Source organism: Jeotgalibacillus proteolyticus, assembly GCF_050107735.1.
Lineage (GTDB): Bacteria > Bacillota > Bacilli > Bacillales > Jeotgalibacillaceae > Jeotgalibacillus > Jeotgalibacillus proteolyticus_A.
Genome location: NZ_JBNILO010000018.1, coordinates 1 through 47,998, shown reverse-complemented (window position 1 = coordinate 47,998; position 47,998 = coordinate 1). Strand labels below are relative to the sequence as shown.

50 protein-coding genes, 10 tRNA genes, 1 rRNA gene and 1 riboswitch are annotated in these 47,998 nt (G+C 44.0%); of the genes, 12 read left to right on the top strand and 49 right to left on the bottom strand.

The window, feature by feature from the left end:
- The 27 genes from ACQCT8_RS18720 to acpS form a co-directional block, all read right to left on the bottom strand.
- A 16S ribosomal RNA gene (locus tag ACQCT8_RS18720) occupies positions 1 to 109 on the bottom strand; the annotation flags it as partial.
- A gap of 98 nt (positions 110 to 207) precedes the next feature.
- Positions 208 to 281 (bottom strand) — tRNA-Gly (locus ACQCT8_RS18715).
- A 32-nt stretch (positions 282 to 313) separates the two neighbouring features.
- Positions 314 to 390 (bottom strand) — tRNA-Arg (locus ACQCT8_RS18710).
- Positions 391 to 399: 9 nt separating this feature from the next.
- Positions 400 to 486: transfer RNA gene (locus tag ACQCT8_RS18705), tRNA-Leu, on the bottom strand.
- Positions 487 to 560: 74 nt separating this feature from the next.
- Positions 561 to 642: transfer RNA gene (locus ACQCT8_RS18700), tRNA-Leu, on the bottom strand.
- A gap of 10 nt (positions 643 to 652) precedes the next feature.
- Positions 653 to 728: transfer RNA gene (locus ACQCT8_RS18695), tRNA-Lys, on the bottom strand.
- A 3-nt stretch (positions 729 to 731) separates the two neighbouring features.
- Positions 732 to 806: transfer RNA gene (locus ACQCT8_RS18690), tRNA-Gln, on the bottom strand.
- A 9-nt stretch (positions 807 to 815) separates the two neighbouring features.
- Positions 816 to 891: transfer RNA gene (locus ACQCT8_RS18685), tRNA-Asp, on the bottom strand.
- A gap of 30 nt (positions 892 to 921) precedes the next feature.
- A tRNA-Glu gene (locus ACQCT8_RS18680) sits at positions 922 to 996 on the bottom strand.
- 22 nt (positions 997 to 1,018) lie between these two features.
- A tRNA-Ser gene (locus tag ACQCT8_RS18675) sits at positions 1,019 to 1,109 on the bottom strand.
- Between the two features lie 7 nt (positions 1,110 to 1,116).
- Positions 1,117 to 1,191 (bottom strand) — tRNA-Asn (locus ACQCT8_RS18670).
- Between the two features lie 530 nt (positions 1,192 to 1,721).
- Positions 1,722 to 2,201: a SprT family protein gene (locus ACQCT8_RS18665; RefSeq protein ID WP_426873634.1), complete on the bottom strand. Its 480-nt coding sequence runs from the start codon at positions 2,199 to 2,201 to the stop codon at positions 1,722 to 1,724.
- 112 nt (positions 2,202 to 2,313) lie between these two features.
- On the bottom strand, positions 2,314 to 2,727 hold the full coding sequence (locus ACQCT8_RS18660; protein ID WP_426873632.1) for a hypothetical protein: 414 nt from the start codon (positions 2,725 to 2,727) through the stop codon (positions 2,314 to 2,316).
- A gap of 16 nt (positions 2,728 to 2,743) precedes the next feature.
- On the bottom strand, positions 2,744 to 4,924 hold the full coding sequence (locus ACQCT8_RS18655; RefSeq protein WP_426873630.1) for a Tex family protein: 2,181 nt from the start codon (positions 4,922 to 4,924) through the stop codon (positions 2,744 to 2,746).
- A gap of 105 nt (positions 4,925 to 5,029) precedes the next feature.
- On the bottom strand, positions 5,030 to 5,623 hold the full coding sequence (locus tag ACQCT8_RS18650; protein ID WP_426873628.1) for a PP2C family serine/threonine-protein phosphatase: 594 nt from the start codon (positions 5,621 to 5,623) through the stop codon (positions 5,030 to 5,032).
- Entirely contained in the window at positions 5,623 to 6,417 is a 795-nt protein-coding gene (gene sigB / locus ACQCT8_RS18645; protein ID WP_426873626.1) for an RNA polymerase sigma factor SigB, read from the bottom strand. Before sigB ends, ACQCT8_RS18650 begins: the two co-directional genes overlap by 1 nt.
- The gene (rsbW, locus tag ACQCT8_RS18640; RefSeq protein WP_278241514.1) at positions 6,395 to 6,865 is read right to left on the bottom strand and encodes an anti-sigma B factor RsbW; all 471 of its coding nucleotides are present in this window, start codon (positions 6,863 to 6,865) and stop codon (positions 6,395 to 6,397) included. Before rsbW ends, sigB begins: the two co-directional genes overlap by 23 nt.
- The gene (locus ACQCT8_RS18635) at positions 6,865 to 7,200 is read right to left on the bottom strand and encodes an anti-sigma factor antagonist (RefSeq protein ID WP_278241515.1); all 336 of its coding nucleotides are present in this window, start codon (positions 7,198 to 7,200) and stop codon (positions 6,865 to 6,867) included. The genes rsbW and ACQCT8_RS18635 overlap by 1 nt, the downstream gene beginning before the upstream one ends.
- 77 nt (positions 7,201 to 7,277) lie before the next feature.
- Positions 7,278 to 8,288, bottom strand: a complete 1,011-nt coding sequence (locus ACQCT8_RS18630) for a PP2C family protein-serine/threonine phosphatase (protein WP_426873623.1) — start codon at positions 8,286 to 8,288, stop codon at positions 7,278 to 7,280.
- Positions 8,289 to 8,303: 15 nt separating this feature from the next.
- Positions 8,304 to 8,705: an anti-sigma regulatory factor gene (locus ACQCT8_RS18625; protein ID WP_426873622.1), complete on the bottom strand. Its 402-nt coding sequence runs from the start codon at positions 8,703 to 8,705 to the stop codon at positions 8,304 to 8,306.
- Between the two features lie 4 nt (positions 8,706 to 8,709).
- Complete coding sequence (locus tag ACQCT8_RS18620) at positions 8,710 to 9,066, bottom strand: STAS domain-containing protein (protein WP_041056372.1); 357 nt, start codon at positions 9,064 to 9,066, stop codon at positions 8,710 to 8,712.
- On the bottom strand, positions 9,063 to 9,896 hold the full coding sequence (locus ACQCT8_RS18615; RefSeq protein ID WP_426873619.1) for an STAS domain-containing protein: 834 nt from the start codon (positions 9,894 to 9,896) through the stop codon (positions 9,063 to 9,065). The genes ACQCT8_RS18620 and ACQCT8_RS18615 overlap by 4 nt, the downstream gene beginning before the upstream one ends.
- Positions 9,897 to 10,021: 125 nt before the next feature.
- Positions 10,022 to 10,372, bottom strand: a complete 351-nt coding sequence (locus tag ACQCT8_RS18610) for a type II toxin-antitoxin system PemK/MazF family toxin (protein WP_041056367.1) — start codon at positions 10,370 to 10,372, stop codon at positions 10,022 to 10,024.
- 4 nt (positions 10,373 to 10,376) lie between these two features.
- Positions 10,377 to 10,658 (bottom strand): antitoxin endoai, encoded by a 282-nt coding sequence (locus ACQCT8_RS18605; protein ID WP_278241519.1) that lies wholly within the window; start codon positions 10,656 to 10,658, stop codon positions 10,377 to 10,379.
- Between the two features lie 158 nt (positions 10,659 to 10,816).
- A complete protein-coding gene (gene alr, locus ACQCT8_RS18600; RefSeq protein ID WP_426873617.1) occupies positions 10,817 to 11,974 on the bottom strand; it encodes an alanine racemase in 1,158 nt (385 codons plus the stop codon).
- Between the two features lie 69 nt (positions 11,975 to 12,043).
- Entirely contained in the window at positions 12,044 to 13,060 is a 1,017-nt protein-coding gene (locus ACQCT8_RS18595) for a LolA family protein (protein ID WP_426873615.1), read from the bottom strand.
- Positions 13,061 to 13,426: 366 nt separating this feature from the next.
- Positions 13,427 to 13,786 carry a holo-ACP synthase gene (gene acpS / locus ACQCT8_RS18590; protein WP_426873613.1) on the bottom strand — a complete coding sequence of 120 codons (360 nt, stop codon included), beginning with the start codon at positions 13,784 to 13,786 and terminating at the stop codon, positions 13,427 to 13,429.
- A gap of 76 nt (positions 13,787 to 13,862) precedes the next feature.
- Between acpS and ACQCT8_RS18585 the strand changes: the two genes are divergently transcribed.
- Positions 13,863 to 14,456: a rhomboid family intramembrane serine protease gene (locus tag ACQCT8_RS18585; protein ID WP_426873611.1), complete on the top strand. Its 594-nt coding sequence runs from the start codon at positions 13,863 to 13,865 to the stop codon at positions 14,454 to 14,456.
- A 266-nt stretch (positions 14,457 to 14,722) separates the two neighbouring features.
- On the opposite strand, the gene ACQCT8_RS18580 is transcribed toward ACQCT8_RS18585, so the two are convergent.
- Together ACQCT8_RS18580 and ACQCT8_RS18575 are read right to left on the bottom strand one after the other, a co-directional pair.
- Positions 14,723 to 16,240 carry a PH domain-containing protein gene (locus ACQCT8_RS18580; RefSeq protein ID WP_426873609.1) on the bottom strand — a complete coding sequence of 506 codons (1,518 nt, stop codon included), beginning with the start codon at positions 16,238 to 16,240 and terminating at the stop codon, positions 14,723 to 14,725.
- Positions 16,233 to 16,715 carry a PH domain-containing protein gene (locus ACQCT8_RS18575; protein WP_426873607.1) on the bottom strand — a complete coding sequence of 161 codons (483 nt, stop codon included), beginning with the start codon at positions 16,713 to 16,715 and terminating at the stop codon, positions 16,233 to 16,235. The genes ACQCT8_RS18580 and ACQCT8_RS18575 overlap by 8 nt, the downstream gene beginning before the upstream one ends.
- Positions 16,716 to 16,962: 247 nt before the next feature.
- Between ACQCT8_RS18575 and ACQCT8_RS18570 the strand changes: the two genes are divergently transcribed.
- A complete protein-coding gene (locus ACQCT8_RS18570; RefSeq protein WP_426873605.1) occupies positions 16,963 to 17,520 on the top strand; it encodes a hypothetical protein in 558 nt (185 codons plus the stop codon).
- A 41-nt stretch (positions 17,521 to 17,561) separates the two neighbouring features.
- Here ACQCT8_RS18570 and ACQCT8_RS18565 read toward each other — a convergent pair whose 3' ends face one another.
- The 4 genes from ACQCT8_RS18565 to ACQCT8_RS18550 all read right to left on the bottom strand — a co-directional run bounded on the left by ACQCT8_RS18565 (position 17,562) and on the right by ACQCT8_RS18550 (position 22,755).
- Positions 17,562 to 19,055 (bottom strand): DEAD/DEAH box helicase, encoded by a 1,494-nt coding sequence (locus ACQCT8_RS18565; RefSeq protein WP_426873603.1) that lies wholly within the window; start codon positions 19,053 to 19,055, stop codon positions 17,562 to 17,564.
- 395 nt (positions 19,056 to 19,450) lie between these two features.
- Positions 19,451 to 20,170 carry an alpha/beta hydrolase gene (locus ACQCT8_RS18560; RefSeq protein WP_426873601.1) on the bottom strand — a complete coding sequence of 240 codons (720 nt, stop codon included), beginning with the start codon at positions 20,168 to 20,170 and terminating at the stop codon, positions 19,451 to 19,453.
- A gap of 116 nt (positions 20,171 to 20,286) precedes the next feature.
- On the bottom strand, positions 20,287 to 21,660 hold the full coding sequence (locus tag ACQCT8_RS18555) for a UDP-N-acetylmuramoyl-tripeptide--D-alanyl-D-alanine ligase (protein ID WP_426873599.1): 1,374 nt from the start codon (positions 21,658 to 21,660) through the stop codon (positions 20,287 to 20,289).
- A 12-nt stretch (positions 21,661 to 21,672) separates the two neighbouring features.
- Entirely contained in the window at positions 21,673 to 22,755 is a 1,083-nt protein-coding gene (locus tag ACQCT8_RS18550; RefSeq protein ID WP_426873597.1) for a D-alanine--D-alanine ligase, read from the bottom strand.
- Between the two features lie 284 nt (positions 22,756 to 23,039).
- Here ACQCT8_RS18550 and ACQCT8_RS18545 point away from each other — a divergent pair, with 284 nt between their 5' ends.
- Complete coding sequence (locus ACQCT8_RS18545) at positions 23,040 to 24,227, top strand: dicarboxylate/amino acid:cation symporter (RefSeq protein ID WP_426873596.1); 1,188 nt, start codon at positions 23,040 to 23,042, stop codon at positions 24,225 to 24,227.
- Between the two features lie 126 nt (positions 24,228 to 24,353).
- A complete protein-coding gene (locus ACQCT8_RS18540) occupies positions 24,354 to 24,596 on the top strand; it encodes a DUF2651 family protein (RefSeq protein ID WP_426873594.1) in 243 nt (80 codons plus the stop codon).
- A gap of 101 nt (positions 24,597 to 24,697) precedes the next feature.
- Here the strand turns inward: ACQCT8_RS18540 and ACQCT8_RS18535 are convergent, their stop codons facing one another.
- From ACQCT8_RS18535 to ACQCT8_RS18525, 3 genes are read right to left on the bottom strand one after another with little or no spacing between them, the layout of a single operon-like run.
- Positions 24,698 to 25,015: a DMT family transporter gene (locus ACQCT8_RS18535; RefSeq protein WP_426873592.1), complete on the bottom strand. Its 318-nt coding sequence runs from the start codon at positions 25,013 to 25,015 to the stop codon at positions 24,698 to 24,700.
- Positions 25,016 to 25,360, bottom strand: a complete 345-nt coding sequence (locus ACQCT8_RS18530; RefSeq protein WP_426873590.1) for a DMT family transporter — start codon at positions 25,358 to 25,360, stop codon at positions 25,016 to 25,018. It abuts the gene before it with no gap.
- Positions 25,361 to 25,378: 18 nt separating this feature from the next.
- On the bottom strand, positions 25,379 to 25,939 hold the full coding sequence (locus tag ACQCT8_RS18525; RefSeq protein WP_426873588.1) for a TetR/AcrR family transcriptional regulator: 561 nt from the start codon (positions 25,937 to 25,939) through the stop codon (positions 25,379 to 25,381).
- Positions 25,940 to 26,087: 148 nt separating this feature from the next.
- On the opposite strand from ACQCT8_RS18525, the gene ACQCT8_RS18520 reads away from it, so the two are divergent.
- Entirely contained in the window at positions 26,088 to 27,173 is a 1,086-nt protein-coding gene (locus ACQCT8_RS18520; RefSeq protein WP_426873586.1) for an FAD-dependent oxidoreductase, read from the top strand.
- A gap of 701 nt (positions 27,174 to 27,874) precedes the next feature.
- On the opposite strand, the gene ACQCT8_RS18515 is transcribed toward ACQCT8_RS18520, so the two are convergent.
- The 7 genes from ACQCT8_RS18515 to ACQCT8_RS18485 form a co-directional block, all read right to left on the bottom strand.
- On the bottom strand, positions 27,875 to 28,456 hold the full coding sequence (locus ACQCT8_RS18515) for a CDP-alcohol phosphatidyltransferase family protein (protein WP_426873584.1): 582 nt from the start codon (positions 28,454 to 28,456) through the stop codon (positions 27,875 to 27,877).
- A 21-nt stretch (positions 28,457 to 28,477) separates the two neighbouring features.
- The gene (locus ACQCT8_RS18510) at positions 28,478 to 29,146 is read right to left on the bottom strand and encodes a TVP38/TMEM64 family protein (protein WP_426873582.1); all 669 of its coding nucleotides are present in this window, start codon (positions 29,144 to 29,146) and stop codon (positions 28,478 to 28,480) included.
- 2 nt (positions 29,147 to 29,148) lie between these two features.
- A complete protein-coding gene (locus ACQCT8_RS18505; RefSeq protein ID WP_426873580.1) occupies positions 29,149 to 30,129 on the bottom strand; it encodes an ABC transporter ATP-binding protein in 981 nt (326 codons plus the stop codon).
- Positions 30,126 to 30,923 carry an ABC transporter permease gene (locus ACQCT8_RS18500; protein ID WP_426873578.1) on the bottom strand — a complete coding sequence of 266 codons (798 nt, stop codon included), beginning with the start codon at positions 30,921 to 30,923 and terminating at the stop codon, positions 30,126 to 30,128. Before ACQCT8_RS18500 ends, ACQCT8_RS18505 begins: the two co-directional genes overlap by 4 nt.
- 10 nt (positions 30,924 to 30,933) lie before the next feature.
- Positions 30,934 to 31,800, bottom strand: coding sequence for an ABC transporter permease (locus ACQCT8_RS18495; RefSeq protein WP_426873576.1), 867 nt, complete (start codon positions 31,798 to 31,800; stop codon positions 30,934 to 30,936).
- Positions 31,781 to 33,022, bottom strand: coding sequence for an ABC transporter substrate-binding protein (locus ACQCT8_RS18490; RefSeq protein WP_426873574.1), 1,242 nt, complete (start codon positions 33,020 to 33,022; stop codon positions 31,781 to 31,783). Before ACQCT8_RS18490 ends, ACQCT8_RS18495 begins: the two co-directional genes overlap by 20 nt.
- 348 nt (positions 33,023 to 33,370) lie before the next feature.
- Positions 33,371 to 34,144, bottom strand: a complete 774-nt coding sequence (locus ACQCT8_RS18485) for a hypothetical protein (protein ID WP_426873572.1) — start codon at positions 34,142 to 34,144, stop codon at positions 33,371 to 33,373.
- A 278-nt stretch (positions 34,145 to 34,422) separates the two neighbouring features.
- Between ACQCT8_RS18485 and ACQCT8_RS18480 the strand changes: the two genes are divergently transcribed.
- Complete coding sequence (locus ACQCT8_RS18480; protein WP_426873570.1) at positions 34,423 to 35,607, top strand: FtsW/RodA/SpoVE family cell cycle protein; 1,185 nt, start codon at positions 34,423 to 34,425, stop codon at positions 35,605 to 35,607.
- A gap of 24 nt (positions 35,608 to 35,631) precedes the next feature.
- Here ACQCT8_RS18480 and ACQCT8_RS18475 read toward each other — a convergent pair whose 3' ends face one another.
- The gene (locus ACQCT8_RS18475; RefSeq protein WP_426873568.1) at positions 35,632 to 36,528 is read right to left on the bottom strand and encodes a diacylglycerol/lipid kinase family protein; all 897 of its coding nucleotides are present in this window, start codon (positions 36,526 to 36,528) and stop codon (positions 35,632 to 35,634) included.
- A 139-nt stretch (positions 36,529 to 36,667) separates the two neighbouring features.
- Complete coding sequence (locus ACQCT8_RS18470) at positions 36,668 to 36,802, bottom strand: Lmo0850 family protein (protein ID WP_278241547.1); 135 nt, start codon at positions 36,800 to 36,802, stop codon at positions 36,668 to 36,670.
- Between the two features lie 250 nt (positions 36,803 to 37,052).
- Between ACQCT8_RS18470 and ACQCT8_RS18465 the strand changes: the two genes are divergently transcribed.
- Entirely contained in the window at positions 37,053 to 37,457 is a 405-nt protein-coding gene (locus tag ACQCT8_RS18465) for a CBS domain-containing protein (RefSeq protein ID WP_426873566.1), read from the top strand.
- 176 nt (positions 37,458 to 37,633) lie between these two features.
- A complete protein-coding gene (gene helD / locus ACQCT8_RS18460; RefSeq protein ID WP_426873564.1) occupies positions 37,634 to 39,934 on the top strand; it encodes an RNA polymerase recycling motor HelD in 2,301 nt (766 codons plus the stop codon).
- Between the two features lie 109 nt (positions 39,935 to 40,043).
- Here the strand turns inward: helD and ACQCT8_RS18455 are convergent, their stop codons facing one another.
- The 3 genes from ACQCT8_RS18455 to ACQCT8_RS18445 all read right to left on the bottom strand — a co-directional run bounded on the left by ACQCT8_RS18455 (position 40,044) and on the right by ACQCT8_RS18445 (position 43,125).
- Entirely contained in the window at positions 40,044 to 42,455 is a 2,412-nt protein-coding gene (locus ACQCT8_RS18455) for a heavy metal translocating P-type ATPase (protein WP_426873562.1), read from the bottom strand.
- Between the two features lie 104 nt (positions 42,456 to 42,559).
- A complete protein-coding gene (copZ, locus tag ACQCT8_RS18450; RefSeq protein ID WP_278241551.1) occupies positions 42,560 to 42,769 on the bottom strand; it encodes a copper chaperone CopZ in 210 nt (69 codons plus the stop codon).
- A gap of 14 nt (positions 42,770 to 42,783) precedes the next feature.
- Positions 42,784 to 43,125: a metal-sensitive transcriptional regulator gene (locus tag ACQCT8_RS18445; RefSeq protein ID WP_426873559.1), complete on the bottom strand. Its 342-nt coding sequence runs from the start codon at positions 43,123 to 43,125 to the stop codon at positions 42,784 to 42,786.
- A gap of 176 nt (positions 43,126 to 43,301) precedes the next feature.
- Positions 43,302 to 43,404, top strand: a riboswitch (SAM riboswitch).
- A gap of 141 nt (positions 43,405 to 43,545) precedes the next feature.
- Here ACQCT8_RS18445 and ACQCT8_RS18440 point away from each other — a divergent pair.
- The 4 genes from ACQCT8_RS18440 to ACQCT8_RS18425 are packed head-to-tail and all read left to right on the top strand — an operon-like array spanning position 43,546 to position 47,268.
- Positions 43,546 to 44,574, top strand: a complete 1,029-nt coding sequence (locus ACQCT8_RS18440; protein ID WP_426873557.1) for a methionine ABC transporter ATP-binding protein — start codon at positions 43,546 to 43,548, stop codon at positions 44,572 to 44,574.
- A complete protein-coding gene (locus ACQCT8_RS18435; RefSeq protein ID WP_278241554.1) occupies positions 44,564 to 45,214 on the top strand; it encodes a methionine ABC transporter permease in 651 nt (216 codons plus the stop codon). Before ACQCT8_RS18440 ends, ACQCT8_RS18435 begins: the two co-directional genes overlap by 11 nt.
- Before the next feature lie 18 nt (positions 45,215 to 45,232).
- Positions 45,233 to 46,051 carry a MetQ/NlpA family ABC transporter substrate-binding protein gene (locus ACQCT8_RS18430; protein ID WP_426873554.1) on the top strand — a complete coding sequence of 273 codons (819 nt, stop codon included), beginning with the start codon at positions 45,233 to 45,235 and terminating at the stop codon, positions 46,049 to 46,051.
- Between the two features lie 17 nt (positions 46,052 to 46,068).
- Positions 46,069 to 47,268 carry a M20 family metallopeptidase gene (locus ACQCT8_RS18425; protein WP_426873552.1) on the top strand — a complete coding sequence of 400 codons (1,200 nt, stop codon included), beginning with the start codon at positions 46,069 to 46,071 and terminating at the stop codon, positions 47,266 to 47,268.
- A gap of 310 nt (positions 47,269 to 47,578) precedes the next feature.
- Here ACQCT8_RS18425 and ACQCT8_RS18420 read toward each other — a convergent pair.
- The coding region (locus ACQCT8_RS18420; protein WP_426873550.1) for a hypothetical protein at positions 47,579 to 47,998 on the bottom strand (420 nt) is incomplete at its 5' end.

The window sequence follows — 47,998 nt, the reverse complement described above, 5'->3', positions numbered from 1 at the left end:
CCCGTCCGCCGCTAACTTTCTGGAGCAAGCTCCAGAAAATCCGCTCGACTTGCATGTATTAGGCACGCCGCCAGCGTTCGTCCTGAGCCAGGATCAAACTCTCCGTAAAGTGTTTGATAAAGCTCATTGTGTTTCTTGTAATTCTTGTACTAACGTTGACGTTTTTGGTTGTTTAGTTTTCAAGGTTCAAGCTTACAATAGTAATAATGGAGCGGGTGATGAGAATCGAACTCACGACATCAGCTTGGAAGGCTGAGGTTTTACCACTAAACTACACCCGCTTGGTATTCTATTTATAATAGAAGGTAAATGATGGCGCGCCCGAGAGGAGTCGAACCCCTAACCTCTTGATCCGTAGTCAAACGCTCTATCCAATTGAGCTACGGGCGCGTATGTTTTTGGTGCGGTCGAGAGGAGTCGAACCTCCACGGGATTATCTCCCACTAGGCCCTCAACCTAGCGCGTCTGCCATTCCGCCACGACCGCTTAATGAAGCGACAAGTAATATTATATCAATATAACTCAGAATGGTCAAGCACTTTTTAAAATTAAATTTTAAATGCGGGTGGAGGGACTTGAACCCCCACGCCTTGCGGCACTAGATCCTAAGTCTAGCGCGTCTGCCAATTCCGCCACACCCGCATATTCATAATGGTGAGCCATGTAGGATTCGAACCTACGACCCTCTGATTAAAAGTCAGATGCTCTACCGACTGAGCTAATGGCTCATCTGGCTGGGCTAGCTGGATTCGAACCAACGCATGACGGAATCAAAATCCGTTGCCTTACCGCTTGGCTATAGCCCAAAAATAAAATGGCGGTCCCGACCGGGATCGAACCGGCGATCTCCTGCGTGACAGGCAGGCATGTTAACCGCTACACCACGGGACCCTTAACATATGTATTCATTCATTTTAAAAATGGTGACCCGTACGGGATTCGAACCCGTGTTACCGCCGTGAAAGGGCGGTGTCTTAACCGCTTGACCAACGGGCCGATTGTTATCTATGTAATGTTCTGGCGGAGAAGGAGGGATTTGAACCCTCGCGCCGCTTACACGACCTACACCCTTAGCAGGGGCGCCTCTTCAGCCACTTGAGTACTTCCCCATAAAAATGGCTCCACAGGTAGGACTCGAACCTACGACCGATCGGTTAACAGCCGATTGCTCTACCACTGAGCTACTGTGGAACGATATGAATAGTAGTATGTATCGAAAGATGGTGAACGATGTATTTCTTTTTTATTACTGTTTTGTCGTCTTTCCGACTTTTAAAATATTAACAGACCTTTTTTCGACAGTCAACTACTTTTTTAAAGTTTTTATAATTTCATTAAGCATGTCGAAATTGAGGAATGTTTTTAATTTACCATAACAATGTCCTGCTGTCAAAGTTTAACGAAGCCCTTCTTTGATCTAAAAGCTTACTTGAAGGCGGTTCGGTCCTATCATATTTAAACGAAAAAGAGAGCTTGGGACAAATGTGTCTCAAGCTCTTTGACCGGTTCGATGCGCTTCAGGCGGGCGCTTTCCCCATGGACGGAGGCTTGAGGCTCTCCAGGCCCATGCCCTGTATAGTCTCACCTTGCCGTCAAATTCTGCGGGAGTCGCCCCCTTCCGCTCCGCTCTACTCTTACTATTGATCAATACTTCTTCATTGTTTACCTTTTTGAGTTTTGTCCCAGCCTCTTCTTCTAGTAGAGGCAAGCGGATATCCGTACTATTCGTTGGGTTTCGCTTCACCAAGATACGACAGTTTCCCTCTGCATTTCCCGCACGCATACCTGCTGATATTCATTCTCTTTTTCCGAATATAAGATTGTCCGCATTGTTTGCACCGGTAGGCATGATAAGTCACGTTGGTTCTTTTCTTTTTTTGCTGGGATGGGAGGGGTGTGCAGAACCGTGGGGCAGCTACTTTTTTGGTCAGTTCTTTAAAGTCTTTATCGCGGTGCTGATACCCTTTCCCTTCTATATGAAGATGATAATGACAAAGCTCATGTTTAATGATGCCGATAAGTTCCTCCATGCCATGTTCATTCAGATAGTGAATATTAAGTTCAATATGATGAGACGACAGCATGTATCGACCGCCTGTGGTTCGCAGACGGGAATTAAACACTGCTTTATGCTTAAACGGCCTGCCAAATTCTTTTAACGAAATTTCCTCTACAAGAAGCTGCAATGTTCGTTGCTCCACCTTACCTTCTCCTTACTGGTTATTCACACTTTCTTTTTAAACGGTATTTATAAAGGAGGAAAAGCAGAGGCTGATGTTACACCCCTGCTGACTAGCTTCCACTCTTACTCTTTTAAATAAATAGGAAGATTAACGCGATAATTGGAATGGATGTAATCAGCTGCATAGCAAGCAGTGAAAAAGAACGCACCTGATTTTTCATTTCCTCAGGGACAGGCTGCCTCATTCGGGTGGCAACCTGAATAATTCCAAAGATCATGGCGGCAAAAATAACCACCAGCGGGATTACCGGAAGACCTGTGTCTGGTCTCTCTACAGTAATATAGGTAATGATAATAATTGCGAGTGGAACTAACTCAATGATGACTGTGGCGAAAAAGAAACGGGTCATTGCCGCCTGGACAGTCATTCCATGCTGCTCCCCCTCATTTCCTATTTTCACAATCGTTCCTAAGTGCGCAATATAATTGAACGTAATACCCAGAGTTGCGATGACGGTCGCTGCTGTAATTAAAATATAAAACATGCTTTCTCTCCTCTATTTACGGATTCAGTTGATCTTTTGGTTCAAGCATGGTTAACGCGATTCTTCCTTTTTTCACATCGACCTGTTCTACCCAGACTGTGACGACGTCCCCGAGCGCTACAACATCTAAGGGGTGCTTAACGAAGCCGTTTTTTAATTTTGAGATATGCACGAGTCCGTCCTGCTTCACACCGATGTCCACAAATGCCCCGAAATCTACCACATTACGAACCGTTCCCTGTAATTCCATACCCTTTTCAAGATCTTCCATTTTCAGAACATCCTGTTTGAGAAGAGGTTTGCTAAGTTCTTCTCGCGGGTCTCTCCCCGGGCGTATAAGTGCTTCGATAATATCTTTCATGGTCAGATGTCCGATTCCGATCTCTTCTGCCCATTGCTCTGGTGTTTTTTCAATGATTTTACCTTTCAGCTCATCTGTTCCGATATCAGAAGGGACGGCATTCAGGATTTTCAGCATTTGTTTCACATAAGCGTATTGCTCAGGGTGAATCGGCGTCCGGTCAAGAGGATTTTTCCCGTCTGTTATTCTCAGGAAACCAATGCACTGTTCATAGGTTTTTGCGCCAAGTCTCGGGATTTTCTTTAATTGGATCCGGTCTTCAAATTTGCCCAGTTCCTCTCTTTGTTTCACTACATTTTGCGCCACCGTTTTTGAAAGCCCTGCTACGTATTGAAGAAGAGCCGGTGAAGCGGTATTCACGTTTACACCCACCTGGTTAACCGCGGTTTCGACAACAAAGGACAAGGATTCGTTTAATTTCTTTTGTGAAACGTCATGCTGGTACTGCCCCACTCCGACAGATTTCGGGTCAATTTTTACAAGCTCGGCTAAAGGGTCCTGAAGTCTTCGGGCGATGGAAACTGCACTGCGCTCCTCTACCTGAAGATCCGGAAACTCCTCCCTGGCAATCTCTGAGGCAGAATACACACTTGCCCCAGCTTCATTGACAATTAAATAAAATATTTCCTGGGAAAGGTTTTTCAGCTGTTCAGCAACGAATAATTCGGTTTCTCGGGAAGCGGTGCCGTTGCCTATTGCTACAAGCTCAATCTCATACTCTGCAAGTGTTTTTTTGAAAATGGCTGCTGCTTTGGAAGGATCTTTGGTTGTGTGGGGATAAATAACGTCCACTTTCAGCATTTTCCCTGTTTCATCGACAACAGCAAGCTTGCAGCCAGTGCGGTAGGCCGGGTCAACCCCTAATACTCTTTTTCCTTTTAAGGGAGACTGAAGCAATAAGTTCCTCAGGTTTTCAGAAAAGATATGAATCGCCTGATTTTCACCTTTTTCCGTAAGCTCATTTCGTATTTCGCGTTCAATTGATGGCTGAATAAGACGTTTATATCCATCTTCAATCGCTTCCTGCACAATATTCGCAGTGACGGAGTGAGGATATCGAATGATTTTTCTATTTAATTCGCCTACGATCCTGTCGCCATCCGGCTGGATGTACACACGCAGGACTTCTTCTTTTTCCCCGCGGTTCAGAGCGAGCACGCGGTGCGGTACGATTTTGTTTACAGGCTCTTCGTACTCATAATACATTTCAAAAATGCCTTTTTCGTCTTTTTCCGCTTTCTTGACAGATGAGCGTATTTTCCCGTGACGGAAGGTTTCTCTTCTTATGTACTCTCTAAATGCCGCATCATCCGCAATTTGTTCTGCGATAATGTCCTTTGCGCCTGCAAGTGCTTCTTCTGGAGAAAGAACTTCTTTTTCTTCAGAAATGTACCGGCCGGCTTCTTCTTCGATCGATCCATTTTTCGGGTAGGATGTCAGCCATTGCGCAAGCGGCTCGAGTCCTTTTTCTTTTGCAACAGTGGCTCTGGTTCTCCGCTTTTGCTTATATGGCCGATATAAATCTTCGAGGACCTGAAGCTTTGCCGCTTTGGTAATAGCGGAAGTTAATTCCGGGGTCAGCTTTCCCTGTTCATCAATTAAACGGATCACTTCTGCTTTGCGTTCTTCTAAGTTCTGCAGGTATTTCCACCGGTCATCAATTTCTTTTATTTGCACCTCATCCAAAGCCCCGGTCATTTCTTTTCGGTAGCGGGCGATAAATGGAACGGTATTGCCTTCATTTAGTAATTGAATAACTTGTTCAATCTGTTTTTGGTTAATTGCCGTTTCTTTTGACAGCTGGGATAGTAATTGGTTATTTCCTTCGCTTGACATAAATGAATCGTCACAGCCTTTCCATTATGATTGGTCTCATTGTATCATACGTCCTCTGGTTTATTTTGCCGGAACATGCAGAGAAAACAAAAAAGAGACCGCCTATTATGGCAATCTCCCAATAACAAACGTAGTGTCGTCTGTCCCACTTACAATTGACTCAAGCTGCGAGGAAATATAATCTAAGGAATGCTGCGGCTGCAACAATGGGCGTACACGGGTCAGTTCAAGACCATCTGAGTGAAGCAAAAATGAAGATCCTCCTTCATAAGGAAACCTCTGAATCTTATAATTCTGCTTTCTGCCAGATAAATAGCCTGTTACAGGCAGCGGGTAGGTTAAGCTGCCCTCGTGTGAATAAAAGTAGAATCGGACATTGCCGACACAGCTGTACTGCACAATTTTTGATGCATAATCAATTTTCACAATCGCAACTGCTGCTCCTCTTTTTTTCATTAAAGAGTCGTTGCATCGGTTCATCAACGTTTCCACGTCTTCCTCATGGTGCATCGATACAATATCGCATGCAGCAGAGGATGCTTCATGAGCAAATGTTCCGCTTCCGAGCCCGTCGGCTAATATACAGATAAAATATTCTTCTGTGGCAATCATAAAATAACTGTCTCCACAAACACTTTTCCCCATTTTTGTGTACTGTCCCGCTATTGCCTTCACATTCTCATGATGGAGAACATCCATTAATTAAAATCCTCATCCTGCTGATTTTCTTGCTGAATGGCATCTCGTAATTTCTTAATTGCACGGCGCTGCAAGCGGGAAACATGCATTTGGGAAATTCCGAGCTGGTCACCAGCATCTTTTTGACTCAGGTTTTCCAGGTACGTGTATTGTATAATTTGCTTCTCACGGTCATTCAGCACATGAAGAACTTTTTCAAGCACCAAACGCTGATCGGTTTTTTCGTAATTATCGTCCATACTTCCAACAATATCTAATAGCGTAACCGTACTGCCGTCTGAATCCGCTTCAATGGAATGATCAACAGAAAGAGCCTGGTAGCTTTTTCCCATCTCCATCGCTTCAAGAATTTCTTCTTCGGATACTTCCAGATAATCGGCTATTTCATTCACTTTAGGTGAACGCTGCAGATCTGTGGTCAGTTCTTCTACTGTCGCTTTGATTTTAGGGCCTAATTCCTTAATCCGTCTCGGTACATGAACACTCCATGTTTTATCACGTAAAAATCGTTTGATCTCACCAATAATCGTTGGTATAGCAAAAGCTTCGAAGCTTTTTCCAAAAGTATCATCGTAGCGGCGGATCGCCCCTAACAGGCCGATCATTCCTACCTGAGCGATATCTTCATGATAGGATTTGCCTTTTGAATACTTTCTTGCAATGGACTCAACTAAATTGCGGTAGTGCACCACAAGATTATGCTGGGCGGTATCGTCTTCTGTTTCCTGATATGCCTTGATCCATTTAAGCACTTCGTCTTTGCTTGGTTGATTAGGTTGAGACAGTTTTCGCATCCCTCTCCACCTGCTCTTCCTCAATATACTTCGTCATGAAGACTGTTACACCCTCTTTATGGTGTATCTTTACCTCATCCATTAAGCTTTCAATTAAATATAAACCTAACCCGCCTTCACGGAGCATGTCTACCGATGAACTCTCATCGTATGGACCAACTTCTTCTTTGATTTTTTTGAAATCAAAGCTGTGTCCGTGATCAGCTACGATGACTTCAAGTCTGTTGTTGTAAAGGGCGAACCCTACCACAACCTCTCCGTTGTCATCTTCGCTGTATGCATGCTGAACAGCATTGGTGATGGCTTCACTTGAAGCAATCTTCAGGTCCTCGATATCGTCATATGTGAATCCCATACGACTGGCGATCCCCGAAATCGTTAAACGAATTACCCCAACATACTGGGCTTTGGCGGGGATTTTCATTTCAATATAATCAAATGGTTGCATTATTCCACTCCACCTTTTACTTCGGGATTAATATCCATGATGTCTGCAAGACCGGTAATATCAAATAAACGCTTTAAGCGGTCGGACAGCCCAACCAGCTGCAAATGCCCACCGTTTGCTTTAATCCCTTTGAAAAGTCCAACAAATACACCAATCCCGGTACTGTCCATATAGTTAACCTGTGAAAGGTCTGCAATCAGGGTGATAGGATCTTTTGTTGACACGGGGTCAAGTTTTTCACGCAGTTTAGGAGCGGTAAATGCATCAATTTCACCCGCGATGGCTACACGCACCAATTCTTCTGTTTGTTCTGTTATGTTAACTGTTATATTCATCTATTCCACCTCTTCTATATCTCAACACATTATAATGGTTGTGTACCCTCTATTTTAATCTTAAAACGTCTTTTTCATTACTTTACGCGTTTCATGATGATTAATGTAAAATCATCCCGAAGTTGAAAATGCTGTAATTTTTCAAGATCCCTGAAGATTTTATTGACGATTTCCTGAGGGGGCAGATCAATATAATTATTGATGAAAGAAACCAGTGTTTCTCTTTCAATAAAACCATCATCTGTCCGGCATTCTGTTACCCCATCGGACATGAGGATGATCATATCCCCAACTTCCACCTGCTGTTCATAGCGCTTATAGGTGGTATCTTTATCCACTCCAAGAAGGAGTCCGCGTGCTTCAAGGTCCAGAAATTCACCCAGACGCTTTGAATAAAAAAAGCCAGGTTCATGTCCTGCTGAAGAAAAATGAAGCATATGATTTTTTAATTCATACATGCCGTAGAACATCGTGATAAACATGGAATCATCCACGTTTTGTTCGACTACCCGGTTTAAGCTCCCAAGCACTGCACTTGGGTCTTTGCGATAATCAGGCAGACTGTCCATTGCGTATTTAATCATACTCATGCAGAGCGCCGCCGGGATCCCTTTTCCGATCACATCTGCAATAGCCACATTAACTGAGTGGTCGCCGTCATGAACAAAATGAAAATAGTCCCCGTTCATTTGCTTTGCAGGTACACTCAATGCACCGATCTCAAGTCCGTCTATGGTTGGTACAGAAGTGCCCAGAAGCGTCTCCTGCACACTTGATGCGATTTCCATTTCATTTTTAAATTCTTTTTGAGTATCAATCAGACTTTGATATTCTCTGAAAGCAAAACCATAGGCTGTCATTACTTCAAGGAGAATATCAAAGGAATGCCAAACCTCAGATGGAAGGTCTGGCATCAGTTCCTGCATTGCACTTTTTTGCAAATTCACAATTTCTTCAGGAGGAATTTTGTGTTCGAGTGCCAGTCTGCTGAACTGCTGGGCTGCATACAATGATTCCTCAGACTGTGATTGCATGAAATCTTTTAAAACGCTAATATATTTCTCATCCATTTTTTCACGGAAATCCATTTAGCTTTTATCCTCCTATCGGAGCCATTTGGTAGCGCGTATATCTGTACCTTCACCTGGATTGGAGTCTATATTAAAATCATCCATTAGACGTCTTACGCCCGGGAGACCTGCTCCAAGACCTCCTGATGTAGAAAAACCATCTTCCATCACTTTTCTAATATCCGGAATCCCTGGTCCTTCATCAGCTGCTATAATGCGAAGGCCGGTTTTTCCCTGCTCGTTTAAACGATCTATACAAAGCTGGCCTTGTCCAGCATAAAGATAAATGTTTCTGGCTAATTCACTAATGGCTGTTGTGATTCTTGCCTGGTCCACTGTTCCAAACCCCAGTTCCTTCGCCACATTTCTACCAAGCTGTCTTGCAGCTACAATATCCCATTCATTTAAGATGGTTACACAGGATTGGGTTTCCATATAGTCAATCCCCCAATTCCTGTTGAAGTTTCTCTAAGCCCTTTTCAAGATCTAAAGCCGTCATCACATCATCTAAACGGATACCGAGTTCAACCAATGTGATCGCTACTGCCGGCTGAATACCTGTAATTACTACTTTTGCCCCCATCAGTCTGGACATGTTAATCACATCTCCGAGAACCTTGGCGATAAAAGAGTCAATAAAATCAATAGAAGTGATGTCAATGACAACGCCTCTCGCATTTGTTTCATGTATTTTTTTCAGGAGGTCTTCCTGAAACTGCAGGGCAGTCTGATCATCGAGTTCCCATTGAATGGAAACCAACAGACAGTCCTTTAACTTTAAAATCGGGATCCTCAAATTTCTCCCTCCAATTCCACAATTTTTCTATTGGTCATTTCTAGCGCTTTTTCCATGCCTTTTCTGAGCGTGCTTGTGGTAATAAATTTATTTAAATCGATTCCCAGATTCACAATTGTCTGGGCAATCTCCGGCCGAATTCCGACAAGCATGCATCGTGCGCCGACCAAATGAACGGCTTCTGCAGCCTGAATTACATGGTGAGCGACCATGGTATCCACTACAGGCACACCCGTAATATCAATGAGAACCACTTCTGCTCTGTGGCTTACAACACCTTCAAGTAAATTTTCCATTATCAGTTTAGCACGTTCAGTGTCGATTGTTCCCACCAAAGGCATTATTGATATATGTTCCACTACAGGAATCAATGGAGCTGACAATTCCTGCAGGGCAATTTTCTGAAGTGAAACTGTCTTTTCCCATGTAGATGCATATGTATGGATTATTTCATTTGATAAAGGCGCCATCCATTCATCCAGAGATTCCAAATATTCACCTTCGCGTTCTTTCGAAACAACGCCCTGCTTAATCAGGTCATCATGCACAAGATGAATAAACGTCCTCAGCCCCGATACGACAAAGGTAATCGGCCAGCCCAGCCGGACCACTTTTTCGGAAAACATCTGCAGCTTGCTTTTATATTCACGGTCTTTTTCACTCAGATTAAGCAGAATCAAGTCGACAAATTCATAGCTTGCCCCCTGAAATACCTGTTCTGAAACGACGTTGACCATCCGTTCATCCGCATCTTCCTTGACGCGGCCGATCCACTCTTCAATCAATTCCCCTTTTCTTGATTTTATATGAGCGATTACTTCATTGTACAATCCGTTCACCTCTTTAAGCTCTATTGCCGTGCATTACAGCGAATCTTATTCTCTATTATAAAGCAGTATAGGTGCCCGGTCTATCCATAAGAAAAAAACGCTCCTTATTACGGAGCGTTTCCACATCAGAGGTCGACTAATCCTAAGCTGATTTGAAGAGCCTCGTCTACCTTGTCCATCATTTCGTCATCGAGATGTGTTATTTTGTCAGTTAACCGCTGTTTGTCTAACGTTCTGATTTGTTCAAGCAAAATAACCGAATCCCGTTCAAAGCCGTTGCGCTTTGAACTGATCTCAACATGGGTAGGGAGCTTGGCTTTTTGGATTTGCGCTGTTATGGCTGCGACCACCACAGTGGGGCTGAACCGGTTTCCGATGTCGTTTTGGATGATGAGAACGGGGCGGACTCCACCTTGCTCTGAACCGACAACTGGAGACAGGTCAGCAAAAAATACATCACCACGCTTAACAATCAAAGCGTTATTCCCCGCTTACCAATCGTTCCACGGTATGCCCGGCCTCGTACTCGGCCTGTAATGCTTCGGATGCCATAGAAAGATTGATTTTTGCCATCTCCATGTACCCTCGTCGCATCGCGTCTTGAGTCTGTTTCTTACGCCGTTCCCGCATCAACATTTTCGTCGCGCGGTAAATGCATTCGTTGCGGCTAAGTTCTTCCTGCTCAGCAAATGCTTCCAGTTCGATTAAAAGCTGTTTTGGCAAACGCACCAAAATTTCGGATGTTACGCTGGATTCCGACACAAACTACACCTCCACCATCATTGCATACCCTATTTGATTGTTTTTTCAATATTGATAAATGTTCGTTCATCTTTCAAGTCCATTTTTATAGTACCACTAAACGCATCATGTGAGAAGGACCAATCGGAATATTTCTGACAATTACTTGCAAGCATTGACTAAATAAGTGTATTTAATACAGAAATAGACTGCTCGTTTTTCCAGTAAACCCGCGGTACCCGGGCAGAAATGGCACAAGCAACTTCGTAATGGATGGTGTCAAGATACGCTGCCACTTCATCAATCTTAATTTCGCTGGCCCCCTGCCTTCCAATCAGGGTCACTTGTGTACCTTCAGGATACGCAGCCGGAAGCTTGATCATGCACTGATCCATGCAGATCCGCCCGACTAATGGGACCCGCATCCCGTCTACAAGCACTTCAAAGCCCTGCAATTTCCGGATCCACCCGTCAGCATATCCAATGGGCAGCGTCCCGATCCATTCGTCCCCGCCTGCTTCATAGGTGGCGCCGTAGCTTATTTTTTCACCGCGCTGCAGCCTTTTTACCTGCACAATGGTTGTGTGCAATGAAAGCGCCGGAATAAGCTTCACCGGCAGCCTGTCTGCAATTTCGTCTGATGGAGACAATCCATACATAGAAATTCCAAATCGTATAATAGTAAAAAGCGAATCCTTTCTCTGTAATGAAGCAGCGCTGTTGGAAGCATGCACAAGAGGCGGCTTTACTTTCAGCTCTGCGACGAATGACGAGAAGGTCTTCATCTGCTGGTCTGTATAGGACTTGTCCAATTCATCTGCAGTCGCAAAATGGGTGTAAATTCCTTCAATAGAAATCGCTGCTGTGTCAGCAATAACGCTTTCTACTTCTACTAGCTCTTGAGCTGTTTTGATTCCAAGCCTTCCCATACCTGTATCGCATTTAAGATGCACGCGAAGATCGGATCCCTGCTTTAAATAGTCTTTTGCCTGGAGCACCCATTCTTTTGAATAGATGGTCAGCTGTATATTATGTTCGGCTGCCAGTTCGGCATCTGCCGGTCTTGAAGCTCCAAGTACAACGACTGGCGCCAGAATTCCCTGCTTTCTTAGAAAAAGTGCTTCATCGATAAAAGCCACTGCTAAATGTGTGGCCCCGCTTGAAAGAGCCGTTTCGGCAACTTGTACATAGCCGTGGCCATAGGCATTCGCCTTTACGACAGCCATAACGGCCACCTCAGGTCCCATTAATTGGGAAACCTGCTGAATATTGTGCCGGATTGCATCTAAGTTCACATCAACCCATGTATCCCGGTGAAACTGTTCATATGCTTTCATCGTATCCACACCCTTAGGAATCATTTAAGGAGCGACTCAAAAGAATCAGCTCCTTAAATAAAGATGTGGCTATTTTATCATAGTACCTTGAACGGATCGAGCGACATTTACCATTTCTTCCTGTGTCAAGTCGGTTGAAGCAAGCATATAGTCCACACCATTGTAGGTCCATGACACAGACTGTTCCGTGATCGATCCTATAGCAAACCCAAGATCCACTACGTCCCCAGGGGCATCCGTTGTTGTCATCATGACTGGTGCAGCATCAAGCTTCTCCTGAATCAGCGTATAGTTCTTTTCACCGCTGAATGTCATAATCACCCGCTTGCCTCCATCTACATCCATTTCTTCTTCCTCATGAAGCGCTGTTCCTTCTAACTCTACAGTTGGGTAAAGTACAGCAAACGGTTCTTCTTCCTCTTCACCGTCTCCTAACACAGGCACTTCAAGCTGCGCACCCATCATGTTTTTCTCTAAATTAAAATCACTTTTCTCGAACGAGGCTTCAAGATCCACTTTCGTAAAGGTCAAACTGATTTTAACGTTTCCTTCAGCATCCTTCACTTTAACAGAAGATGGAGTGAGCGACTTTTTATCAAAAATCACTTCCTGCATCGGGAACATATGCTGGTGCTTGTACCGTGTTTTGGACTCAAACACATAAGAGCCATCTTTTTCAGCAAATGTGGCGGCATCATCTTCTTCAATGTCTTTAACCAGAGACTCGATTAAATATGCCTGGCTTCCATTGCTAGGCCAATCACTTTGAAAACGGAAGCTTTTATTTAAGGCAGGAGTCAAGACGAAGACACCTTCATCATTGCGGATAATCATTTGACTTTGCTTTTCTTCAGCATGCTTTAAATGCACCCGGTAGTAGTTCGGCTTTGAATACCAAACCTCCACATCGTACTCCTGCGGTTCTTCACCTGTTTCAAACACCATCTTTGCCGTTGCCTTGTACCCATCCACTTCTTCAACTTTTTCGGATAAATCGCTTGTTGCTTCTTCTTTCGTAGTCTCTCCGCAAGCAGACAATAAAAGGACCAGACATCCAATTAACAACGACCAGACTAGCTTCTTCATGGCTTCCTCCCCTTTGTTGAGTCAACGCTCCGTTCATGTGTTGGTGCCATATGATCATATGAGACAAGCCTATTAAATATTCGTAAAAACAAATCCGGAAGCGGGAGTTGAATAGAAGATCATAATGATGTATGCAGAAGCGAAAATGAATGGATACATGCGTGCCAACGATCTTCTTTTGGGGCTGTTTTTGCTAAACTTACCGGAATTTTATCCCCTTTTTTGAACGGATTGAGCACCCGCAAACTTTTGCTTATCAGCTCACCCCTTTACCCTCTCCTTTCCCGTGCTTGTCTCCTATACAGGCTCGTCTTCATAGGAAAAATAAAAAACGCAAGAACCGGTTTCCCGTTCTTACGCTTAAGCTTATGTTTCACTGCGCTCAATAATGACTTGCGCAGCAGCATATTCTCTTGAATGCGTGATTGAAAGGTGTACTTCCCCCGGCATACTCACTTTTATAAAAGGCTTGCCGTATGAATCTTTTACAATTTCAATATCCTGAAAAGAAAGCGATGCGCCTATCCCTGTGCCGAGCGCTTTGGCATACGCTTCTTTTGCTGCAAATCTGCCTGCCAGAAATTCAATCTTTCTTTCTTCCGGATACTTTCGGTACTCCATTAATTCGTTTTTTGTCAGAACCCTCGCAGCAAGCTTAGGATGCCGCTGTACGACAGATCTGACCCGGTTCAGCTCGATTAAGTCGAGGCCAATTCCGCTAATCATCTAATCACCCTTTTTGTGCAGTTTTATTGTATGATGAAAGGAATGATCCAGGTTTTATAGAGGAGGAATCATTTCATTGTTTTTACGTACCGAAAGTCTATCACAATTTATTAAACTATATCCTGTTGTATCCGCTCTTGTCATCATTCACGCTGTTGTGTTTATTTTAACTTCTCTTCCCGGCAGTATCGGAAACAGTTCGATGCTCTTTATGGCTGGTGTGAATTTTTTGATTTCTGCCGGCGAGTGGTGGAGGCTGGTCACCCCTATTTTTGCTCATGCTGACTTATGGCATGTGCTCTTCAACACCTTTTCTCTTGTTCTGTTTGCACCGGCTCTTGAACGAATAGCGGGACATGTGCAGTTCACGATCATATATTTATTGACCGGCATCATTGCCAACCTGGTCACCTGGCTGATTCAACCGCCTGACTATTTTTCTGTTGGGGCGAGCGGAGCCATCTTCGGCCTGTTTGGTGTATATGCGGCCATCCTGTTCATTTTTAAGGAACGTGCCCCGGCTGAACTAAGACAAATTATGCTTCCCTTGCTGATTATCAGTGTCGTCATGACCTTCTTTACACCGAATGTCAACATTACAGCCCATCTCGCAGGACTTGCTTCAGGATTTTTCATCGGTTTGTTTGTTTTTAATTCCAGGCAGAATTAAACCATATGAGTAGAAGTGAGCTTGGGACGAAAATGCCTCAAACTCTACGACCGGTTCACTTCGCTTCAGGCGGACGCTTACCGCAGGGACGGCGCTGAGCCCTCCTCAGGCTTTGCCTTGCGGGGTCTCAGCTTGCCGTCATGTCCTGCATGAGTCGCCACCTTCCGCTCCCCTCACCTAATTCTAGTAATAAATATATCCTCATTTTCTAAACTTTTTTGAGTTCTGTCCCAGCCTCTTTTTTATTTCCTGCTTCGTTCTCCACCTTACTCTTCAGGCAGGGATTCTCTTTGCTTCGCTGCACGGGATCCCTCCGGCTGATACCACTCCATCACCTTTTCTACGTCTTTAACATCCAGGTGATTGACTGTATTTTCACTTCCTGCCAGATACGACTTGATCGTGGCTGACAGCGTGGCAACTCTTCCTTTGCGCTGAAACCAGGTTTCTTTTAATTCCAATGATTGAATTCTCTTTTTCTTCAAATACACAATCTGCTTATCAAATACACGGTACTGCATCGTCAGCTGGTCTTCGCTCAGACGGTAGCCGGCATTTTTGTATTGCAGCCAGGATAAACCCGCCATAACCGGATACAGCAGCAAGGACAGCAGCCCAAGCGGATAAAAGAAATAGGACACCGGGGCAATGAGGAACGAAATAAACAAGAGATTCCAAAACATGTAACGGAATATAGAGCGTTTCGGGGCTCCTGTAAAATCTGTACTCCAGTCATATTCAGGCAGAATTTCTTCTAAAATTTTCGGTGCCTCCATCGAGCGGATCATCGGAAGCAGCCGGATGGTATTTGAGTCTTTTTCCAGTGCCGATCCTCCTGCACTTTCAATCGTAACAGATGCGTATTTAAAGGGCTCTCTGAGCAGATTCTGATTAAAACGGATGCCCTGAATACGGTTGAGCGGAATAGTCGTCTGCTTTTTTTCCAAAAGCCCCCTTGTGATGATTAAATCTTTTTCAACCAGTCTGACTGTAAACGACGCGTAACGGATAAATGTCATAGCCACGGCAATCAGCCAGGCAAAAAATAAGACTAGAAAAATCATCACCGCTACAAAAAGAACGCCGCTTTGAACCACTTCAAGAAATTCATCTGCTACGGTCTCAAACGGGATCAACTCACTGAATTGCGAAAGGAAAATGAATAGACCGGAAATCACTACGCCGGCTCCTCCTGATGTAGTGGCCATGATGACTAAATCCTTGACGCTCATTTTGTACAGGACTTTCCCTTCAGCTACTTCTTCCTGTTCGGCTGGTTCCTCGATTGGCAGTCCATTTTCATCCACTGCATGGCTCTCTTTTAACTTCTTTTTTGCCTTCGCGATGAAAGAATTTAGTTCATTTGCTTCTTCTTTCGTGATGGCCGTTAATTCAGCTTCTGATTCGAGCGAATTGGAACTGCCGGCTGTTTCGACCTTTATTTTTACAAGCTTTAAGGGTCGGTGAAGAATGCCTTCTGAATAATTTAAGCTCTGTATCCGTTCAAACGGTATATACCGTTTCTTTTTTACAAACAAGCCGTATTCAATGCGCAGCTCGCCTTCTTCGACCCGATATGTAAACCTCCACCACTTTAAAATGCCGACAAATAAAATAATAATCATAAAAACGCCCATGCCGACAAATGGCAGATAATCGAGAAGGGAATCACGTTCTCCCTGATTTAAAAACACCAGTACAACAAGCGGAATAAGTGCTTCTTTCAACGCTTTCACAAAATTAATGACTGCGGATACCGGATGAAGTCTTTTTTCTTCAGACATCGTCTTTCGCCACCCTTGCCAGAGCAGAAATAGAATCCCTTAATGAATCCGCCTCGCCAATATCAAGCGCAGGAATTTGATGAACGGTTGCTGCTGTTGAAATCGAAATCGTCGCTAAACGGTATTTCCGAAGAATCGGTCCCTGTTCTGTATCTACGTGCTGGACCCTGACCATGGGAACGAGCGTCCTTTTTACGATAAAAATACCGTGCTGCAGCTCTATTTCTTCTTCTCGTACTTCATAGCGCCATCTTTTCCATTTTAATGTTGGAAAAATAAAAACAAACAGGACGGCGTTTAACACCGGAACCGCTGCTCCTCCCACGATAAACCAAAAAGGCCAGTCGAAAAGTACGCTCAGCGTGATAACGCCAATTCCGATAATTCCTAAGATTCCCGTGCTGATCCAGCCATATAATTTCCAGACTGTAAGCGCTCTTTCTGAAATTCTTTTGTTTGGTTCTCTTCGATCCATATTCTTCTCTCCAATCTGCTAGCTGCTTCTTATCTATAGTATACTACGTACCTGCATGATGAGATGTTTCGTTTAAAAAGGAAGCGGTATATTGGAATCTTTTTCAAAAAACATTCCCATATCGAGCCCAATTTTGTATACTTATAAAGACATCTTTTCCTTATTATTCAATTATTTTACCATTTAGTGAATCTTTTGTTTTTTTATTTCGTATTCTATTCATCATCACTTGGGAGGAGATCAACACATGAATTCATCTTTTACAGAAGGGAATATGATTTGGATTGTCCTGGGCATTATCACGCTGCTCATGGGTGTGCTGCTTGGATTTGTAGCACCGAACTTAATTCACCTTGTTTTATTTTCAGCAGGAGATTTAATTCATATTAAAACCCCGTCCATCTCCAATATTTTATTTGGCACCGGCATCATTTTACTTTCTATTTTCTGTTTTATTATGTACTTTAAAGCCCGAAAAGCAAAGATTGCTGCAGCAGGTCTTGTGATTGTGTCAGTTGCTCTTATTGCGGTAAGTATCACGAATTATTCCGTGCTGCGCGATGAACGCATCTTACACAATGAACTGCTGTCCCTAAGTTCAGAGGAATACAAATGGTCGGATGTTGAAGAAGCCATACTGTTAAAGAGAAATGACGAAATCCCGTATGACACCCTTGTTCTTACGATGAACAATGGAGATAAGCTTGATTTTGAGAGGGGACCGAGTCTGGATCAGCAAAAATTTGACCGTATCGACTTTATCCTGCAAAGCAATGGCATCACGTATGAACTCACAGATCGTTAAAAAAAGCTGGCGGGAAAATTCCCGCCAGCTTTCTTGTTTGATTAGCCTTCAGTACGTGTTGTAGAAGGACGTCTTGATGCAGGACGCTGACGGCTGTTATAAGGCTTTGATCCGCCTTTGCTTCCGCTGCCTCCGCCGCTGCGGTTTCCGCCGCGGTTGCCGTACTTTTTATCATCTTTACGGTAAGGCTTGCCGCCTCCGCCGTGCTTTTTAGATGAAAGTGGTTTTTCCGGTGTGATTTCAACCGGTGTGCTGTCCGGTTCTTTTGTTAACGTTTTAAGTGCTGCTGCAATCACATCTAATGCGTCATTTTCATTCATCAGTTCACGTGCCAGCACTTTGTATTCTTCCAGATTATTTTTTTCAATCGCTTCTTTTAATGAATCGACAGCTGCACGCTGTAAGCCTTCCAATGCTTCTGAAGAGCTTGGTGGACGAAGCTGCGTCATTTTCTTCTTCGTGGTTTGCTCTACAACGCGAAGATAGTTCATTTCACGCGGTGTCACAAATGTCATTGCCATACCGGTTCTTCCTGCACGGCCTGTACGTCCGATACGGTGAACGTAGCTTTCAGGATCCTGAGGAATATCGTAGTTGTATACATGTGTAACGCCTGAGATATCAAGTCCGCGGGCAGCTACATCTGTTGCTACAAGAACGTCGATGCGGCCTTCTTTAAATTTCTTCAGAACAGACATACGTTTTGCCTGTGTTAAATCACCGTGAATTCCTTCAGCCATATAGCCGCGGATTTCAAGTGCGCGGGCAAGCTCATCGACACGGCGCTTTGTACGGCCGAATACGATTGCAAGCTCAGGTGACTGAACGTTCAGAAGACGGGAAAGAACATCAAACTTCTCACGCTCATGTGCTTTTACAAAGAACTGCTCAATGTTTTCAACTGTCATTTCTTTCGCTTTAACGCTTACTGTTTCAGGGTTGCTCATGAAGCGCTCAGCAATTTTACGGATCGGTCCTGGCATTGTTGCTGAGAACAGAAGCGTTTGACGAGTGCTTGGTACGTTTTTAAGGATTGACTCGATATCATCGATGAATCCCATGTTCAGCATTTCATCTGCTTCGTCGAGTACAAGCGTGTTTACATTTTCAAGCTTTAATGTACGGCGGTTAATATGGTCAAGCAAACGGCCTGGTGTACCTACAATAATATGCGGGTTTTTCTTCATCGCACGAATCTGGCGCTGAATGTCCTGGCCTCCGTATACAGAAAGAACGCGAACGCGCTTGTCGCTTCCGATTCTGTAAAGCTCTTCTGATACCTGAATCGCAAGCTCACGTGTTGGAGCAATGATCAACCCTTGGATATTAGGTGATTTTGCATCAATTTTTTCAAGCATAGGAATTCCGAATGCTGCTGTTTTTCCTGTTCCTGTCTGCGCCTGGCCGATGATGTCTCTGCCTTCAACAGATAGTGGAATCGTACCTGACTGAATCGGTGTAGCCTCTTCAAAGCCCATACGCTTAATGGATTTTAGGATTGCTGGACTGATTGGTAATTCTGAAAAAAGTGTCAAATTATTTCAATCTCCTTTGTATTGTGAATCATCTATTTCATACACATCGCTATGATCGCTTAGAAGACTGCGATAGCTTTTCATCGTTGTCCTTATAAAGATATATAGGGCGAACTCTGCCCAAGTCGCATTTAGGTCAGCCGGCTGAAAAGCTGCTTAACCGAATCGTCGACTCTGCTTAGAATTAAAAGGCTGCATTAAAATTTCTGCTTCTAAGCAAAAAATAAAACTCGGTCATATGCCGAGTGCGCCAAAGATGCCAATTTTTATAAAATTGGTCTTCATGTTGATAAAGACAACCAACAAAAAAATACACTCTTCTATTTTAAAAGAGCTCATTGCACAAATGTACCAGATGTCTTAGTTATCTTATCACGCATTTTACCAAAAAACAATCATCCATCATCGGGGTGATCGGTCTGTGACAAAAAGAAAGCGATTTCTTCAAAAAGCGCTTCACTGTCGGCTCCATAGCAGATAAGGTGTTTGGACGTTTTTGATAAATATAATTTTTTTTCATAGGTGCCGATCCGGTCATAGACAAAACGGGCTGCGCGGGGCGGAACAATTCCGTCCATCTCCCCCTGCGCAATAAATGTGGGAATAGTTACCTGGGAAAGTAGAGGAACGGTTGCTTTCGCGATCTTCCGAAATTCACGCATCGCACGGACCGGAGTATGAATGAGCTTGTATTTATAATGGCCAAACCACTCATTTTCATTCAGTTTTTTGCTCATTAAGTCTTTCAGCATAATGTTCATGTCTTTTGCAATTTGCTTTGTATTTACATACATCGCTGCGGCACTTAACAGCACAAGCTTGCTGACGGGATAGTGAATGGCAAGATAGGATGCGATTAATCCGCCCATGGAAAAACCGATGACATATACTTCATCACAATACAGCCATAGTCGCTTCAATTCTTCCTCTGCAAACGTAATCCACTCAACCGCTGTCGTTTCCCTCAAATTAAGCTTTCTGCCATGCCCCGGCAGCACCGGAACAGAAATAATCCAGTCTGTATGTTCTCTCAAATACCGGGCGAGAGGATTTACCTCATAGGCACCGCCCGTAAAGCCATGTATCAGCAAACAGCCCTTCTGACCCACATCCATCACTCCTGCTTTCTTAGCTAAGTATTTACTCCTTACCCTAAAATAAAAACAGTAAAGCCACGGTGAAAAAGAAAAACATTCCCACCCTGTTAAAAAGGATGAGAATGCAGAGATTTTTATTTTAATGCTTCTACCACTTCTTCAAGCTGCATGCCGCGTGAACCCTTCACGAGCAGCAAATCGCCTTTGGCTGTCAGGTCCTGTAAAATGGAGATCAGCTCTTTTTTATTTTGACCAAATGTGCGGACACGTCCTTTTGGAAATTGCTTTAGGGCTTCTTCCCCAATCCATTGTCCTCTATCGCCGAATGTGAGAACAAAATCAATTTTATCAGGATTCAGCTCCCTGCCGATTTCACGGTGAAAGACTTCTTCCTCTGTTCCAAGCTCAAGCATGTCACCAAGCAGCAGGATTTTACGGCCCTGCCCCTTTATTTCTTCAGCAAACGCGATGGCAGCTCTCATCGAGGTAGGGCTGGCATTATAGGCATCATTAATGATGATTTCCCCTTTTGCCCCCTTCACCTTTTCCATCCGCATGGCTGTCAGTTTCATATGCGAAAAGCCTTGGGTGATCGACTGTGTATCCATACCGAGGTGAAGCGCTACTTTAATAGCAGCAAGGGCATTCAGCACATTATGCTTGCCGAGAACAGGAACATCAATCCATTCATCTGTTCCGTCATTTAAATAAACCCGGCTGCCTTCTTCTGACATTTCAATTTTTTTCGGGCTAAAGTCGTTGTCCTCACCGTAGCCATAGGATGAAGTACGAAAGCCCTTGGAGGATTTCACAAGATCTGTCAGCAATGGTTCATCCCCGTAGTAGAACAGAATTCCTTCTTCACTTAAACCCTCTGTAATTTCAAATTTTGCTTTTGCGATGCCCTCTCTTGAACCGAGGTCCTGAAGATGGGATTCGCCAATATTTGTGATTACGGCAATTTCAGGCTGTGCAAGCTCCGTCAGAAACGCGATCTGGCGAAAACCGCTCATGCCCATTTCAAGAACGGAGACTTCTGTATCTTCCTTTACATCCAGCAGCGTTAACGGGAGGCCAAGCTGGTTGTTGAAGTTTCCTTCTGTTTTTTGGACCTTGAACGAACTGGACAAAATACCTGCGATCATATCCTTTGTCGTCGTTTTGCCGTTGCTTCCGGTAATCGCCACCACTTTAAATGAAGCCTGCTGCCTATATACCCGGGCAAGCTTTTGAAGAGCAAGCTCCGGATCTTTTACGACTAAAACAGGAACCCCGGCCGGAGGCGCACCCGCATCCTCCTGCCACAGAGAAGCGCCGGCCCCTTTTTCAAAGGCCTGATTGACGTATTGATGGCCATCCACTTTTTCTCCCCGAAAAGGAATAAATAAATTACCGCTCTTTAGTGTGCGCGTGTTAATGCTCGCTCCTTCTATCACCGTGTCATGAAAAGCGGCTTCCGGCGGATGAATCCCAAGCATGTCAGCAATTTGCTTTAATGTACGCTTCATTTGAAAAACTCCTTATACGGTATATTTAATCTTTTGTTTTTCATTATGGCGCTCAATTCCAAGAGCAACCAATTTCTCGATCAACTCGGAATAAGGTACGCCTGAGTTTTCCCACAGAAGCGGAAACATGCTGTACGGAGTGAAGCCGGGCATCGTGTTAATTTCATTAATGAAGATTTCGTTTTCTTCTGTAACAAAGAAATCAGCACGGACCAGACCCGAACAATCGACAGCCTGGAATGCCGTTTTTGCCATTTGCTGCAGCGTTTCGGCCATTCCATCCGGCAGTTCAGCCGGGATGATCATAACTGAGTCGCCATCTACGTATTTTGCTTTATAGTCGTAAAAGTCTTTTTTCGCTCTAATTTCGCCGGGAACGGACATTTCAGGATAATCATTTCCTAAAACCCCAATTTCAATTTCTCTCGCTTTAACTCCCTGCTCCACAATAATTTTACGGTCATACAAAAAGGCTTCTGCAAAGCCCGTTTGAAGCTCATCACGGTTTACGCATTTGCTGATGCCCACGCTTGAACCAAGATTGGCCGGTTTGATAAAGCACGGGTAGCCAATTTCCTGCTCCACTTTTTTGTACGCTGCTTCCCGATCTTTGTCCCATGTGCTTCTAATAAAGGATACGTAGGAAACCTGCGGAAGTCCTGCTTCTTTAAACAGATTTTTCATAATAACCTTATCCATGCCAGCGGATGAAGCTAAAACGCCGTTGCCAACGTACGGCAGATTGAGTACTTCCATAAGCCCCTGAACCGTACCATCTTCTCCATTAGGACCATGGAGCAATGGGAATATAATATCGTATCCACCACTGTGATCTTCAGCTGTCTGAAGAGAAGTCGACTGCAAACCTTCAGCTGCAGACACGTTTTGCTCTGAACCGAATTGAAGGGCCGCTACATCTTCAACGGGGCTGGTAAGCGATGCACCTTTTCTCCATTCTCCTTCAGGTGAGATAAAAACAGGATCAATTTCATACTTCTGCAGATCAAGCGCCTGAATAACAGCTTTTGCTGTCAGAAGCGATACTTCATGTTCAGCTGATTTTCCTCCAAATAATAAACATAATTTTGTTTTCATTTATAATATCCTCCAATTGATTCATCGTTGTAGAGAAATCCGGCTCTTTTTTTGCATACTTTTTTATTTTAACATGTTTGCAAGATTTATTGATGAGATTGTAGTCGGGTCTTTTCTTTGCCCAATATACCAAATGAACCGGATCGTGACGAGCAGAAAGAAAATGGTCAAATTATTCAGAAAAGATGTACTTTAATTACTCACTCTTTTTCTCTTAACAAATGAGATGCCAGACGTTATAATCCTTCTATTAAATACAATTGTACACTTCAGGAGGACTCATCATGAAAAAGATCGGTTTACTTCCAAGAATCATCCTCGCTATTGCCTTAGGCGTTTCAGTCGGCAGCTTTGCCCCTGAAGGCATAATCAGGGTTTTTGCTACATTTAATGATCTATTCGGCAATTTTTTAAACTTTGCCATCCCGCTTATTATTATTGCATTTATTGCTCCGGGGATCGGTGCAATGGGCAAAGGAGCTGGGAAAATTCTTGGTTTAACAACCGGAATTGCCTACGTCTCTACAATTGCAGCGGGCCTGCTGGCATACGGGGCAGCTTCACTTCTTTATCCCGTTCTTATGGAAAATCAGGCTGCTCAAGCATTTGATGACCCGGAAAGCGCGCTGCTATCCGGATTCTTTGAGGTTGAAATGGCCCCTTTAATGGGTGTCATGACTGCACTTCTTTTAGCCTTTGTCCTTGGAATTGGCATGGCATCTTTAAAAAGCTCGTATTTGCTGAATAATTTAGAGGAATTCCGAAAAATCATTCAGCAGCTCATCGAAAAAATCATCATTCCTCTTCTCCCTTTTCATATTTTTGGCATTTTCGCCAATATGACGCAAGGCGGGCAGGTAAGCTCAATATTAAGTGTATTTTTTAAAGTCTTTATCATGATTATTGTTCTTCATTTACTTTATTTGTTTATTCAATATTCCATTGCGGGTTCACTGCGCAGGCAGTCCCCCATAAAGATGCTAAAAACGATGCTGCCTGCTTACTTTACAGCGCTCGGCACCCAATCTTCCGCTTCTACGATTCCGGTCACACTTGAGCGGACGAAAAAAACAGGTGTACGAGGGCGCATTGCAGATTTTTGTGTACCGCTTTTAGCCACTGTTCATTTATCCGGCAGCACCATTACACTTGTCAGCTGTGCAATGGCTGTAATGCTTATAAATGGACAGGCCGTTGATTTTGATATGATTCTGCGCTTTATCTTAATGCTTGGCATCACCATGATTGCAGCACCTGGCGTCCCCGGAGGAGCGGTTGTCGCTTCGCTTGGACTGCTTGAGTCCATCCTTGGTTTCACAGGAACGATGACATCCCTGATGCTTGCTCTATACCTTGCACAGGACAGCTTCGGTACAGCCTGCAATGTCACAGGAGACGGCGCCATCTCTGCAATCGTTGATCGGTTCTCAAACGAAGCTGCCGGTAACACAGAAACAGTGAAAACAGGCTGAATAAGCCGGAAATGAAAACCTCCGCCTGGACATTACAGGTGGAGGCTTTCTTATGGATAGAAACTGATTTTTCGTGTTCCAATGTTGCATCATTTACACTAAAATTAAGAAGGAGGCGTTATGGATATGGATCTATTTTTACTCCTATTTCTCATCTGTCCTGTCATTGTTCTGATTTTATCTGCTGCAGGTTTTTTTCTTTTTCCTAAATGGTATGTCATGCCGCTCGTAACGTTTGCTGTCTTCACTGTTTTGATGTTTGTATTTTTCAATCAAAGCTTTATTATATGGGTTGTTATGTATACATGTCTTTCTGCTGTCATCACATTCCTGTTTACATTTATCAGGAAAAGAAAACTGACAGCGTGATTTTGAGTCTAGTTTAATGAATACTACTAAAGCCGCCTGAACCGGTTCATTTCATTTTCAGGCGGCTTTGAATTTTGCTTCAATGTTCACTACGATCCGGGTTATCCTGATACAAGTCTTAAGCCTATAACTCCGGAGACAATCATTCCGACAAATACTAGCTTTCGGATGTTTTTGCTTTCTTTAAAAAACAGCATGCCAACAGCTACACTGCCGACTGCGCCGATGCCTGTCCAAATTCCGTACCCTGTGCCGACCGGAACCTCAAGAAGAGCCAGTGATAAGAGATAAAAGCTGGTTCCTCCAGCGATTACAGACGAGACAAAATATTTCGTTTTCGTGAACCCTTCTGAAAGCTTCATGGAAAGAACAAAAAGCACTTCAAAGATTCCCGCTATTCCAAGTAAAACCCAAGCCATTTACTGTTCACCTGCCTTTACTTCTTCTGTTGAATCAACCAGCTTTAATCCAACGATGCCCCCGACTAATAGAAGCAGGAAGAAGATCTTTGCGATACTGACAAATTCTCCAAAGAAGATCATCCCGATCACTGCTGTTCCAACTGCTCCAATCCCTGTAAAGGTTGCATAAGCTGTCCCGACTGGAATTTGCTTCATTGCTTTTGATAAAAGATAAAAACTTACTGTGATGAAAACAATCGTTATGATGGAAGGAATTACATTCGTAAATCCTTCTGAAAATTTCAATCCGAGTGCCCAGACAATCTCTGTCACACCTGCTGCAATTAAATAGATCCAAGCCAATTTAAACACCCTTCCTGATTACGTTAAATTCGAACGAAAAACCGTCCATACTGCCTGCTGTCTTTTTACATATTCCTCTTCTGTGTATAGATGTGATTCAATAGCCAGCCCGTCAATAATGGCGTAAAATACAGCCAGTAAATTTTCTGCAGCATCCGCATCCTTAGCTGTTTGGGCTATTTTTTTACGGATGATTTGAGACGCATGCCCTTCTATCTCACCAAATATGACCTTCATTTCACGTTTAAATTCCACGGGCGGATAAAAAAGCATCCGATGCAGAAAGTGAGTTTCCTTTCCACCTTTTTGAGGGTCAGAAAGATTTTTATAGATTTCCTGAAGCTGCATGACCGGGTCCTTTTCAGCCAGCTGCTTTTCAATTTCACTGATTCGTTCACTTTCCTTTTCTACCGCATCCTTATATACGGCCAGAAACAAATCACCCTTCGACTTAAAATGGGCATAAAACGAAGATTTTCTAATCCCTACCTTTTGAACAATCTTAGCGATTGAGGTTCCTTCATATCCATGTTCTATAAAAAGTTCTATCGCAGCTTGTCTTAATTTTTGTTCTGTCAACTAAATCACCTCTCTTAACTTTAGCTTCACCGTTACCTACCGATCGTTCGTTTTTAATTTACTAGACTTCGATACGATAATCAAGTTTTTTTGCTTTTTGTCCATCCTTTTGTATGATTAGACTATATAGCACACTGAGGAGGCTTCAATGAAAACCATCATACTGGCAGGCGGCGGGCACACGCATCTGTCGATTTTAAAACAGCTTACTAAATCAAATAATAATGATACCAAGTGGATCATGGTGTCAAGTGACGATTATCAATATTACTCCGGCATGTTTTCCGGATATATTGAAGGACTCTATTCACTTGAAGACATCCGAATTCATTTGCCAAGTCTTGCTGCAAAGGCAAACTGTGAATTTCATCAGGGATCAGTAGACTCGATCGATCCTTCTCAAAAGATTATTTCTGTTAACGGACAGCGCTTTTCCTATGACTATCTATCATTGGACATCGGCTCTCATACAACAAATCCAGCAATACCCGGACTGAATAAGGAACTGACGCGCTTAAAGCCTGCGCATACGTTTCCTGATCATATTACTGATTTGCATGTTTCACGACAGACAGCCGTTATTGGCGGAGGTGCTGCAGCATGCGAAATGGCGCTGTCTCTAGCGGCCTGGAAACGCAAGCATCAGAGGAAATATGATCAGATCTCACTGATTTATTCCGGTGCTCTCCTTCAAAAGCATGGTTCTAAAGCCCAGAAGACCATGCACCGGCTCATGAAGGAGAACTCAATCAAGCTGTATGAAGGTGAACGGGCAAAAAAGATTGTCAGCAAAAAAATTGTCACTGCCAATCGAACGGTTATCCCTTTTGATCAGCTTCTATATTTAGGCGGGGCGTATCCACCTGAAATCCTTCGGAAATCCGGACTCCCGGTAGATGAAAAAGGATTCCTGGAGGTAAATGGCATGCTTCAATCTCCTGATTTTCCGTCCATTTTTGGAGCGGGTGACTGCATTACTATGACTACTCATCCTGAAATGGAGAAAAATGGCGTGCACGCGGTTAAGCAGGGAGAGGTCTTATGGCACAATCTTAACGCGGCAGTAACAAAAGAACCCTTGAGGGACTACCACCCTCAAAAAAACAGTCTGGCTATCCTTTCCACCGGCTCTCAAAAAGGGCTGCTTCTATGGGGCAAGACCTCCCTATACGGCTCCCTGCCCTGGCAGCTCAAAAACTACATTGACCGGAATTTTATGAAAAAATACCAGTAACCATAAAGAAAGCAACCAAGACTGGGACTCACTCTATAAAAATAAACAAGCCTGAGAATAATGCGTCTCAGGCTTGTTGTCCGGTTCACTGCGCTGTCAAGCGGACGCTTTACATATTTTACTGATTATCTCCCAACCTCATTTTACAAGCATATTGTTTATATTAATTAAATCAAAAAAAGTCCGTTTAAAAGCCAGTCCAGCAGACTAGCTGAAAGCGCTTGTCATTCAAGGCGTGAGTGCCGACACAGAGCGGAGTTGCCTCTTCCGGCAATGAGCATCTGGGGCGGGACGAACAACGAAGAATGCGAACGGTTGCCAGCAGTCTGCCACAATAATGAAGAAAAACTTAGTCCCCTGAAAGTTTATATTTAAAAGACAGTCCAGCAGACCAGCTGAAAGCGCTTGTCATTCAAGGCGCGAACCCTGACACAGAGCGAAGTTGCCTAAAAGGGCAATGAGCATCAGGGGCAGGGTGAGCAACGAAGAATGCGAGCGCTTCTCAGCGGTCTGCTCCAACAATTAAGAAAAACCTAGTCTCCTGATAGTTTATATTCAAAAGACAGTCCAGCAGACTAGCTGAAACCGTTTGTCATTCGAGGCGTGAGTGCCGACACAGAACGGAGTTGCCTCTTCCGGCAATGAGCATCTGGGGCGGGACGAACAACGAAGAATGCGAACGGTTGCCAGCAGTCTGCGTTTTAAGAGAGTAAACGCTTTGCCTCCATAAACCGCTGCCCCGCCGTAAAAACCTCAACTGCAAAAAACGCCAGCGTAATCCACAACGCATACTCCTGAAAAATCATTAAAGCCGTTAAAAAGATAAATCCTTCTGTTCGCTCAGCCAGGCCGGCCTGATAGCGGAAGGATTTGACACCGTTATTTTCGGATACATTTCCTACGGTTAAAAAGATGGTCATGGATACTACGATTGAAGCCATCAGCAGCAAGGCAGCCCATAAAATATCAGGCAATAAAAAAGCCACACCTAAAATGACGCTGATTTCCACGATTCGGTCAAATGTCACATCCATTACCGTTCCAAACGGGGAGGGCTTTGTGGCTCTTGCCATTGATCCATCTACGGCGTCCAGGTATCCGGAAACCCATAGCGCGATCACAGCGGCCCAAGGTAAGCCGAAGTAAACGAGCACACCGGATGACGTACCAATTAAGAAGGACAGCACCGTTACCTGATTTGCGCTCAGTCCCACTTTCAGCAGACGGTCAGCCGTTCTTTGTATGACCGGCTGTACATATTTTCTTGCATGCGTATCCAGCATTTCTCGTCCTTCCTCCCTTTCTTACGGTTTATTTACTTTTTCTATTCCAAGCCAGGAAGCTACTCTTTTTCTGTAGAAAACGGGGATTGCAATAAGCGCTACCCCTGCTAGTACGCTAATGACGATCACTCGGGTGTCCCCTTGCGCAAAGCTCGAACCAATAAAAGCATAGCCAAACGTTCCCGGAATAATTCCAAGGACTGTTGCCAGAATGAAAGACCTGAAGCGTACACTTGCCAAGCCTGCCGCATAGCTGATTACATCAAAATTAAGCAAAGGGATGAACCGTAGGACAAGCACATAAAAGAAGCCTCTTTTTTCCATCAGCTTCATAATTTCTGAGATTCTTCCCTGCTCTTTTCGCTTAACAAATGATTTTTCGAATAGTCGTGAGACCCAAAAAGCAACGGCTGCACTTGAGGTGGCTCCGATTAAGATATAAAGAAATCCTTCAAAGGCGCCAAAAGCGAGCCCTCCTGCAAGCGAGATGACAGATGCGGGAAAAAGGATAAGCGGTCTGATTGTATAAATCAGAATGAACAATAAAGGCGCCCACACACCGAAGGATTGGATCCACTCCTGGATTTCACGTGGTCCCACATTTATGTAGCGGCTGCTGAACCAAAGGAGCACCCCAAGCACTGTGATAAATAGCACAAGGGGAATTAGCTGTTTTATTTTTGCCTTCAAGTTTATTCCTCCTTATCAAAAGACCGGATCTCGTTTCGGTTTACCGCCACGTATCCACTTTCTCCAGGTGTCAGATGGGACAAATCATGCTTCGCTGGAATGATATGCCTTCTTTTCGTACCTGTCATCTGTATATGTGCATAGGATTCCCCAAATTGATACGTCTGGTTCAGCCACTGCGCTTGGAGTACGCAGAACTCTGCATTAAATGCCGCCTGCGATCTGCTCCATGCAAAATAGTGATTGGGTGCGTATTCCCGATCATTCAGCACTATGACATCCGCGTAGTGTCTGGCAACTAATTCATTAGCAGGCTGCTCGTATACCTGTCTTGGAGGGCCTATCTGCTGGATTTCTCCTTCTGCCAACACGGCGACCTTGTCCCCTAACAGCATGGCTTCTTCGCGATCATGTGTGACAAAAACAGCCGTCATTTTCTCCTGCTTTAATAGCATTCTGACCCAGTCCCTTAATTCCCGTCTTAAGTCAGGATCAAGCGAACTGAAGGGCTCATCCAGTAAAAGCAGCTTTGGTTTGAGCACCAGCGCCCTGATTAACGCAATCCGCTGCTGCTGGCCGCCTGACAATTCATGCGGGTAAGCATGAATATAGTCTTCGAGCCCCACGGACTTTATATATTTGATTCCTTCAGTCGCTGCCTCTCTTTTTGAGCGCTTCAGCTTTAACCCATAGATCACATTTTCCAGAATCGTTAAGTGAGGGAAAAGCAACGGCTGCTGAAATACCATCCCTACGGTTCGTTCTTTTCCTTTCAGGTGCTCTACCCTCTGGTCTTCAAGGAGAGCATGACCTGATGTAAACTGCTCCAGTCCTGCGATACAGCGGAGCAGTGTGGATTTCCCGGTTCCCGATGGACCAACAAGAGAAAGAATTTCTCCTTTTTCAAGTGAAAAATCAACGCCGGTAAAAATTGCTTTTTCCTGATACTCTTTATGGGCTTTTACAAGTGAAAAATACGTCATGTTACACCTCTGTTTACGAAAGTCCCTTTGTACGTCAAAATTTTGGATAGCAATTCAACCGCTGCTACTGCTATGACGGGAAGCATGGCAAATGCAATGGAAAAAGCCGCCATCACGGTATCATTGACTGATTGCAAAAATGGATAATAAATGATGGGAAGCGTAATTACGTTTCCTCCACCGATCACTGCTGTCAGGACGTATTGGCTCATGCTGATGGTGACAGTCAGAAAGACGGCACTGCGCACACTCGGCATCAGTAAGGGCAGTTCAACGGATCTGAAGACATGAAAGGGGCTGCCTCCAAGCACTTTCGCCTGCTGGATCATGCCGGAGCCAATTCTGTCATAGCCAGCTTTCATGACCTTTATGGTATATGGAATGGTGGGAACAAGATGAACAATTACCACGCCAAGCCATTGATTGGCAAGGCCTAACCGGATCATGGTGATGTGAAGGCCGAGTGCTGCTGCCATCGTTGGAATAAATAAAGGCAGCAGGAGAAGCGTTTCAAGCAAACCTTTCCCTTTAAAAACAGAGTGAGAAAGGGCTTTACCCGCAAGAAAACCGACCAAAAGATTTAAAAATGTTACTGCTAGAGCAATAAGAGTAGATACAAATAGAGCTTCATAGATCCTCGGGTCCATCAGAAAAACTTCCCATCCACGGAGCGTCCACTCAAAAGACAGCGGCTCCCCCCATTTCCAAACAGGTGTAAAACTTTTAACCGCCAGCATCAAAGCAGGCAGCAGAAAAAACAAGCTTGAAAAAATATAAAAAATGGTCTTTTTCATATTGCCACTCCTATCGCTGGTGCTGACTTTTTGAAATCAACCATCTTCTTCTATTCAGCATAAGAAAAGATAGCAGGGCAAACAGGCTCATCACAACGGATATCATAAACAGCAGGGCAAAAGCGAAGGACCGTTCATCCCAGCTGATCCCGTAAAACCAATCATAGGCTAGCACAGCTGTCATTTGAGGAAATTCAACGCCAAGCAGCGCAGGCACCTCGTACGCTGTAAAAATAAATGCAGTCACAATTAAAAATACTTCTACAATAACCGGCTGAACCCACGGCCACTCAATCGTTTTAAAATACTCTCTCTTCGTTCCGCCTAACACCTGAATCACTTCTCCATACTGCTTCGGCATCTGTGCATATACAGGCAGCAGCATGAGCACGACAAACGGAATCTCTTTCCACAAGTACGTAATAATGATCCCCGTCCCTTCCCTGTCCTGTACAAGTACCGGAAACGCATCTCTTGATTCGAGCCAGCCAAGACTGTACAGAACAGAAGAAAGCACACCGCTTTGTCCTAGAAGCAGGAGGACAAAATACCCCCAGACAAAATGGGGAAACAGCATTGGAATCCACAAAATCCATTTTCCTAAACTATTTTCAATAAATGTGTGAAACGTCCGGACGAGCGCCCATCCTATCACAATCGATAAAGCAGTGGAGATCAATGTAATCCAAAGGCTGTAGCCAAATGAAGCATAGAGCCTTTCTTCTTCAAACAGGCTTTGATAATAGGCAAGTGTCCACCCATCCGGCCCTTTTACACTTTCTACAAATGACATAACCAGGCTGTAGAGGACGAGTAAAAGGAATAGAAACGAGGGTATTAGTAATAGGATGGTTTGTTTATTCAGATGCCACTTCATCTATCCACTGCTCCTGCAGCCACGGTACATACGCAGCATCTATTTCCGGCAAAAAAGCATCGTCGAGCGTTTGCTGATCCAATACCGTTTCTCCCCTTTCAATTTCGTCAAAAAGTGTTTTTTCTTCAGCATTTAATGTGGTAAAGTCTATCGGTGTATTTTCCCCCCAGTATTCCTGAGAAAGCTTAACGGCCTGGGCATCAGGTGACAGCATAAGATTAATGGCTGCCATGGCCGCTTCTTTATTTGGGCTGTTAAAAGGGATAGAAAGGAAATGAGCATTTCCTATTGAGCCTGGTTCTTCAAGGATAAAAGATTCAGTCGTTTCAGGAAAAACGCCATCTTCCACAAGAACCTCCGCTCTCGCTTCATTGTAGCCCATCGTCATCCAGATCTCCCCCTGGCTGTAAAGCCGGTCAAGCTCAGTCAGTGAGGATGGATACGTCTCTCCGCTTCTCCACAGATCAGGTTCTATTTCATTTAAATATCCCCATACCTCCTGAGCTCCTTCCTCAATTAAGTCAAGCGAATACGGTTCTTCAAGCAGCTCCTCTAAAGAAGAAGTTTTTCCGTAAAGAACATGACGGATAAATGCATCACCGGTAAAGTCGCCTGCAGCAGGATAGGTAAACTTTCCAGGGTTGTCCCCGATCCATTCCTGAAGCTCTTCTAACGAAGAAGGCGGAGCATCCATTTTTGAAGAATCATAATGAAATACGAACTGCACTTTCCCCCAAGGTGCTTCGAGTCCTTCTGTTTCCGTGCCAAAATCATAGGTGAAATCGAGGCTTTCTGCATCATAGTAGGTTTGAAAGTTGGGGATCTGTTGTGTAAATGGACCGTGCAGCAGCGAGCTTTCTTTCGCCCGTTTAAAATTTTCACCGTTCATCCAGATCAAATCAATCGTACCGTCCTGCTGCCCGGCTCTTTTTTCCGTTTCAAGCTTTTGAATGATTTCATTCGTATTCAACGGGATTCGTTCGAAATTTATATCATATTCTTCTTTTAACCTGGGCTTTACCCATTCATCCATGTATTGATTAATTCCTTCATCTCCTCCCCACATGTACATGCGGACAGTTTCGCCGGCTGCTTCCTCCTTAATTTCGTCCCAGGACAATTGATCCGTTTGATCTGAGGAGCTGGATGTGGAAGGCTGCCCTGTACATCCTGCTAAAGCAAGGATTAAAATGCCTGATGTAAGAACTAAAGATTTACTCATGCGATCACCACTTTCTCTGAACTTTCTCTATTAGCTGCTTCTATTATCAGTGTAGTCTTTTTTTCTCTATAAAGGTAACGAAAATGCTCTGCAGTAAGATCACTTACTTTTTATCCTTTTCAAGTGCCTTCATAATGCGGCCTAAATAAAAAGCCTGTGACAAATGTCTCAGGCTTTTTGACCGGTTCACTGCGCTTTAGGTGGACGCTTTCAGCAGCGGCAGACCCTTGAGCATTATTTCCTGCTCGTTATCGCCGCCCTGCGCATTACTTATACGATTGACATCACACGGTCTCTGTTACGATTTTTCAGTGATGTCCCACCCTATTTTTCCTTTAACTAAGCGAATTATTCAATAACCGCTGTCCAATCTTTGGATTTACGATCATAGCTGAACCAGGCATCGGGTGTTTCTTTCATTCTTACAGTCATCTCTTCTTCAAGATCATTCAGACTTTCGTAATCTCCCACCAGCCAGATGGGAATGTCGATCTTGCTTCTTGCAGAACTGGATTTCGCCAGTGAAATAACAACGCCATCCTGCAGTAAATGGGTAACGGTCCTCACGACTTCTCTCGGCATCACAGTAACGGCTTTTTCCTTTTTCCATTTCAGCATGCCTTTGCCGCTTCGAAGGAAGTTCCATTTAGCCGGCAGCACATTGCCCAGTACCGTATAAAAATCATCCCAATTCCGGTAATATATACGATTCATCGTGCCGTCCTCTGCAGTCAGATAAACGAATTGATTATTCAGTTTCCGGTAAAATGGAGGACGGAGATGATACTTCATATGACCGATATATAAGAGCTCGGCAAGTTCCTGTGAAGTCATCTCATCGACTCCTGCTTCATCTTCGAAATCAATCCAGCAAAAATCCCCGTAGGTGTGGACGGGGTCCTTTGCCAACTTGCTCATTTCATCTGCGCTGACGTACTCCAGGTGGGTGTGCATATTAAAAGATGCATTGTCATACTGATGCTTCAGGAGCAAGAGGTGATGGAGATTTTTAGACAATGCATGATAAAAGTCTTTAAATTCAATACCGGCAGACATTACATAATCCTGCGTTGAGTTAAGATGAATATAGATCCATTCCGAAGATCCCGCTTGAGGTTTCACCTGACCATCACCCCTTCTGTTTTTTCATTAAGTATAGTGTATCAAACTGCAAAAGAAAGAAGAAAAAAAGAAACTTTTGTTACACCTTTTCCGTCTCATTAAAGAAGAACTGCTATTTATAGCTATGTTATCGCATGCATCAAAAGAATCATGTTACAGTTAAGCAAGATAAGTCTTCCTGTCAATTGTGAATTGACCTGACATTTGATAGTCTAGTAGAAGTGACGAAAACACATTACAGTATCTGATTATATCTACTAAAAGTATATAGAATTAAGGTGAATAGATTGAATAACCAGAAACAATTTTCCGATCGCATTGATTGGAGCCTTGCGATCCTGTTGATCTTTTTTATGATGGCCAGTATTCTCGCCATTTCATCCGCACAAACCACGGAGCAATACGGAAATATGAACTTTGCACTCAGACAGGGCATGCTTTATGTGGTGGGTTTTGTCATTATAAGCATTACCATGGTCCTTGATATGGACCAGTTCAGGAGGATTGCCTGGGTCCTGTATGGCTTTGGCGTTGTTTTGTTAGTCGGGCTTCTTGTCGCCCCTGAAAGCATAGTGCCGTACATAAATGGAGCTTACAGCTGGTATCGTTTTCCTGTAATTGGGACGCTGCAGCCATCAGAATTTATGAAAACCTTCACGATAATCGCGCTTGCACGGGTGGTTGCATCCCATAATGAAAACTTTGGCCAGCGCACGGTTAAAAGCGACTTATGGATGCTTGCTAAAATCGGTGCTGTTGCAGGGGTTCCCTTCCTTTTGGTTAATGAACAGCCTGACCTCGGTACAATGCTTGTGTTTATCGCTATTACGATAGGCATTGTGTTAGTTTCAGGAATTACATGGAAAATTCTTTTTCCAGCATTTTTAACGGTAGGCGCTCTCGCAGCCTCATTAATTTCAATTGTTATCTTTGCCCCCAACTTAATCGCTCAATATTTTGATGATTATCAGCTTAGAAGAATCTATTCCTGGCTTGATCCCTATCAATTTTCTTCCGGCGACGCCTATCAGCTCACAACTTCCATGAGCGCTATTGGATCCGGGGAGATTTTTGGTAAAGGCTATCAGGATCGTCAGGTATACGTTCCGGATAATCACACAGATTTTATCTTTGCCGTCGTGGGAGAAGAATATGGTTTTATCGGCGCAAGTATTATAGTCAGTTTGTTTTTCATGCTGATTTATCATTTAACAAAAGTTTCATTGCAAACAAAAAGTCCGTTTAATGTTTATGTGTGTGCAGGTATCATTTCAATGATTACGTTTCACGCCTTTCAAAACATCGGGATGACGATTCAGCTGCTGCCCATTACAGGCATCCCGCTTCCGCTGATCAGTTACGGCGGAAGCTCGCTAATCGGTATTATGTTTGCACTCGGTTTAATCTTTTCAATGAAATTCCATCATCGAACCTATATGTTTTCTTCAGAAGAAGAAGTGTAAAAAAAGAGGCCTGCGCCTCTTTTTTTATTGCGTATTTCCTTTTATCACATTCAAGTGTCCCGGAAGAACCGTCAAGCTGTGGTCCTTTCCTTCGTAATGCTCCCCATCTAAATCAATATAGCGTGTGGAAGAGGTGGAAATCTTCAAAGAAGAGGCCTGAAAATGATCAATCGTGCTTTTATCCTTTTCCCAGTCCACAGTGGTTTTAGCAGAAAGGATTTCCTTAAACAATGGAAATCCGGCTTCTTTCACAATCAAAACATCCACCTTGCCGTCATTCAGTTGAATGCTTGACAGTGGAAATTCAGTCGCCCCTATAAACCGTCCGTTTAATACGAGAACCATTACGGCCTCATCAGACAGCGTCTCTCCGTCCATTTCCATTTCAAATGAAAAGCGGTCCTGTGCTGTCATTGATTTGAACGCACTAACGTAGTAGCTTAGTCTCCCAAAAACACCCTTTGACTGCTCGTCTATATTCAGTGACGCTTCAGCAATTAAACCAGTTCCCCAAAAATTGCCGAAATACTGGTCGCTCGTCTGAACAATATCCACTTTTTCTTCTGTTCCTTCTTCACTGATCAGAGCTGCCGCTTGTTTTACGTTCAGCGGTATGTCTAATGCGCGCGCAAAATCATTGCATGTTCCTGAAGGAATAACACTGAATACAGGACGCTTGTCCAAAGGAGAGAGTCCATTGATACACTCGTGGACAGTGCCGTCGCCTCCTAAAGCAATAACCAGTTCGACCTCTTCTCCATGCTGCCTGCAGAAATGCTCAGCATCTCCCGGTTTTTGTGTCTGCAGCAGGGTGAGATGAGGGATCGCTAAACTGATGGGTCCTATGATTTGAGCCAGAATTTTATCCATTTGTTTCTGACCTGCATTACCGTTGTAAATTAACATTGCTGACTTGTACATGACGTGCTTGCCCCTTTCGTAAACTTCTATTTCTCTATACCCTATTTTTTCTATGAACGTGCATGTCATACAAAAAAAGGTCCCCATTTTTAAATAAGATGAGCACCTTGATTGTGTTTATGTAATTTTTCCTTGCTTCTTACGTATTGGATACCTGATGAGAACTTTTCACCGTCTCCAAAATTTCCAGTCGTGATTTTGTTTTCGTAATTTTGACACCTATTCCTGACAGTTTGGCAATCATTCTTTTTAGACTTTCGCTGTCTCTAGCCATGATCGACACCTCTCTTTGTTTTAAGTGCTTGTCTTATTCATACGTATGGTTCATTTATATAGTTTCATTTTTTTAAAATTTTATTCATCTTGTTTACGGGTATAATACCACCAATTTCATAAGTTAATCCGAAATCATCAAAAAAATCAATATTCATGAACATTTATTGAACGCCGGACTAAACAGCGTGTATAAATTATATGCTTTTCCTTATACTACATAAGATTTTTACACTATGGAGGTGCTTTAAATGAATGTTCGTGAAGTAATGACAGATGAAGTGATCAGCTGTAAAAAAACGGATTCAGTCGCTCAAGTCGCAAAGATCATGAAGGAGCATAATATAGGGATTTTGCCTGTACTTGATCAAGGCAGGGCAATCGGCATGGTATCAGACCGTGATGTAGTCATCCGCGGAGTAGCAGAGCACAAAGAAGAACAAATTGATCAGGTTATGACTCATCAAGTAATCAGTGTAAAACCGGATACAAGTTCTCAGGAAGCAGCTGCACTAATGGCAGAACATCAGGTGCGCAGACTGCCCGTCATAGAAGGAGAAAAAGTCATTGGAATGGTCTCACTTGGCGACCTCTCCGTCTCAACTCAATCCAATGACCAGGCCGGAGACGCCCTCACAGATATTTCACAGCCTTAATTTTATGCATTAACGTACAAAAGGGGCCTGGCCCCTTTTGTACGTTAATGCACTGCCAAACCATCAAGAAGGGGATTTTTTACATATCCTCTTCTTTTTTCGTTGCTGTTGTGATACGATTGTAAACGCTCTTTTTTCGCGGCTGCGATTTATATCATGCGAATGAGGTGACAAATTTGGCGGATCAACCGAAGCAATCTTCTTACACACACCCCGATTATAAAAACGAAGTGGATCGTTTACTCTTCACCCGGCTTTACATTGACCAGGCGCTTGCGGCATCAGAGCAGAGCGCAGGAAACGCCAGACAGCATTTAAAAGAAGCATATGAAACCCTCGACTCCTTAGACAGCAGCTTAAGCTATATGAATCTTTTAACCGGAGCCAGTCTGCTTCAAATGAACACAGACCAGGTGAAAAGGCTGAAAAGCGTCTATGACAAACCTTATTTTGCCCGAATTGACTATCAAAAGAACAACGAAGAAAAAGAGTCTCTGTATATTGGAAAAGCCTCCCTTCATAATCCCGAGAATCAGTCGCAGATTATTGTAGACTGGCGGTCTCCTGTATCAAATGTCTATTATGACGGACGGCTTGGAGACGTGGAATATGAAGTCAACGGTGAAACGACACAGGGCTACTTATCACTGAAGCGGCAGTATCAAATTGAAAAAGGAGAGCTGCTCAATATTCAGGATGTAGATTTAACGACAACAGACGAACTGCTTCAGCAATCGCTTGCTGGAAAAGCGGATAATCGCCTGACCGAAATTGTTTCCACTATCCAAAAAGAACAAAATGATATTATCCGTGCTCCCTTGAATCGTCCGATCATCGTACAAGGAGCTGCCGGCAGCGGAAAAACAACTATTGCCCTTCATCGAATATCCTATTTTTTATATGTAAATAGTGAAACCTTTCATCCCTCTGACCTCATGATCCTTGCACCTAACCAATTATTTATTGAATATATTTCAGACGTTCTGCCGGAATTAGGTGTAGATAAAATTAAACAAACCACCTTGATTGACTACATGATAAAAGCGGCTAAGGTAAACACCCGCCTTGAAGATCCAGTAAAAAAGCTGGTTTCGTTAATTGAACAAGAGGATTCCAGTGCGGAGATTAAGAAACTCTCTCAATTTAAAGGCTCCCTGCTTTTCATGAGAATAATCGACCGCTACTTGAATTTGATCGAAGAATCGCTTGCTCCTAAAGGAGATGTCATGCTGGAGAAATTCAGGATCCTGCGCGGATCGCGTCTTGCGGATCTTTTTTTGCATGATTACCGGTATCTTCCTGTCTATAAAAGATTTGATAAAATTAAAGGCGTTATTCAAAATCATCTCCGCACAAAGAAAAAGCATGTTCTGAAAAAAATAGAAGATGTGTATGATGAAGCCCTGGAAAAAGCATTGTATGGCATTCGAAATGATGCAAAACGCAGAAAAAGAGTAACCTTCATTATGGACACAAAGGCACAAAGAACCGAAGCCGTTAAAAAAGAAGCGCGGTCCACCGTACGTACGTATATGAAACAGTTTGAGAAAAAAAGCGCAGTGGATTATTACAAAGAACTGCTCACGTCACCCGAGCTTCTTGAAACTTGCGCCCCTGAATTAACCCGTCAGGACATTGATCAGCTGGTGAATTACAGTCAGGACATGATAACAAGGCGCAGATTTGAACTCGAAGACCTCGCACCCATTTACTATTTGCACGGCAGACTGTACGGGCTTGATGATGAATCGAAAGTGAAAAATGTGTTTATTGATGAAGCTCAGGATTACAGCTATTTTCAGCTTGCTGCACTCAGAAAAATTCTCGATACCAGTCTTTTTACGATCGTTGGAGATTTAGCACAGGGCATTCATTCTTACAGGGGAATGCGGGACTGGGGTGTGGTGGAAAAAGAAATATTTGGAGAAGCGCATTATTTCACTTTGCAAAAAAGCTATCGTACCACCATTGAAATTATGAATCTGGCGAATACCGTTTTAGAAAAAATGGAGGAGTCCCTTCCTCTCGTAGAGCCCGTGGTTCGTCACGGATTAGTGCCTGCTTATCACCAGCTTTCTGCAGACAGACTGGTTCAAAAAATGGAGCAGGATATTCACCAGCTCCAAAAGGAAAATTTCACAACCATTGCAGTGATTTGTAAAACACCATCAGAATGCAAAAAAATGTTCAGCTTGTTTGCTTCGAGTACTCTTTCCGTTCAGCTTCTGACAGAGAACGAAGAACTAAAGAAAAATCAAATTACCCTTCTTCCTGCTTATCTTTCAAAAGGTCTTGAATTTGATGCGGTATTAATTCCTTCTTTGACTGAAGCGTATAAAGGAAATGAGCTTGACCGCAAGCTATTGTATGTAGCCATGACGCGCGCGATGCATCGGCTTGCTCTTTACAGCGAGCGTCCAGAGGATCTCCTGCTCGACGAAGCGGCGAAAGAGAAATTAACCCTGCAGAATACCTAAAAAAAACAAGCCCCGAATGAGAGTAAACAGCTTTTTGTGAGAACCAGCAAAAGTGGTTTCCAAAGCGAGCTGTTCCTTCTATTCGGGGCTTTTTAATGCACCGTTTTTCTTACAGTTTAATACGCTGAAGCCTTAAGGCATTCAATACCACGGAGACCGAGCTGAATGCCATTGCAGCTCCAGCCACCCATGGTGCTAAAAGACCTGCCGCTGCAATTGGAATCCCAAGGGTGTTGTAGCCAAATGCCCAAAACAGGTTTTGTTTAATATTTCTCATGGTTTTCCTGCTCATGACAATAGCATCAGCAATACGATTCAGATCGCCTCGCATCAGGGTGATATCGGCAGCTTCCATCGCAACATCCGCTCCTGTACCAATGGCCATGCCAATGTCAGCTACTGCAAGGGCAGGTGCATCGTTTATGCCATCACCAACCATTGCCACCACTTTCCCCTGTTTTTGAAGCTTCCTGATTTCATCCGCTTTTCCTTCAGGCAGCACTTCTGCAATCACAGTTGAAATGCCAGCTTCGTTTGCAATGGATTGCGCTGTACGGCTGTTATCTCCTGTGATCATAATCACATCGATGCCTGCCTGATGAAGTCTTGCGACTGCTTCTTTTGAAGTTTCTTTGATTGTATCCGCTACTGCGAGTATGCCAGCAAGCTTCTGATCAACCGCAGCAAGCATGACCGTTTTCCCTTCCTGTTCAAGAGCCGCTATGATTTCTTCAAGCGGATCAATTTGAATCCCTGACTCCTTCATCAGTGTACGTGTTCCAACCAGCACTTCTTTTCCATCTACATTCGCTTTAATGCCAAAGCCTGTGACTGATTCGAAATCGAGGAAGGAAGACGTATCAATTCCTTTTTCTTCCACCCCGCGGACAATAGATTTCGCTAGCGGGTGTTCAGACCCTCTTTCGGCAGATCCTGCGAAATACAATAAGTCCTCTTCAGAAAATTCTCCATACGTCTTCACATCAGTGAGAACAGGCTTTCCTTTGGTGATGGTTCCTGTTTTATCTAACACGACTGTATTCACAGACTGCGTGGTTTCCAGATGTTCGCCGCCTTTAAATAAAATTCCATATTCTGCAGAACGGCCGGACCCAGCCATTATGGAAGTCGGCGTCGCAAGACCCAGAGCGCACGGACAGGCAATGACTAACACAGCAATCGTCGCCTCAAGGGCCTGTCCAACTTCACCAGGTGACACAACCAATAGCCATGCCGCAAATGTCAGCAAAGCAATTCCTACAACAATCGGGACAAAGATTCCTGAGATTTTATCTGCCTGACGCTGAATGGGCGCTTTAGATCCCTGTGCCTGCTCTACAACCTGAATAATTTGGGAAAGAGCCGTTTCTTTTCCCACTTTTGTGGCACGAAGTTTGATGTATCCCTGTTTATTTATGGTTGCTCCGATGACAGGATCACCCTTTTGTTTATCCACCGGAACACTTTCTCCTGTAATCATCGATTCATCAATGGCAGAGCTGCCTTCTGTTATGATGCCATCTACCGGAATTTTTTCTCCTGGCCGTACGACTGCGATATCATCGATTCTTACTTCATCAATCGGCACTTCTGTTTCCTGTGAGCCGTTCATAATCACCGCTGTCTTCGACTGAAGACCGATCAATTTTTTTATGGCTTCTGACGATCTTCCCTTTGCTTTTGCTTCAAACAGCTTTCCGAGTACGATTAATGTAATTAGGACGGCACTCGTTTCAAAGTACAGCCCCATGGAATGACCAGGCATACCTGCAGATTGAATCGCGAGAAAGACACTGTAAAAATAAGCTGCTGAAGTACCAAGGGCTACGAGAACATCCATATTTGCACTGCCATTTCGAAGTGCCTTATATGCACCTGTATAAAATCCCTTCCCGATATAAAACTGAACCGGGGTTGCGAGCGCCATTTGAACCCATGGATTCATCAGCACTTCAGGAACATACAGCCACTGGGTAAAACTGAAATGCCCTGCCATGGTCCATAATAGCGGGAGAGATAAAATCAGTGAAAGAATAAATCTGCGCTGCTGTTTTTGGATTTCCACAAGACGGTGGTCTTTCTGCTGACCATCCCCGTTCTTTTTTTGTCTGGCTCCATATCCCAGTTTTTCTACCTGACCCATTATTTCTTCTACAGTGACTGCGCCATCCATGTAATGAATGGTTCCCTGCTCGAGCGCAAGGTTGACTGTCGCAGACTGAACCCCCGCCATTTTCTGAAGTCCCTTTTCTACTCGTGATGAACAGGCTGCACATGTCATGCCTGTCAATTCAAGCTCTGCTTTTTTTGTCACTACTCCATACCCAAGATCTTCTACCTTCTTTTTAATCTCTTCTAGTGAAAGCTCATCTTGATTGTAGCGGACGGTGGCCTGTTCTAAGGTAAGGTTAACCGCAGCCTGCTCCACTCCATCGAGCTTCAACAATCCTTTTTCAACCCGATTTGAGCACGCAGCACAGGTCATGCCTGTAAGATGCAGGTCGCTTTTTACTTGTGTCATCTTTTCACTCCTTTCCCCTTTAAACGATGATCCACTAGATACCCACATAGGGTATATAGTTCGTATAAAGAAAGTGTGCGGATAACCTGCACACTTCGCTTTTATTATTTAATTTTATAGCCTTGTTCTTCGATTTTAGCGCGAATTTCACTTAATGTAACAAATGAGTCTTGAAAATCAACGTCTACCGTTCCCTGCTGAAGATTGACTTTCACTTCATTTACTCCGCCCAGATCCCGGACGTTGCTTTCAATTGCATCTACACAGTGCTGACAGGACATTCCCTCAACATTTAACGTTACTGCTTCTACCATATACAATCATCCTCCTACTTTTTCATTAGGCGCTTCATCGTTGCAAGCAGTTCATCTACCACTTCGAGATCGCCTTCTTGAATTCTGTCTACAATACAGCTTTTCATATGACCTTCAAGCAACAGGTTGGATACACTATTTAAAGCAGATTGTGTAGCTGCGATTTGGGTAATCACATCATCGCAATAGGTATCTTTTTCAATCATACCCTTTATCCCCCTGATTTGTCCTTCAATACGATTTAAACGGGATGTCAAATTATGTTTCATTTCTTCAGAGTGGTGGCTTTTACGACTGTGACCGCTTGAACACTGATCCTCTTTTACATCCGGCTGACCAGTTCTTAAACTCTCCATCCCATTCACTCCCTGCGCTGTCATTATGCTATAAGTATAATATACCCTCTAGAGGTATGTAAACAAATGAGATTCGATCTTGATCTATTTTCTGAATTATCGAACTTTAAAGAATGGTTTGACATGGTTTTCCTCCCATAGTAAAGTAAGGGACATCAATTAAATAGAACAATTTCTTCTTATCACGAGAGGTGGAGGGACTGGCCCTTTGATACCTCGGCAGCGGACTATTCATAGCACCGTGCCAACTCCAGCAGACAGCAGTCTGAGAGATGAGAAGAGGTGTTAGCGTATGCGGCCTCTTCTTGTTTATTCGGGAAGAGGCTTTTTTAATGGAACTGAATCGTTAAAACATGCCTCTTCCCCGCACTAAACCGACTAATCAAATGAGATTAGTTCAGATAAAAAGGAGGAAGGCGTATGATTCAATTTTCATCGGTAAGCAAGACTTATGGCAGCGGCAAAGACGCAGTGCAGGCGCTTTCCGGAATTGATTTGACGATTGAAACAGGTGAAATTTACGGCGTCATCGGCTTCAGCGGGGCTGGTAAAAGCTCTTTAATCCGCTGTGTCAATCTTTTGGAAAGGCCCACAGAGGGCACCATCAAAATACACGGGAAAGACCTTACCTCCCTATCTAAAAAAGAGGTGCGGCAAACCCGGAAAGATATCGGGATGATTTTTCAGCATTTTAATCTATTAAATTCAAAAACGGTCTACCACAATGTAGCGATGCCGCTTCTTTTGTCAGGCGAAGATAAGAAAAAAGTATCGCAGCGGGTAGCAGACCTGCTTGATTTTGTCGGTCTTGGTGACAAGGCGGACCAGTATCCAGATCAGCTTTCCGGCGGACAGAAGCAGCGAGTCGGCATCGCCCGGGCGCTTGCCACCAATCCTTCCATCCTGCTATGTGACGAAGCAACGTCCGCACTTGATCCGGAAACGACACAATCGATTCTTGAACTTCTTAGAAAAGTAAATAAGGAGTATAAGATTACAATTTTAATGATTACACACGAAATGGGTGTGATCCGGGAGATCTGCGATAAGGTCGCCGTGCTTGAGAGCGGATCTATTATTGAACAGGGAACGGTCTTTGATGTTTTTACGGATCCACAGCACCGGACTACGCAGAAATTCGTTCGCTCAATCATGAACGACGGCTTGCCGGAGAGCATTTTAAACGAAATCAATCTCAAGGAGCATAAGCATATTTACCGGATTCAATTTACCGGAAGCTCGACCGGTTACCCGCTCCTTTCGAGAGTGTCGAGAGAGTTTGCACTTGATTTAAATGTTCTCTATGGAAATATTACAGAGCTGCAGGGAATTCCTTACGGGAATCTTATTGTCGAATTTATCGGAGAGCGTGCAGACATTCAACGTGCGCTCCTCTCTATTCAGCAGCAGCACATAACAGTAAAGGATGTGATCCGGGATGCTGGTTGATTCTACTCAAATTATTGAAGCGCTTTGGGAGACGCTTTGGATGGTCGGATTTTCGCTTTTATTTTCAGCCTTAATCGGCTTGCCTTTAGGTATTTTGCTTGTCATTACGCGAAAAGGTCATCTTTGGGAAAATGCCCCGCTCTTTAACGTGCTGAATGGCGTAGTCAATGTATTTCGTTCTGTTCCGTTTATTATTTTACTCGTCGCCATCGTACCTGTAACACGCTTTATTGTCGGTACTTCAATTGGGACAGCGGCGACTGTTGTTCCCCTGGTATTTTATGCGGGCCCTTATATTGCCAGATTAATAGAGAACTCTCTTTTAGAAGTGGATAAAGGCGTCATTGAAGCTGCAGAAGCAATGGGCGCCACTCCAAATCAAATTATTTTCCGTTTTCTCATCCCTGAAGCCCTCAGCTCTCTTGTGCTAGCGCTCACGATAGCGACAGTCGGACTGGTTGGTGCTTCAGCCATGGCAGGAGCAGTCGGCGGCGGCGGACTCGGCGATCTAGCCATCACATACGGCTATCAGCGATTTGATACGACCACGATGTACATCACACTCGGAATTTTAATTATTATGGTTCAAGGCTTGCAGACGACCGGCAATCTTATGTCAAAAAAAATTCGAAGAAGTTAATTTTAGGAGGAAAAGAAAATGAAAAAATGGACGACTCTTTCACTTGTATCAATCCTTACCCTTACCCTTGCAGCGTGCGGAGGAGATGAAGATGGACCGGTCAGAATCGGAATCAGCGGTTCAGATACACGCATTTGGGATTTTGTTGCGGAAAAAGCCGCGGAGGAAGACATTGAAATCCAAATTGTAACCTTTTCGGATTACGTGCAGCCCAATATTGCACTTTCAGAAGGCGAGCTTGATTTAAATGCTTTTCAAACCATCTCTTATTTTGATGATTTTATAGAAGAAAGAGAGCTTGATTTAGCACCGATTGCTTCGACGGTCATTGCGCCTATGGCTCTGTACTCTGAAAAAATTGACTCTATTGAAGAGCTTCCTGAAGGCGCGACGATCGCAGTTCCAAATGAAGCAACGAATCTGGGAAGAGCACTTTTGCTGCTTGAAGAAGCAGAATTAATTGAACTAAGTGATGAAGCAGGGTTGACCGGAACAGAACAGGACATCACAAGCAACCCTAAAAATATCGAAATACTTCCTGTGGTAGCTGGTCAGGCACCCCGTTCCCTTCCAGATGTGGACGCAGCGATTATTAACAACGGAATCGCTGTTGATGCCGGTTTCAGCCCTGTGAATGACTCGATTTTCCGTGAAAGCGACACAGCAACACCTTATATCAATATTATTGCAGCGCAAACAGAAGATACCGACCGTGAAGACCTGCAGCGTATCGGTGAACTTTATCAGGAAGACGATGTCGCGGAATTTATTGAAGAGGAATATGACGGTGGAATGATCCCTACGTTCATTCCCGTAGAAGATCTTACAGACTATTAAGCAGAGGAGTTTTAAAGATGAATTCAGTTTCAACCAAATCCGTGAAAGATCTGATCACCAGTCATATTGAGGCCCGTGAAGCAGGCTATATTCAAACCAGCCACTCGATTCATGAACGTCCCGAAATAGGCAATCAGGAGTTTTTCGCTCAAGATCTTCTGACGAGCCATTTAATTTCTGAAGGCTTTGAGGTTGAAAAGGCAGTCGCAGGCCACGAAACTTCCTTTTACGCAGTGAAATCAAGCAATAAACCAGGACCTACTATTGCATTTTTAGCTGAATATGATGCGCTCCCAGGTCTTGGGCACGCCTGCGGCCATAATATCATTGGAACAGCCAGCATCGCTGCTGCCAACAGCGTCGCGAGTGTACTGGATCAAATCGGCGGGAAAGTGGTCGTTCTCGGAACTCCCGCAGAAGAAGGCGGACCAAACGGCAGTGCAAAAGGAAGCTTTGTCAAACACGGCTATTTAGAGGATATTGATGCAGCCATGATGATCCACCCTTCTTATCAATCAGGCCGCACCACAACTTCATTAGCAGTAGATCCGCTTGATTTTGAATTTATCGGAAAGCCTGCCCATGCAGCATCATCCCCTCAGGATGGCATCAATGCGCTCGACGGAGTCCTCCAGCTGTTCAATGGCATCAATGCTCTTCGCCAGCATGTACAGGATGATGTACGGATTCATGGAATCATTACTCACGGTGGAGATGCACCGAATATTGTCCCTGAATATGCGAAAGCCCGGTTTTACATCCGTGCAGCGAGCCGCAGCGTTTTAAACGATGTGACCCGAAAAGTCCGCGCGATCGCTGAAGGTGCCGCACTTGCAACGGGTGCTTCACTGAATGTCATTGCTTTTCAAAATGAAGTGGATAACTTAATCCCTACCCCGCTGTTTGATGATGTATTTGAAGAAGCGTTCAGCTCTCTTGGCGGTAAATATAGTGAAGATGGGCGGAATGGAATCGGCTCCACTGATGCAGGCAATATCAGTCATGTCGTTCCAACGATTCATCCCTATATTCAAATTGGTCCCAAGGAGCTTGTCCTTCACACAGATGCCTTTAGAGAAGCGGCTAAATCCAAAGAAGGCGACCGCGGGCTGATGATCGGAGCAAAGGCCCTTGCCTTAACCGCTTTTACTCTGTTTACAGAAGGAGAAAAACTAAAACAGATTCAGCAGCAGTTTTGGCAGATTCGAGAGAATTAATACAACAGCCTGGGACAAAAGTGTCTCAAGCTCTACGAACGGTTCACTTCGCTTTAGTCGGACGCTTTCCGCAGGGACGGCGCTGAGCCTTTTCAGAGCCTTGCTCTTTAAAGTCTCAGCTTGCCGTCATGTCCTGCAGGAGTCGCCGCCTTCCGCTCCGCTCACCTAATACTAGTAGTAAATATATCCTCATTTTTAAAACTTTTTTAAGTTTTGTCCTAACCTCTTTTTAAATATCAGTTGCTTACATAAAAGACATGGGATGGCCAATAAGCAATCTATTTACGGGTGAACTTATTAAAGAATAGATTCATTGCAGCGCAGTTGGGGGACTCTTGCGTAAAAAAGCGGGAAGGGTGAGACCAGGCAGATGCGGCAGCATCAACGGGGGCTCACCTCCCGCCACGCGGAAAGCCTCCGGTCGCAGCGGAAATGAACCGGTCCTCCTTCCTTTCTCAATAAAAATGAATTTCTCGCGAAAAATTATGGATAGTTGATCAGTACTCTTTTTAGGAGTGAATTTGTTAAAGAATAGGTTCATTGCAGCGGAGGCCGGGGACTCCTGCGTGAAAAAGCGGGAAGGGTGAGACACGGCAGATGCGGCAGCATCAACGGGGCTCACCTCCCGCCACGCGGAAAGCCTCCGGACGCAGCGGAAATGAACCGGTCCTCCTTCCTTTCTCAAAAAAATGAATTTCTCGCGAAAAATTATGGATAGTTGATCAGTACT

Coding starts and splice junctions, on each gene's coding strand:
- copZ (WP_278241551.1), bottom strand. CDS start 42,769: ATGGTAGAAGCAGTAACGTTAAATGTTGAGGGAATGTCCTGTCAGCAC.
- sigB (WP_426873626.1), bottom strand. CDS start 6,417: ATGCGAAAACTGTCTCAACCTAATCAACCAAGCAAAGACGAAGTGCTT.
- ACQCT8_RS18595 (WP_426873615.1), bottom strand. CDS start 13,060: ATGAAGAAGCTAGTCTGGTCGTTGTTAATTGGATGTCTGGTCCTTTTA.
- alr (WP_426873617.1), bottom strand. CDS start 11,974: ATGAAAGCATATGAACAGTTTCACCGGGATACATGGGTTGATGTGAAC.
- ACQCT8_RS18505 (WP_426873580.1), bottom strand. CDS start 30,129: ATGACGTATTTTTCACTTGTAAAAGCCCATAAAGAGTATCAGGAAAAA.
- ACQCT8_RS18455 (WP_426873562.1), bottom strand. CDS start 42,455: ATGACACAAGTAAAAAGCGACCTGCATCTTACAGGCATGACCTGTGCT.
- ACQCT8_RS18655 (WP_426873630.1), bottom strand. CDS start 4,924: ATGTCAAGCGAAGGAAATAACCAATTACTATCCCAGCTGTCAAAAGAA.
- ACQCT8_RS18560 (WP_426873601.1), bottom strand. CDS start 20,170: ATGGATGTGGGTCAGAAGGGCTGTTTGCTGATACATGGCTTTACGGGC.
- ACQCT8_RS18540 (WP_426873594.1), top strand. CDS start 24,354: ATGGATCTATTTTTACTCCTATTTCTCATCTGTCCTGTCATTGTTCTG.
- ACQCT8_RS18430 (WP_426873554.1), top strand. CDS start 45,233: ATGAAAAAATGGACGACTCTTTCACTTGTATCAATCCTTACCCTTACC.
- ACQCT8_RS18550 (WP_426873597.1), bottom strand. CDS start 22,755: ATGAAAACAAAATTATGTTTATTATTTGGAGGAAAATCAGCTGAACAT.
- ACQCT8_RS18520 (WP_426873586.1), top strand. CDS start 26,088: ATGAAAACCATCATACTGGCAGGCGGCGGGCACACGCATCTGTCGATT.
- ACQCT8_RS18435 (WP_278241554.1), top strand. CDS start 44,564: ATGCTGGTTGATTCTACTCAAATTATTGAAGCGCTTTGGGAGACGCTT.
- ACQCT8_RS18495 (WP_426873576.1), bottom strand. CDS start 31,800: ATGAAGTGGCATCTGAATAAACAAACCATCCTATTACTAATACCCTCG.
- ACQCT8_RS18465 (WP_426873566.1), top strand. CDS start 37,053: ATGAATGTTCGTGAAGTAATGACAGATGAAGTGATCAGCTGTAAAAAA.
- ACQCT8_RS18445 (WP_426873559.1), bottom strand. CDS start 43,125: ATGGAGAGTTTAAGAACTGGTCAGCCGGATGTAAAAGAGGATCAGTGT.
- ACQCT8_RS18440 (WP_426873557.1), top strand. CDS start 43,546: ATGATTCAATTTTCATCGGTAAGCAAGACTTATGGCAGCGGCAAAGAC.
- ACQCT8_RS18625 (WP_426873622.1), bottom strand. CDS start 8,705: ATGGAAACCCAATCCTGTGTAACCATCTTAAATGAATGGGATATTGTA.
- ACQCT8_RS18635 (WP_278241515.1), bottom strand. CDS start 7,200: ATGAATATAACAGTTAACATAACAGAACAAACAGAAGAATTGGTGCGT.
- ACQCT8_RS18555 (WP_426873599.1), bottom strand. CDS start 21,660: ATGAAGCGTACATTAAAGCAAATTGCTGACATGCTTGGGATTCATCCG.
- ACQCT8_RS18470 (WP_278241547.1), bottom strand. CDS start 36,802: ATGGCTAGAGACAGCGAAAGTCTAAAAAGAATGATTGCCAAACTGTCA.
- ACQCT8_RS18660 (WP_426873632.1), bottom strand. CDS start 2,727: ATGTTTTATATTTTAATTACAGCAGCGACCGTCATCGCAACTCTGGGT.
- acpS (WP_426873613.1), bottom strand. CDS start 13,786: ATGATTAGCGGAATTGGCCTCGACTTAATCGAGCTGAACCGGGTCAGA.
- ACQCT8_RS18575 (WP_426873607.1), bottom strand. CDS start 16,715: ATGGATCGAAGAGAACCAAACAAAAGAATTTCAGAAAGAGCGCTTACA.
- ACQCT8_RS18515 (WP_426873584.1), bottom strand. CDS start 28,456: ATGCTGGATACGCATGCAAGAAAATATGTACAGCCGGTCATACAAAGA.
- ACQCT8_RS18570 (WP_426873605.1), top strand. CDS start 16,963: ATGAATTCATCTTTTACAGAAGGGAATATGATTTGGATTGTCCTGGGC.
- ACQCT8_RS18425 (WP_426873552.1), top strand. CDS start 46,069: ATGAATTCAGTTTCAACCAAATCCGTGAAAGATCTGATCACCAGTCAT.
- ACQCT8_RS18545 (WP_426873596.1), top strand. CDS start 23,040: ATGAAAAAGATCGGTTTACTTCCAAGAATCATCCTCGCTATTGCCTTA.
- ACQCT8_RS18500 (WP_426873578.1), bottom strand. CDS start 30,923: ATGAAAAAGACCATTTTTTATATTTTTTCAAGCTTGTTTTTTCTGCTG.
- ACQCT8_RS18650 (WP_426873628.1), bottom strand. CDS start 5,623: ATGGATGTTCTCCATCATGAGAATGTGAAGGCAATAGCGGGACAGTAC.
- ACQCT8_RS18490 (WP_426873574.1), bottom strand. CDS start 33,022: ATGAGTAAATCTTTAGTTCTTACATCAGGCATTTTAATCCTTGCTTTA.
- rsbW (WP_278241514.1), bottom strand. CDS start 6,865: ATGCAACCATTTGATTATATTGAAATGAAAATCCCCGCCAAAGCCCAG.
- ACQCT8_RS18535 (WP_426873592.1), bottom strand. CDS start 25,015: ATGGCTTGGGTTTTACTTGGAATAGCGGGAATCTTTGAAGTGCTTTTT.
- ACQCT8_RS18475 (WP_426873568.1), bottom strand. CDS start 36,528: ATGTACAAGTCAGCAATGTTAATTTACAACGGTAATGCAGGTCAGAAA.
- ACQCT8_RS18630 (WP_426873623.1), bottom strand. CDS start 8,288: ATGGATTTCCGTGAAAAAATGGATGAGAAATATATTAGCGTTTTAAAA.
- ACQCT8_RS18580 (WP_426873609.1), bottom strand. CDS start 16,240: ATGTCTGAAGAAAAAAGACTTCATCCGGTATCCGCAGTCATTAATTTT.